This is a genomic window from Pseudomonas gingeri (assembly GCF_013385425.1).
Classification (GTDB): Bacteria; Pseudomonadota; Gammaproteobacteria; order Pseudomonadales; family Pseudomonadaceae; genus Aquipseudomonas; species Aquipseudomonas gingeri_D.
Genome location: NZ_JACAQA010000009.1, coordinates 154,436 through 211,357, shown reverse-complemented (window position 1 = coordinate 211,357; position 56,922 = coordinate 154,436). Strand labels below are relative to the sequence as shown.

Here is a 56,922-nt window from a genome sequence, read left to right as displayed (position 1 = left end):
AGCTCAAGGTTTATGTGCTGGATGACGGCCACCGCGAGGAGTTCCGGCTGTTCTGCGAGAGCGTCGGCGCCCACTACCTGACCCGCGACAACAACCTGCACGCCAAGGCCGGCAATTTCAACGCGGCGCTCAAGGTCACCCATGGCGAATACATTGCCGCCTTCGACGCCGACCACGTGCCCTCGCGCTCCTTCCTGCAAATCAGCATGGGCTGGTTCCTCAAGGACCCGAAGCTGGCGATGCTGCAGACCCCCCACGTGTTCTTTTCCCAGGACCCCTTCGAAAAAAACCTCAAGACCTACCAGCAGGTCCCCAACGAAGCCGAGTTGTTCTACGGCCTGGTGCAGGACGGCAACGACCTGTGGAACGCCGCCATGTTCTGCGGCTCCTGCGCCCTGATGCGCCGGGCACCGCTGGAAGCCGTCGGCGGGATGGATGAAACCACGCTCACCGAAGACGCTCACACTTCGCTGAAACTCAACCGCGCCGGCTACAACACCGCCTACCTGGCCCTGCCGCAAGCCGCCGGCATGGCCACCGAAAACCTCTCGCGGCATATCAATCAGCGGGTGCGCTGGGCCCGCGGCATGACGCAGATTTTCCGCACCGACAACCCCATGCTCGGCCGCGGCCTGACCCTGGGCCAGCGCATCTGCTACAGCAACGCCATGCTGCACTTCTTCTATGGCTTCCCGCGCCTGGTGTTTCTCACCGCGCCTCTGGCCTACCTGATTTTCGGTGCGCAGATCTTCCACGCCGCGCCGCTGATGGTGGCCGCCTACGCGGCGCCGCACCTGCTGCTGGCCAACCTGACCAACTCGCGCATCCAGGGGCGCTTCCGCCATTCGTACTGGAACGAGGTCTACGAAACGGTGCTGGCCTGGTACATCCTGACGCCGGTGCTGATGGGTATGCTCAGGCCAAAATCCGGGCACTTCAACGTCACCGACAAGGGCGGCGACCTGCACCATGGCTTCTTCGACTGGAAGATGGCCCGGCCTTACATCGTGCTGCTGGTCCTGAATATCGCCGCCGTGGTGTACGGGGTCTACGACTACCTCGGCGCCGATGTCACCACCGATGAAACGGTGCTGCTCAACCAGGTCTGGGCCCTGTACAACGCCCTGATGTGCGCCGCCGCCATCGCGGTCGCCAGCGAAACCCGCCAGGTACGGGCCGAACCCCGGGTCGAGGCGCAATTGCCGGTCGGTCTGCGGCTGGCCGACGGCACCGAGTATCACAGCCACACCCAGGACTTTTCCCAGGGCGGCCTGGGCCTGAAGCTGGCGCCGGGTCAATCGATTCCCCTCGGCACGCCGTTGCGGGTCTCGCTGTTTCGCCACCAGCAGCACTATCACTTCGACGGCAGCGTGGTCTTCAGCCGCGACAATACGGTCGGCATCCGCTTCGACCCGATGACCTTGAGCCAGCAAAGCGATCTGGTCCACCTGACCTTCTCGCGCGCCGACACCTGGGCGCGGAATTGGGGCACCAGCGTACCCGACTCCCCCCTCAAGGCCCTGCGCGCGATCAGTGTCATCGCCGTGCACGGCGTTTCCGAGTTGCTCAAGGCAACCCTCAGATTACCCGGCCAGGCGCTCGAACGGCGGCGCTCCGGCACCTCTTCCTCAGCACCTGCCCTGGACACGCCATGAGCCCGATATTCTCCGCTGGCAGCGATGGACGCTGCATTCGTTACGCCCTCCTGTTGCTGCTCTGCTGCGGCGTCTATCCGGGCTCCGGCAACGCCGTGACGCAAACAGACAACCGCAGCAGCCCCGCCGCCGGCGCCGGCCAGGCACCGGTGATCGCCGGTGACAAGAACAGCTACAGCCTGACCTTCAAGCAACTGGGACGCCGCGACCCCTTGTACCTGCGCGGCGTCGAGTCGACCGACAGCGTCGACTTCGGGATTCGCGCCGACCAGGTGGTGACCGGCGTCCAGGTGGTCCTGCATTACGGTTATTCGGCGCTGATGCTGCCCGAGCTGTCGCAGATCAACGTGTTGGTCAACGACAGGGTCGCCGTCAGCCTGCCGCTACCCCGGGAACAGGCCGGCAAGGATCTGGAGCGGGTGGTCGAGATCCCCGCGCGACTGATCACCGACTTCAACCGGCTGGACCTGCAACTGATCGGGCACTACACGATGCAGTGCGAAGACCCGTTGCACTCGAGCCTGTGGGCCAGGGTCGGCAACGACAGCCAGCTGAATATCCAGTATTCGCCCATCGCCCTGAAAAACGACCTGGCCCTGCTGCCGGTGCCGTTCTTCGACCGCCACGATGCGCGCCCGCTGGTCCTGCCCTTCGTCTTCGACGCCAACCCCAGCCCCGCCAAGCTGGAAGCGGCAGCGGCGATCGCTTCCAAGTTCGGCGCCCTGGCCAGCTACCGCACCGCGACCTTTCCCGCCAGCGTCGGGCAACTGCCGGCCAAGGGCAATGCGATTGTCTTCGTCACCCACCGCGAAACCCTGGCGCTGGGCGAGCTGTCGAGCAATCCGGCCAGCGGCCCCAGCGTGACCATGATGACCAACCCCAACGACCCCTATGGCAAGCTGCTGGTGATCAGCGGACGCAACGACGCTGAACTGAAGATTGCCGCCACGGCCGTCGCCCTGGGCAGCCAGTCGCTGTCCGGTGCCACCGCGCTGATCGACCACCTCGACCCGCTGCCGGTGCGCGTGCCCTATGACGCGCCCAACTGGCTGCCGACCGACCGACCGGTGAAGCTCGGCGAGCTGGTCGACGCCCGGCAATTGCATGTCTCCGGCTACAGCCCCGAGGACATCAAAATTGCCCTGCGCCTGCCGCCGGACCTGTTCGAATGGCGCGGACGCGGCGCCCCGCTGCTGCTCAAATACCGTTACACACCGCAGCAGTTCTCAACCAACTCGGCGCTGCTGGTGCACCTCAACGATCACCTGGTGCGCTCGATGCAGCTGCCGTCGATCCCCAATCTCAAAGGCGGACCGGACCTGCTCGAGTGGCTGAAGAAAGACGACAGCCTGCCGCAAGAAGCCAGCATGTACCTGCCCCTGGGCATCGCCACCTTCGAGTCGCAGCTGCAAATGCGCTACCTGTACGACTATGTCAAACAAGGCGAATGCCGGGACGTCATCGTCGAAGACATGCGCGGCCAGATCGAGGGCGACTCGACCCTCGACCTGAGCGGCCTGGACCACTACACCGCGATGCCCGACCTGGGCAAGTTCCGCGACAGCGGCTTCCCCTTCACCCGCCTGGCCGACCTCTCGGAAACCGCGGTGGTGATGCCCGACACCCAGGAGCCGGCGACCCTCAGCGCTTTCCTCACCGTGCTCGGGCGTTTCGGCGAATCCACCGGCTATCCGGCCACCGGCCTGCAAGTGATCCAGGCCCGTGACGTCGAGGGGGTCAGCGACAAGGACCTGCTGGTGTTCGCCACCGGCAACGACCAGCCCCTGCTCAAGCAATGGGCCGACGCGTCGCCGGCCCGTAGCGAAGGCAGCCGGCACTTCTTCGACCTGAGCGACCTGGCCTTGCGTATTCACGACTGGTTCAGCCCCGACTCGCAAGCGGCGATCCGCAAGACCCGCGCCACCCTGGAATGGTCGGGCCGAGGCACGCCTTATCTGGCGGGCTTCGAGTCGCCGCTCAAAAACGGCCGCAGTGTAGTGGTGGTCGCCAGCAGCGACCCGGCGCGACTGACCGAGGTCACCGCAGCGATGATCGGTGGCGATGACTACAAGGACCTGATCCAGGGCAGCCTGGCCGTGATCCAGGACAAGCAGATCACCACCCTGGCCGCCGACCAGCCGTACTACGTCGGTCACCTGGGCTGGTTCCGGCACTTGCAGCTGCTGCTGTCGCGGCATCTGAGCGGGATGCTGCTCGCCGTCCTGATCGGCTTCGTGCTGCTCTGTGCCTTGATCTTCCTGGGGCTGCGGGCCCAGGCCAAACGGCGGTTGTCGTGAATCCACGGCGCGGGAGAACAGGCATGCGCCACACCCTCACCCTGACATTGCTGTTTGCCCTGGCCAGCCCGGTCCTTCAGGCCCGGGCCGACGATCCACAAGTGCAACTGATCGAGCAAGGGCGCTACTGGCAGTCGCAGAACAACCCCGACCGGGCCATGGACGCCTGGAACAAGTTGCTGCTGATCGCCCCCGATCAACCGGAAGCGCTCTATGGCCTGGGGCTGAGCAACGTCCAACTCAAGCGCCCGGAGGAAGCGAAAAAGTACCTGGCCCGTTTGCAGGCACTGGTGCCGCAGCCCCGCCAGGCCCAGCAACTCGAACAGGACATTGCCCTGGGCAGCGATGAGCAGGCCCGACTGCTGGCCCAGGCGCGGCAACTGGTGGACGCCGACAAATACGACGACGCGGTGAAAGTCTACCGCCAGTTGCTCAATGGTCGGCAGCCCCAGGGCACCCTGGCCCGCGAGTATTACTACCTGCTGGGTTACACCAAGGGCGGTGAACAGGAGGCCCGCGCCGGTCTTGAACGATTGCTGCGCGAACGCCCGGACGACCGCGCCGTGGCGCTGTTCCTGGCCAAGCACATGGTCCGCAACCTCGACACCCGGGCCGAAGGCATCCGCCGCCTGGCGGTCCTCGCCAAGGACAAGGATGTCGGCGGTGACGCCAACGAAACCTGGCGCTTCGCCCTGACCTGGATCGGTCCGCCGGCGCCGGCGCAAGTCCCGCTGTTCGAACAGTTCCTCGCCGCGCACCCGAACGACAAGGAAATCCGCGACCTGATGAACAAGGGCAAGACCCTGGCCCGCAGCAGTGCGGCACCCGCCCGCAAAGTGCCCGCCTGGCAACGCGACCCGCAGGACGCCCAAGGCCTGCAGGCGCTTGAGGGCGGTGACCTGGCCGCCGCCGAGCAGGCGTTTCAAACCCGTCTCAAGGAAAAACCCAACGACCCCGACGCACTCGGTGGCCTGGGGGTCCTGCGGCAAAAGCAGGAGCGCCTGAACGAGGCCGAAGAGCTGCTGCTCAGGGCCACCCAACAGCCCGGCGGACATCCCTGGAAACAGGCACTGGACAACGTCCGCTACTGGCGACTGATGGCCGGCGCGAGCGAGGCGCAAAAGGCCGGACGTGAGGACCAGGCGCGGAAAATGATCGAACAGGCCGCCAGCCAGAACCCCGGCCAACCGGCCAGCCAGGTGGCGCTGGCCAACTTGCAGGCCGAGCGGGGCCAACTGGCCCAGGCCGAGGCCAGCTACCGGCGTATCCTCGCCAGTCATCGCGACGATCCCCAGGCCCTGAGCGGGTTGATCGCGGTGCTCTCGCAGCAGGGCAAAGCCGATGAAGCGCTCAAGCTGATCGACTCGATCCCGCCGGCGGACCAGGCCCGCCTGGGCTCCGCCGTCTCCATCCGCTCGTTGCGCGCCACCCAGGTCGCGCGGCTCGCCGAACAGCGCGGCGACCTGCGCGCCGCCGAGCAAGCCTATCGCCAGGCCCTGGTGGACGACCCGGGCAATACCTGGACGCGCTTTGCCCTGGCCCGGATCTACCTGGGGCAAGGCCGCACCCAGGCCGCCAAGGACCAGGTCAACGACCTGCTCAAACGCCACCCCGACCAACCCGATGCGCTGTATACCCGGACCCTGCTCTCGGCCCAGCTGGGTGAATGGCAGGACGCCCAGGCCAGCCTCGCACGCATCCCCCAGGCCAGGCGCAGCCGCGAGATGGACGAACTGGGCAAGGAGATCGCCCTGCATGTACAGACCGAAGCCGCCGTCGACAACCTCAGGCGCGGCCAGCGCCAGGAAGCCCAGGCGCTGCTGGCCCGCAGCCAGGCCCTGACCGCCGGCAAGCCGGATCGGGTGGCGATCCTGGCCGCGGCCTATATCGATGCCGGCCAACCGCAACAGGGCGTGGCCCTGATGCGCGACCTGGTGGAGCGCTCCCCCAGTCCCGACGCCAAACTGCAACTGCTGTACGCCGACATCCTGTTCAAGGCCGACCAGGACAACGATGCCGCGGACATCCTCCGCTCCCTGCAAGGGGCGCGGCTCAACGACAGCGATCACCGCCACTACGCCGAGCTGGTGAAGCTGTACCGCATCAAGCAGGCCGACCAGTTGCGCGAGAAAGGCAATCTGGCCGGGGCCTACGACCTGCTCAAGCCGACTCTGAAGCAATACCCCCATGACACCCAGGCGATTTCGGCGCTGGCGCGGATGTATGCCGCCAACGGCAATAACGCCAAGGCCATGGCCCTGTACAAACCCCTGTTGCAGAACGACCCGCGCAACGCCGACCTGCAACTGAGCGTGGCCAGCCTGGCCGCCCAGGACCACGACTACGCCCAGGCCGACAAGTCCCTCAAGACCGCCCTGGCGCTCAAGCCGGGCGTGCCGAAGGTGCTGACCAGCGCCGCCGCAACCTACCGCGCCATGGGCAAAAGTGCCGAGGCCGCCGAACTGCTGCGCCAGGCCGTGGCCATCGAAGGCGGTCAACGCCGCGACGGCCAGCCCTTCGACAGCCAGGACGACGACAGCGACAACCCGTTCCGCAATCAAACCGGACAGCCGCGTCGAGGTACCGCCCGTATAGCCGATCCGCTGGCGCCGGGCAGCGAGGCCGCCGATACGATGCCACCCGACCCGGCCATGGCCCCGCAGCTCTACAGTGCCTCGGACGCCGTACCCGACAGCGGCCTGGACAACGACCCGGCACCGAGCGCCAATCCCTTTGCCCCCGGCCGCCGTTCAGACGAGCCCGCGCGCCTGAACCAGAGCCCGGCGCAGCTCGCGCTGGACGAAATTCTCCAGGAGCGCAGCGGTTATATCGCCCAGGGCCTGAGCGTGCGCAGCAACAACAATGAATCGGGCCTAAGCAAACTGACCGATGTCGAAGCACCGTTCGAAGCCAACCTGCCCGCCGGCGACAATCGCGTGGCGCTGCGGGTGACGCCGGTTTCGCTGCACGCCGGCAGCGTCAAGAGCGACAGCCTCACCCGCTTCGGCAGCGGCCTGGCCAGCGGCTCCCCCGGTTCGCAGCAGGCCAACGGCGTGGGTATGGCCGTGGCAGTGGAGAACCCGGAGCACGGCATCAAGGCCGATATCGGCGTCAGCCCGGTGGGCTTCACCTACAACACCGTGATCGGCGGCGTGAGCCTGGACCAGCCGCTGGTATCCAGCCCCAACATGCACTACAGCATCGCCCTGTCGCGGCGCCCGGTCACCGACAGCGTGACCTCATTCGCCGGCACCGAGGACCGGCGGACCGGCGTGAAGTGGGGTGGCGTGACCGCCAACGGCGGACGCGCCCAGCTCGGCTACGACGACCAGGAAGTCGGGGTCTACGGCTACGGCGCCCTGCACAAGCTGGTCGGCAACAACGTCGAGTCCAACACCCGCGCCGAACTGGGTGGCGGGATCTACTGGTACCTGGACAACCAGCCCGACGACAAGCTGACCGTGGGCCTGAGCACCTCGGCCCTGTCCTACGAGAACAACCAGGGCTTCTTCACCTACGGCCACGGCGGCTACTTCAGCCCGCAGACGTTCTTCTCCATGGCGGTCCCGGTCACCTGGTCCCAGCGTTCCGACCGCTTCACTTACAAGCTCAGCGGCGCGTTGGGAGTCCAGCATATCGACCAGAAAGGCGCCGACTACTTTCCCGGCCACAGCGCCGAGCAGGCCGCCAACAACCTCACGTATCCGGGCCAGAACAGCACCGGCATCGGCTACAACCTGAATGCGGCGGGCGAATACCGGCTCGGTTCGAATGTGCTGCTCGGCGGTTCGCTGGGGGTGGATAACGCCCAGGATTACCGCCAGGTAAACGCCGAGCTGTACCTGCGTTACCTGTTCGAGAAGATGACCGGGCCCATGGCCTTGCCGGTCAGCCCCTATCGTTCGCCTTACTCCAACTGACTCCAGGGAGCGTGCACCGTGGCAACCTCATCCGTACTGGCGGGCCTGACCATCCTGATCATCGGCGACAGCCACCTGGCCACTCCGGATTTCCTGCTCAACCCGCTGCACGAGGCCCTCAGCCGACAGGGCGCCCAGGTCCACTCCCTGGGCATTTGCGGGGCCAATGCCGGCGATTGGCTCAAGGCCACGCCCAGCCCCTGCGGCGGCGCCGAACGCCGGGGCACGGCCGAGGCCACGGTGCTGGTTGGCGCATCGACCCGCTCGATCGGCGACTTGCTGGACAGCGACAAACCCAACCTCACCCTGATTGTCATGGGCGACACCATGGCCAGCTACGACAAACCGAGTTTCCCCAAGGCCTGGATCTGGAAACAGACCGACAGCCTGGTCAAGGCCATCGCCGCCCACCACACACCCTGCGTCTGGGTCGGGCCGAACTGGGGCAGCGAAGGCGGCATGTACGGCAAGACCTATGAACGGGTCAAGACGATGTCGGACTTCCTGTCGAAAAACGTCGCACCATGCAGCTATATCGATTCGTTGCAATTCTCCACCAAGGGCCAGTGGGCGACCATTGACGGCCAGCACCTGACCCGCACCGGCTACCAGACCTGGAGCGAGGACATCGTCAAGGCGTTGTTGCAGGCACCGGCGCTCAAGGCAGCGGGAAAATGAATCGGATGCGCGAACTGCTGCTGGGCCTGGCGACGCTGATAAGCTTCGCTGCCGCCCACGGCGATACCGCGCTGTATCCCACCGGGCCGAGCCAGGACTCGGCCTTCATCCGCTTCGTCAACGCCCTGGACAGCCCCCTCGACGTGCTCCCGGAGGGCGAACAGACACCTTCGACACTGGCCCCATCGGTGGTCTCGGTGTTCTCCGCGGTCCCCGCCGACAAACCGGTCACGGGCGCGTTGAGCAGTGCCGGCGTCAGCGTGCCGGTCAAGTTGAACCTGGTCCCCGGCGAGTTCGTGACCTTCGTGGTGCTCCCCGGCGACAAGGGCTTTGAACTGCTGACCGTGCGCGAACAACCGAAAGACTTCAATGGCCTCCAGGCGTCGCTGGCGCTGATCAACGCCGACCCGGACTGTACCGGCGGCGGTTTGCGTCGTGCAGGTCGGCAGGAGCAGCCGATTTTCCATGACCTGAACCCCGGTCTGCTGGAGCGACGCGACGTCAACCCGGTCAAGCTGTCCGTGCAAGGCTTCTGCGACGGTACCCTGGTCACCGCGCCCCTGAGCCTGGGCCCGCTGGAATCGGGAGAGCGCTACACGGTGCTGATCCTGTCCCAGAACGGCAAACCGGTCCTGGTGTTCGTCAAGGACATCTTTGCCCAATGAACCTTCAGGCCGGGCGCAATACCGGCAAGCTGGTGGTGGACTTGATCTCGGACAGGGCAACGATGGAGTTGACCTCCTGGATCCCCGGCACCATCGACAGCTTCTCGAAGAAAAACCGCTCATAGGCCTCGATGTCCGCCGTGACGATCCGCAGCAGGAAATCCACCGCGCCCATCAGCACATAACACTCCAGCACTTCCGGAAAACCGCGAATCGCCTCGGTGAACTCGGTGAAATTGGAGCGACCATGGGCGTTGAGTTTGACCTCGGCGAAGATCTGCGTGTTGAGGCCGATTTTCTTGCGATCGAGCAAGGTCACCTGGGCACGGATCACCCCCTCTTCCTTGAGCCGCTGAATCCGCCGCCAGCAGGGTGACTGGGACAACCCCACCTGCTCGGCAATCTGCGCGCTGGAAAGCGAGGCGTCTTCTTGCAGCAAGGCCAGGATCCGGCGGTCGTAGGTGTCCAGCTCGCCTTGCATAAAAAAACCCTCTAACTGGCTATTGTCGAATAGATCATCTCTTGATCAGAGCTTATCAGCCCATCATAGATAAGAAATACCCGGCTCGGCGTGTAAAAATCCCCCCAGCCTATCCCGTCGCCGCCCCAGGAAATCCACCATGCCTTCTCCCAAAGCCCTCCATGACGCCCCCACCCGTGCCGATGTCTGGGCGGCGGGCAATGCCCACTGCCAGGTGCGCTACCAGGTGCTGGCCGAAGCCGAGCCGGACCTGCTCTGCCGCCTGCTGAACCTGTTTGCCCTGCAGTTCCTGACCCCGCGACAGGTCCAGGCGCAACAGGACGACGGACTGCTGGCGATCGATATCGTGCTGGACGGCCTGAGCTGGCACCGCGCCCAGGTCATCGGTGAAAAAATGCGCAACCTGATCAGCGTCTGTTCCGTGGCCCTGCAACCGACCCAAGGCGCACAGCGGCACAGCGCACAGGCCGCGGGCTGACGGCTTTTTTGAAAAGAATCGCAATCTTTGTCTTGGTATCGACGCCAACGTCAGGCAGCCTCGCGTCTATTCTTGGCAATTGACGATCAGACAGGGACTACGTCTGAATCGCTGGTTGCAGGACCGACCGAATAGGAGCCCGCATGTCCGTCGCCCCCCTTCCCCAGGACCGCTGGCTGGATCTCAACGAGCTGTTGCGCGAACTGGTGACCCAGGGTTTTATCAGCCAGGAGGCAGCCGAACAGGCCCTGGCCACCCGGCGTACCGCGCGCGATACCCAGCAGCATCCGCTGGAGTTCATCGCCAGCCAGCAACTGGCCGACCTGAGTCGTCCCGGCAAACCCCTGGACCTGGAAAACCTCACCCTCTGGCTGGCCCGCCATGCCGGCCAGGCGTATCTGCGCATCGACCCGCTGAAGATCAACGTGGCGGCGGTGACTTCATTGATGTCCTACGCCTTTGCCCAGCGGCACAAGATCCTCGCGGTGGCGGTCGACCGCGACGGCGTGACCATCGCCAGCGCCCAGCCCCATGTGCGGGCCTGGGAAGCCGACCTCAGCCATGTGTTGAAGCTGCCGATTCGCCGGGTGGTGGCCAACCCGGTGGATATCCAGCGCTTCACCGTGGAATTTTTCCGCCTGGCCAAGTCGGTCAGCGGGGCCAGCCTGGCCGACCAGAAAAACCATAATCCGAGTAACTTCGAGCAGTTGCTCAACCTCGGCGCCAGCGACCAGGAGCCGGACGCCAACGACGCCCATATCGTCAATATCGTCGACTGGCTGTTCCAGTACGCTTTCCAGCAACGGGCCAGCGATATCCATATCGAGCCGCGTCGCGAACAGGGCACGGTGCGCTTTCGCATCGACGGCGTGCTGCACAACGTCTACCAGTTCCCGCCCCAGGTGACCATGGCGATTGTCAGCCGCCTGAAAAGCCTGGGCCGGATGAACGTCGCGGAAAAGCGCAAACCCCAGGACGGCCGGGTCAAGACCAAGACCCCGGACGGCGGCGAAGTCGAATTGCGCCTGTCGACCCTGCCCACCGCCTTTGGCGAAAAGATGGTGATGCGTATCTTCGACCCGGAGGTGCTGCTCAAGGATTTCGACCAACTGGGCTTCGGCGCCGACGACCTGCGCCGCTGGCAGGACATGACCCGCCAGCCCAACGGCATCATCCTGGTCACCGGCCCCACCGGCTCGGGCAAGACCACCACGCTGTACACCACCCTGAAGAAACTGGCGACCTCGGAGGTCAACCTCTGCACCATCGAGGACCCGATCGAGATGATCGAGCCGGCCTTCAACCAGATGCAGGTCCAGCACAATATCGACCTGACCTTTGCCAGTGGTGTGCGCGCGCTGATGCGCCAGGACCCGGACATCATCATGATCGGCGAGATCCGCGACCTGGAAACCGCCGAAATGGCGATCCAGGCCGCGCTCACCGGCCACCTGGTGCTCTCGACCCTGCACACCAACGACGCGCCGAGCGCCATCAGCCGCCTGCTGGAACTGGGGGTGCCGCATTACCTGATCAAGGCCACCGTGCTCGGGGTCATGGCCCAGCGCCTGGTGCGTACCCTGTGCCCGCACTGCAAGGCGCCGACCCAGTTGGAAGAAGACGACTGGCAAAGCCTGACCCGACCCTGGCAGGCGCCGATGCCGAGCGGTGCCCAGCGCGCCGTCGGTTGCCTGGAATGTCGCGACACCGGTTATCACGGGCGCGCCGGGGTCTACGAGATCCTGGTCCTGAACGACGGCCTGAAAGCGCATATCCACGCCGATACCGACCTCCTGGCCCTGCGTCGCCAGGCGTTCAAGGACGGCATGCGCAGCCTGCGCCTGTCCGGCGCGCAAAAGGTCGCGGCGGGGCTGACCACCGTCGAGGAGGTGTTGCGGGTCACGCCGCAGAGCGAGCAGCGCTGATGAAAGTGTCACGACATGCGTCCATTGCCGAGTAAACACTTTTTATCCCGGCAAGCCCCGTTACACTCAAGGTAACAGCCTTCTCGATCAACACTTGCAACAGGGAATCGTCATGCAAATCGGTAGCGTACTCCTGCTCTTCGTCGGCCTGGCCATTGCCCTGGTGTTCATGGGCTTCAAGGTCGTGCCCCAGGGTTATCAATGGACGGTGGAGCGCTTCGGGCGCTACACCAACACCCTCAAGCCGGGCCTCAATATCATCATCCCGGTCATGGACCGCATCGGGCGCAAGATCAACGTGATGGAAAGCGTGCTCGACATCCCGCCCCAGGAAGTCATCACCGCCGACAATGCCACGGTCCAGATCGACGCCGTGTGCTTCTTCCAGGTGGTCAACGCCGCCCAGGCCGCCTACGAGGTAAACAACCTCGAGCACGCCATCCGCAACCTGTTGCAGACCAATATCCGCACCGTGCTCGGCTCCATGGAGCTGGACGCCATGCTCGGCCAGCGCGACGCCATCAACGAGCGCCTGCTGCGCACCGTCGACGAAGCGACCGCGCCGTGGGGCATCAAGGTGACCCGCATCGAGATCAAGGACATCAGCCCGCCCGCCGACCTGATGGCGGCCATGTCCGGGCAGATGAAGGCCGAGCGGGTCAAACGCGCGCAAATCCTCGAGGCCGAAGGCCTGCGCGCCTCGGCGATTCTCACCGCCGAAGGCAAGAAGCAGGCGCAGATCCTCGAAGCCGAGGGCGCCCGGCAGTCGGCCTTCCTGCAATCCGAAGCCCGTGAACGCCAGGCCGAAGCCGAAGCCCGGGCGACCCAGGTGGTATCCGAGGCCATCGCCAAGGGCAACGTGCAGGCGGTGAACTACTTTGTCGCGCAGAAATACATCGACGCCTTGGGCAAGCTGGCCTCGGCCAATAACAGCAAGGTGATCCTGATGCCGCTGGAGGCCAGCCAGGTGATCGGCGCGGTAGGCGGCATCGGCGAGATCGTCAAGGCCACCTTCGACAGCAAGAAACCCTGAGGCAACGCCCATGTGGGAATTCCTGCAACACCTGTCGTTCTGGGACTGGCTAGCCCTGGGCACGCTGTTGTTGATTTTCGAAATATTCGGTGCCGGCGGTTACCTGCTCTGGGTCGGGACGGCCGCCGCGGCCGTGGGCGTCCTGACCTACCTGATTCCCGGCCTGCACTGGACCTTGCAGTTGCTGCTGTTCGGTGTGCTGTCGATCCTGACCGCATGGCTCTGGTGGAAACGCCAACGCAACAACGCCCGGCCCAGCGACCAGCCGGGACTCAATGAGCGTGGTCACGACCTGATCGGCAAGACCTTCGTGGTGCATGTCGCCATTGTCGCCGGGCGCGGCAAGATCAAGGTCGGTGACAGCGTCTGGATGGCCATCGGGCCGGATAGCGAGGTGGGTACCCAGGTCCGGGTGGTTGGTCAGGACGGCAGTACCCTGCGGGTGGAAAGGATTCAGTAAGGCCGATGGAACTACAGTGCGACGGCGAGCATCAAACCTTTCAGATACCCACACCGGAGTCACTCTCATGCGTCTCAAAACAGCAGTTGTCGCATTGGCCTTGTTTACCCTTCCCGTCGGCGCAGCGATGGCCGACGAGTTCTGGCGCAACGTCCTTTCCTCTGGCGCCACCACCGGCTCCACCTACCTGACCTTCAGGAAGGACCACAAGCTGGTGGCCGCCGCCCAGGACGATGCCAGCAGCTTCGTCGCCAGCAATGGCGGCATCCGTGGCCCTTATCTGGAGGCCGCGATGCAAAAACTGCGGGCCGAAAACCCGGACCTGAAGGTCACCGACATGCAACTGGCCAACGCCATCCTGGCGAAGAACACCGTCGCCGAAGACTGATTCAAACACTTCACCCACAAACCAGAACGCCGCTCACCCGCGGCGTTTTGCGTTGCCCGGTAAAAACCGCCGATCGACACCCAGGCACCGGCCCGACGTGCTCGTTCAGCGTCCGGACAGCAAAAAAAGCACCGAATTTTCACCTTAAAACAGTATCATCGCCAGCATTGCAGCCTTGCTGTCTACTCTTCACTGCCGGTAGAGCACTGTCGGCCTTCACATCGGACGTCACGACCCCATGAGCGAACTTCCTTTCCTGCCTTTTTCCAAACCGACCATCGACGAAGCGACCATTGCCGCCGTGGGCGATGTCCTGCGTTCCGGCTGGATCACCAGCGGTCCGAAGGTCGCGGCCTTTGAAGCGCAACTGTCGGAATATTTCGGCGGGCGTCCGGTGCGCACCTTCAACTCCGGCACCTGCACCATGGAAATCGCCTTGCGCATCGCCGGTATCGGCGCGGGCGACGAAGTGATCACCACGCCGATCTCCTGGGTGGCCACCGCCAACGTGATCATCGAAGTCGGCGCGACCCCGGTGTTCGCCGATATCGACCCGGTAACCCGCAATATCGACCTGGACAAGGTCGAGGCCGCCATCACCCCGCGTACCAAGGCGATCATCCCGGTTTACCTGTCCGGCCTGCCGGTGGACATGGATCGCCTGTACGCCATCGCCAAGAAACACAACCTGCGCATCGTCGAAGACGCGGCCCAGGCCCTGGGTTCGGAATGGAACGGCCAGAAGATCGGCGCCCTGGGTGACCTGGTGTCGTTCAGCTTCCAGGCGAACAAGAACATCACTTCGTCCGAAGGCGGCTGCCTGGTGTTGAACAACGCCGAAGAGGCCCGTCTGGCCGAGAAGTACCGCCTGCAGGGCGTGACCCGTACCGGCCATGACGGCCTGGACGTGGACGTGCTGGGCGGCAAATTCAACATGACCGACGTCGCCGCCGCCATCGGCCTGGGCCAGTTTGCCCATATCGATGCCATCACCCCGCACCGCCGCGGGCTGGCCGAGTACTATTTCGAGTGCTTTGGCAGTGATTTCGAAGAGAAATACGGTGCCCAGCTACCGGTGAAGGATTTCACCAACAGCAACTGGCATATGTTCCAGCTGGTACTGCCGGAGCGTCAGGACGGCCAGCCGGCGCGGGCGACCTTTATGGAAGAGATGAAGCAGCGCGGCATCGGCATCGGTTATCACTACCCGGCGATCCACCTGCTGAGCCTGTACCGCGAACGCGGCTTCAAGGAAGGCATGTTCCCGATCGCAGAGCGCGTCGGGCGCCTGATCGTGTCGTTGCCGATGTTCAACGCCATGACCAAGGCCGATGTCGAGCGTTCGGTGGCGGCGGTCAAGGCAGTCCTGAAGCCGTAACACCGTGATCGCGAGCACGCCTGCTCTTGTAGGAGCAAGCTTGCTCGCGATGAACGATAACGCGGTCAACCTGACGAATTACTCGCCGATAGCCTTCTTGTAACCCGCCGCATCCAGCAACTTCTCCAGCTCCGCCACATTGCTCGGCTTGAGCTTGAAGATCCACGCGCCGTGCGGATCGGAGTTCAGCAGCTCAGGCTCGCCGGACAACGCTTCGTTGACCGCGATCACTTCGCCCGACACTGGCGAATAGATATCCGAAGCCGCCTTCACCGACTCCACCACACCGGCAGCCTCGCCGGCGGCGAACACGGTACCGACTTCAGTCAGTTCCACGAACACCACATCCCCCAAGGCTTCCTGAGCATGGTCGCTGATGCCGACGGTGACGCTACCGTCAGCTTCCAGGCGGGCCCACTCGTGGCTTTCGGCAAAACGCAGATCAGCAGGGATATCGCTCATATTCAGTGTCCTCACATTTAAGTATCAGTGGCGGAGCGATTGAGGGCCCGCCGGAAAATTCAGATCAGGGTTTTACCATGACGCACGAACGTCGGCCTTACCACGCGAACCGGGTACCATTTGCCGCGAATTTCAACTTCAGCGCGATCAGCCGTGGCGGCGGGAACACGCGCCAGCGCAATCGACTTGCTTAGCGTAGGAGAGAAACTACCACTGGTGATCTCTCCTTCGCCAATCTCGGCGATCCGAACCACCTGGTGAGCCCGCAGAACGCCGCGCTCTTCCAGCACCAGGCCGACCAGCTTGAGCTTGGCGCCGGCGTTTTTTTCCGCCTCCAGGGCGCCACGCCCGATAAAGTCGCGATCAGCCGGTTCCCAGGCAATGGTCCAGGCCATATTGGCCGCCAGCGGCGAAACGTCCTGGTGAATATCCTGGCCGTACAGGTTCATGCCGGCTTCCAGGCGCAAGGTATCCCGGGCGCCCAGACCGATGGGCGAGATACCCGCGCCCACCAGATCGTTGAAAAAGCCGGGGGCCTGGTCGGCCGGCAGGATGATCTCCAGACCGTCTTCCCCGGTGTAGCCGGTGCGGGCAATAAACCAGTCGCCGTCACTGCGGCCTTCGAAGGGCTTGAGTTGCTGGATCAGTTGGCCGCGGGACTGGCTCACCAGTTCGGCGATCTTGTGCCGGGCCTGTGGCCCCTGGATCGCCAGCATCGCCAGCTCCGGGCGCTCGTGCAGTTGCACGTCATAGCCGCCGAGCCGGGCCTGCATCCAGGCCATGTCCTGATCACGGGTCGCGGCATTGACCACCAGGCGGTAACCGCTCTCGGTACGATAGACGATCATGTCGTCGACCACCCCACCGTGCTCATTGAGCATCGCGCTGTACAAGGCGCGACCGAGGCCGTCGAGACGCTCGACATCGTTCGCCAGCAGATGGCGCAGCCAAGCCTTGGCCTGGCTGCCGGTGATATCGATCACGGTCATGTGCGAGACATCGAACACACCGCAGTCACGTCGCACCTGATGGTGCTCCTCGACCTGCGAGCCGTAATGCAGTGGCATATCCCAACCGCCAAAATCGACCATCTTCGCGCCGAGGGCGAGGTGCAGGTCATAGAGAGGCGTACGCTGTCCCATGGGTTTCTCCTTCCGGGCGTGGCGAAGGCGCGGACAGGCAGGAAACCGGCTTGAGCCCTTTATGGATGGGGCCTTGAGTCCTGTTTCGTACCCGGTCTGTCAGACGGACCGCACCGAATGCCGCGCATTGTAGCCGCAAGGGGGAGCCATGACACCTAGCCGATTCGATGCGCCGAGCGGCGAATCAAACCGATCACCGGCAACAGGCCGACCAGCACCAGGGTCAAGGCCGGCAGCGAGGCCCGCGCCCACTCCCCTTCGCTGGTCATTTCGAAGATCCGCACCGCCAGCGTGTCCCAGCCAAACGGGCGCATCAGCAGGGTCGCGGGCATTTCCTTGAGCACATCGACGAACACCAGCAGCGCCGCGCTCAAGGCGCCGGGCAACAATAACGGCAGATACACTTTGCAAAAAAGTACTGGCCCACTGACCCCAAGGCTACGCGCCGCTTCGGGCAAGGACGGTCGGATACGCGCCAGGCTGTTTTCCAAGGGACCATGGGCCACGGCGATAAAGCGCACCAGGTAGGCCAGCAGCAGGGCCGACAGGCTGCCCAGCAGCAACGGCTTGCCCGCCCCGCCCAGCCAGCCCGACAGCGGGATCACCAGCACCCGGTCCAGATAGCTGAAGGCGAGCATGATCGAGACCGCCAGCACCGAGCCCGGCAGCGCGTAGCCGAGGTTGGCCAGGCTGACCCCGGAGCGGATCAGCCGGGTCGGCGCCTGGCGCCGGGCAAAGGCCAGCAGCAAGGCCACGCCGACGGTGATCAGGGCCGCCATGACGCCCAGGTAAAGGGTGTGCAGGATCAAGCCGGTGTAGCGCTCATCGAGATCGAAGCGACCGCGCTGCCAGAACCAGACCAGCAGTTGCAGCAGCGGGATGACAAAGGCGCAGGCGAATACCAGCAGGCACCAGGCACTGGCCGCCAGGGCCTTGAACCCGTGCAGGTGATAGAGCGGCTGGGCTCGCGGGCGCTCATTGCCGCTGCGCACGGCGCCACGGGCGCGGCGTTCGCCGTAGAGCACCAGCATCACCGCGAGGAGCAGCAGGCTGGCCAGCTGCGCGGCGCTGGAGAGGCTGAAGAAGCCGTACCAGGTCTTGTAGATGGCGGTGGTGAAGGTGTCGAAGTTGAACACCGCGACGGCGCCGAAATCCGCCAGGGTTTCCATCAGTGCCAGGGCCACGCCGGCACCGATGGCCGGACGCGCCATGGGCAGCGCCACCCGCCAGAACGCCTGCCAGGGCGATTGCCCGAGCACCCGGGCGGCTTCCATCAGGCCCTTGCCCTGGGCCATGAAGGCGGTGCGCGCGAGCAGGTAGACGTAGGGGTAGAAAACCAGCACCAGGACCAGGATCACCCCTCCGGTGGAACGTACCCGGGGCAGGCGCAGGCCGCTGCCGAACCACTCGCGCAACAGAGTCTGCACCGGGCCGGAGAAATCCAGCAGGCCGACAAAGACAAACGCCAGCACATAAGCCGGGATGGCAAACGGCAGCATCAGCGCCCAGTCCAGCCAGCGTCGGCCGGGAAATTCGCAGAGACTGGTGAGCCAGGCCAGGCTCACCCCCAGCAGGGTGACACCGAGGCCGACGCCCAGCACCAGGGTCAGGGTGTTGCCCAGCAGACGCGGCAGCTGGGTGTCCCAGAGGTGGGACCAGATCTGCAGGTCGATCGACTGCCAGGACAACAGCAGCACGCTCAGCGGCAGCAGTACCAGGGCGGCGACAGCAAATACCGGAAGGTACCAGCGGCGTTGGACGGGATGGGCCAAGGAAGTTCTCGGTAAAGGCTACGCAAAGGGACAGACTGGATGCTCTTTGTGGGAGCGGAGCTTGCCCGCGAAGAGGCCCTAAAGGCCGCCAAAAGCTTCGCGGGCAAGCTCCGCTCCCACAGGGTTTGTACTACCCGGTCAGTTCCAGCCAGCCCTGTCCATCAGGCGGATCGCCTCGGCCTGGCGCTTGCCGGCAATCTCGACGGGCAAGGTATCCGGCACGAACTTGCCCCAGCTCGCCACTTCCGCCGACGGCGGCACCGCCGGGTTGGCCGGAAACTCCTGGTTCACGTCGGCAAAAATGCGCTGCGCCTCGGGCGTGGTCATCCACTCCACCAAAGCCTTGGCCGCTTCCGGATGGGGCGCGTGCCGGGTCAGGCCGATGCCCGAGAGGTTCACGTGCACGCCGCGGTCACCCTGGTTCGGCCAGAACAGTTTGACCGCCAGGTTCGGGTTCTGCTTGTGCAGGCGACCGTAGTAGTAGGTGTTGACGATCCCGACGTCGCACTGCCCGGCATTGATCGCCTCCAGCACGGCGATGTCATCGGAAAACACATCGGTGGACAGGTTGCCGACCCAGCCCTTGAGAATCTGCTCGGTCTTCTCGGCACCATGGACCTCGATCAGCGTGGCGGTCAGCGACTGGTTGTAGACCTTCTTCGCCGTGCGCAGGCACAGGCGGCCTTCCCACTGCTTGTCGGCGAGGGCTTCGTAGCTGCTCAGGTCGGCCGGCTTGACCCGTTCGGTGGAATACGCCAGGGTCCGCGCACGCAGGCTCAGGCCGGTCCACGCATGGGCGGACGAACGGTATTGCAGCGGAATATTGGCGTCGATCACCTTGGACGTGAAGGGCTGCAGGATGCCCATCTTTTCCGCCTGCCAGAGGTTGCCGGCATCGACGGTGAGCAGCAGGTCGGCGCTGGCGTTTTCGCCTTCGGCCTTGATCCGCTGCATCAGCGGCGCTTCCTTGTCAGTGATGAACTTGATCTTGACCCCGGTCTTGGCGGTGTAGGCGTCAAAGACCGGCTTGATCAGTTCGTCGATGCGCGAGGAGTAGACCACCACTTCGTCGGCGGCGTGGGCAGTGCCGGCCATGAGGGAAAGGGCCAGGGCAGTCAGTAGACGCTTCGGTGCCAACATGGGCGCGGTCTCTCGATTTCGAAATGAGCGCGAAATGATAGTGACTCACATTTCGCTTCTCAAACCTAACCGGGGACGGAGGAGTTACCAGATGTTGCACGAGGCCCGTCAGGCCCTGGCCAGCTCCGGCAGGTCGCCCGTCAGCCCCAGCGCCTGGCGCACGAACAGCGCCTTGGCCTCGGGCATCTGCTCGACGCTTTTCAACCCGGTGTTACGCAGCCAGCGCAGTGCCAGCGAGTCCGCCTGGAACAGCCGCTCGAAACCTTCCATCGCTGCCATCAACCCCAGGTTGTGGGGCATGCGCCGCCGCTCGAAACGGCTGAGCACCCGCACATCCGCCAGCCGCTCGCCACGTTCGCACGCATGCAGCAGTTCTTCAGCCAGCACCGCCGCATCAAGAAAGCCCAGGTTCACACCCTGGCCAGCCAGCGGGTGAATGGTGTGCGCGGCATCGCCGATCAGCGCCAGCCCTTCGGCCACATAACGTTTGGCGTGGCGTTGACGCAGCGGCACACAGAGCCGTGAGTCCGCCGACAGCACGGTCCCCAGCCGACCTTCGAAGGCCCGCTCCAGCTCCCGGCAGAAGGCGTCCTCTTCCAGCAGCATCAGGCGCTGCGCCTGCTCCGGCGTGGTCGACCAGACGATCGAGCACCAGTCCTGCTGCCCATCACGCTCCAGGGGCAAAAATGCCAGCGGACCGTCATCGGTAAAACGCTGCCAGGCGGTCATCTGGTGCGGTTGCGAGCTGCGCACGCTGGTCACGATCGCATGGTGCAGGTAGTCCCACTCGCGGGTGGCACAGCCGGCCAGGCGGCGCACCGCCGAATTGGCCCCGTCGGCGGCGATCACCAGGGGTGCGCGCAGCTTGCGACCATCGGCCAGGGTCAGCAGCCAGTCGTCGCCGGAGCGGCGCATCTGCTCCAGGCGTGCATTGGCCAGCAGGCCCATGTCGCAGTCATGCAGGCGTTCGAGCAAGGCATCCTGGACCACCCGGTTCTCGACGATATGCCCGAGCACCTCGGCATGCACGCTGGCCGCCGAGAAGTGAATCTGCCCGGTGCCGCTGCCGTCCCAGACCTGCATGTCGCGGTACGGGCTGGCCCGCCGGGCGCTGATCCCGTCCCACACGCCGAGGCGTTCGAGAATCCGCTGGCTGGCGGCGGACAGCGCACTGACCCGCGGCTCGAAGGCCGCCTGCGGGTCGAACGGCTTGACGCTCAGGGGGCTGCCGTCGAGCAGGAGAATCTCCAGCCCGCTGTCTTTCAACGCCAGGGCCAGGGCGCTTCCGACCATTCCGGCCCCGACAATCAGCACATCTGCGCGCATTTCCATGCTTTAAGCCTTAGTGAAGGTTATGCGGACCTTGTAGGAGCAGGGCTTGCCCGCGAAGCTTTTGGCGGCCTCAAGGCCCCCTTCGCGGGCAAGCCCTGCTCCTACAGGGTTCGAGGTGTGGATACGGGCGCATTCCGGGCCCGGCCACGTCCTAGACATCGGAACGGGTACCCAGGCCCATCGCCTGCCGGGCGAACCAGCGTTTGGCCGGCGGCAGCAGGTCCAGGCCCAGCAGGCCGATATTGCGCCCCAGGGCCACCAGCGGCTGGGCATTGCCGAACAGGCGGGTGACCTGGTCGGAGAAGCCCACGGTGAGCTGTTGGTCCAGGCGCTGGCGCTCCTGATAGGCCTGCAAGGTGCTCAGGTCGCCCAAGGGTGCCGTGCTCGCCAGCAAGGCCTCGGCCAGGGCCTGGGCATCGCGCAGGGACAGGTTGAAGCCCTGCCCGGCAATCGGATGCAAGCTATGGGCGGCGTTGCCCAGCACCACCAGATGCGCACGCACCTGTTCTTCGGCTTCCACCAGGCTCAGCGGGTACAGGTGCCGCGCGCCGACCTGGCGCAAGGTGCCCAGGCGATAGCCGAACACCCCCTGCAACTCGGCGAGGAAACTGCGCTCGTCCAGGTCGGCCAGACGCTGGGCATCCATCCCGAGACGGGTCCAGACCAGCGCACAACGATTCTCCGGCAACGGTAGCAGGGCCATCGGCCCCTCGTCGGTAAAGCGCTCGAAGGCCATGCCGTTATGGGCTTCGCTGGGGGTGATATTGGCGATCAGCGCACTCTGGTGATAAGGCCGCTTGCGCACGCCGATCCCCAACTGCTCGCGCAACCCGGAACGGCCACCGTCGGCCAGGATCGCCAGGTCGCAGTCCAGCTGGGTTTCATCCCCCAGGGTCAGGCGATAGCCATCTTCCAGCGGTTGCAGGTGGGTGACCTCGGCCGGACAGCGCCAACTGATCACGTCCTGGTCCAGGACCTGCCACAGGCATTGCCCCAGCCAGGCGTTTTCCACCACATAACCCAGGGCCGGCACGCCCTCCTCCATGGCGGACAGCCGCGCAGTGGAGAAACGCCCGCGGTCGGACACATGAATCTGCTTGATCGGCTCGGCGCGCGGGCTGATCGACTGCCACACACCCAGGCGCTGATAGATCTGCCGGGCGCCGAAGGACAGCGCCGAAGAACGCGCGTCGTAGCTGGGTTGATAACTGTCGCCGGGGGCGAACGGTTCGATCAGGGTAATCTTCCAGCCCCGGGCCTTGGCCCCGGCCTGCAAGGCCAACGCCAGGCTGGCACCGACCAGGCCACCGCCGATGATCGCCAGATTGACCCGACTCATGCCGCCTGGATCCGGGCAGCCGCCATCAGCGCCTCGATCTCGGCCACGGTCTTGGGCACGCCGCCGGTGAGAATCTCACAGCCTTGTCTGGTCACCACTACATCGTCCTCAATGCGCACGCCAATGCCTCGCCATTTCTTCGCCACGTTCTGGTTGTCCGGGGAAATATAGATCCCCGGCTCCACGGTCAGCGCCATGCCGACCTCCAGCACGCGCCATTGATCGCCGACCTTGTAGTCGCCGACATCATGCACATCCATCCCCAGCCAATGCCCGGCACGGTGCATGTAGAAAGCCTTGTAGGCTTCGCTGGCGATCAACTCGTCGACATCGCCCTGCAGCAACCCCAGTTCCACCAGCCCGGCGGTAATCACCTGCACCGTCGCCTCGTGGGCCTGGTTCCAATGCTTGTTCGGCGCGATCTCGGCAAAAGCCGCTTCCTGGGACGCCAGCACCAGTTCGTAGATCGCCTTCTGCTCCGGCGAAAATCGCCCGTTGACCGGCCAGGTACGGGTGATATCGCTGGCGTAGCAATCGATCTCGCAACCGGCGTCGATCAACACCAGGTCGCCGTCCTTGAGCACTGCGTCATTCTGCTGATAGTGCAGGATGCAGCTGTTGCGCCCGGTCGCGACAATGGAACCGTAGGCCGGCATCTTCGCCCCGCCCCTGCGGAACTCGTAGTCCAGCTCCGCCTCCAGGCTGAATTCATGCAATCCGGCGCGGCTGGCTTGCATCGCCCGCACATGGGCACGGCAGGAAATCGCCGCGGCCTCGCGCATCACTTTCACTTCCGCCGCCGATTTATACAGGCGCATGTCGTGCAGCAGATGATCCAGGGCAACGAATTCGTTCGGCGGTTGCGCACCGAGGTGGGCCTTGGAACGGATCACGTTGATCCACTCCATCAGGTGCCGGTCGAACTCCGGGTTGCTGCCCATGGCCGAATAGACCCGGTCGCGCCCTTCGATCAGGCCCGGGAGAATGTCGTCGATATCGTTGATCGGGAACGCGTCGTCGGCACCGAAGTCGCGGATCGCGCCCTCCTGGCCGGCGCGCAGGCCGTCCCAGAGCTCGCGCTCGACATTGCGCTCACGACAGAACAGCAGGTACTCGCCGTGGGGCCGGCCGGGGATCAGCACGATCACCGCCTGGGGCTCGGGAAAGCCGCTCAGGTACTGGAAATCGCTGTCCTGGCGATAGACATGCTCGACATCACGATTGCGGATCGCCACGGCGGCGGCCGGCAGGATCGCGATGCTGTTGGGTTCCATCCGCGCCATCAGGGCCTTGCGGCGCCGGGCGTATTCCGCTTTCGGGATATGGATCATGGGCAGATGGAGCTCCCTGTCTGAAGGCTTCTTAGTGCAGAGAAGGCTTGGCAGCCGGTTCAGCCGGTTTGTTGATTTCGGTGAACAGCAGCAGCGGCGCGACCCGCAGGTATTCCATGACTTCCATATAGTCGCTTTCACCGTCGTCGGACTCTTCCAGGGCTTCCTGCACCTGGGCGATGGCCGCCAGGTCCTGGAGCACCTCGGTGGCCTCGGCGCTCAGGGCATTGGCGCGGTAGGTCAGGCCGAAACCGGCGAGGAAACCCTGGCACCACTGGCCCAGCGCAATCGCACGCTCGGTCAGGGGCGCATCGTCGGTGGGCAGCAACAGGACAACGGTCATGTCGTCGCTGGTAAGCTCGCCCTTGACCATCTCTTGCAGGCCGATCAGGGCGTTGCGCACGTTGTCTTGCGGTTCGCCTTCGAGCAGCTCGGCGGCGTCCACCAGCCAACTGTCAGCTTCGAAGCCGGCACCGGCGCAACTGCGGCCGAGCAACAGGCCGTGAAGTTCGGCGGGCGAGACAGGATGACCGCTGGTGCTCAGCAGGGTGGCAAAGGCGTTATACGGGGAATTCTGAATGGGCATGGGCGGCTAGGCGCCAAGCGGCGCAATGTCTAGAATGAAGGCCTTGTATCCTAGCATTCGCGCACGAGCCAGACCATCGGCCGTCCAAACGTTTGCTCCGCGCCGTGATTACTACCGCTCATCAGTCATATTCAGTGGATACCCGATGGAAGACACCGACCTGCACGCGCTGATGGCCAGACTCGAACTGTTGATTACCCGGGTCGAGCAACTAAAAAGCCAAAATGGACTCTTACTAGCTCAGGAAAAGACCTGGCGCGAGGAGCGCGCAACCCTCATTGAAAAAAACGAAATCGCCCGGCGTAAGGTCGAATCCATGATTTCGCGCCTCAAAGCCCTGGAGCAAGACTCATGAGTTCAAGCAATAACGTGACCGTGCAGATCCTCGATAAAGAATATTCGATCATCTGCCCGCAGGAAGAACGCAGCAACCTGGTCAGTGCCGCTCGCTACCTGGACGGCAAGATGCGCGAAATCCGCAGCAGCGGCAAAGTCGTCGGTGCCGATCGCATCGCCGTGATGGCCGCGCTGAACATTACCCACGACCTGCTGCACCGCCAGGAACGCCCGGATGTGCAGGCCAGCGGCTCGACCCGCGAACAGGTGCGTGATCTGCTCGAGCGTGTCGATTTGGCGCTGTCCACTGATCCGGACAACAGCAAAGGCTGATTCCTACAGCGAGTTTCGGGTATACTGATGCCACTCCCTGGAGTGCTTGCCAGTTGGTGATGTCCCTGAGCCGATTCGCAAAACCACGGGAGTTGCACGTTGGGGCCGGTGCGCATGTCCGCTAGACGGAAAGCCTTAAGGCCTCCTGCAACTTCCACCTTGAACTCTCGGGTTCAAGGGCTAAGCCGACAGCGGTACGTCGGGGAGCCTGATTTCAACCCAGTGCCGGCTTTCACTGCCGGCATTGGTGTTAACGAGTTGCCGTCCTGGCCGCTCGATTGCCCAAGCCAGATGCCATGACCGAACCTGCGCCGCCTTCCCGCCCGCAACTTCGACGACTGCTGCGCAAAGCCCGCCGCGCGCTCAGCGCCAGCGAACAACGCCAGGCGGCCCGTGGCCTGTACCGGCAATTGGCGCAACACCCGCTGTTTCGCCGCGCCCGCCATATTTCCCTGTACCTGCCCACCGACGGCGAGATCGATCCGCGCCTGCTGCTGCGTGAAGCACAACGGCGCGGCAAGCACACCTATCTGCCGGTGCTGAGCGCCTGGCCGCGCACGCGGATGGTGTTCCAGCGCATTCGGCCGGGGGAGAAGCTGCAACCCAATCGTTTTCGCATCCTTGAGCCAAGGGTCAAGCTGGCCGCGCAACGCAAGGTCTGGACGCTGGACCTGGTGCTGCTGCCACTGGTGGGTTTCGATGTGGAGGGCGGACGACTGGGGATGGGCGGCGGTTTCTATGACCGCAGCCTGGCGTACCTGGCCCGCCGTCAAAGCTGGCGCAAGCCGACGCTGCTGGGGCTGGCCCATGAATGCCAGAAAGTCGCGAAGTTGAATCAGGCCAGCTGGGATGTGCCGTTACAGGGCACGGTCACCGACCGCGCTTGGTATTTCGCGCAATAAAGAATCGGCTGGATCCGGCAAGAACCGCCGGGATCAGCGCTTGAACAGAGTCGACTGCTGAGGCAGCTTCTGGACGATTTCCACCGGCACGTCTTTCTTGCCGGACCAGAGGCCCTGGGCATAGCCCGTAGTGACCACGCCCAAACCGAACAAAATCACCAAAATCCATAGTAAATCCGGTTTGCGTTTCATCGATTGCCCCCCTAGGCAAATGATCCACGATGACAGCAACGGTTTTCGTTATAGGCCGTGCAGCAGCGTCAAGCTTAAAATCCCGGCATTTTGCGATAACGTGAAGCACTACGCAAACACTGGCGTCAACCGACCGTCGGTTAGTGCCCGAAATTGCCCGACAAATTGCCCAAGGAGCAAAACCATGGCCTATTGGCTGATGAAATCCGAGCCCGACGAACTGTCCATCGAAGGCCTGGCCAAGCTCGGCGAGACACGCTGGGATGGCGTGCGCAATTACCAGGCGCGCAATTTCCTGCGGGCGATGGCGGCCGGTGATGAATTTTTCTTCTATCACTCCAGCTGCCCGGAGCCAGGGATTGCCGGGATTGGTCGGATCGTCGCGGCGGCCTATCCGGACCCGACGGCGCTGGACCCGGAGAGTCCGTATCACGACCCCAAGGCCAGTGCCGAGAAGAATCCCTGGAGCGCGTTGCAGGTGGCCCATGTGGAGACCTTTGGCAAGGTGCTGGGGCTCGGCTATCTGAAGCAGCAGGCCGAGCTGGCGGAGATGCCGCTGGTGCAGAAAGGCAGCCGATTATCGGTGATGCCGGTCACAGCTGAACAGTGGGCAGCGGTTCTGGCTTTGCGCTGAAGCTACCGGCCTCTTCGCGGGCAAGCCCTGCTCCTACAGTATTGTGTCGTACACAAGTGGGCTGAACGACGCAGGACTGTAGGAGCAGGGCTTGCCCGCGAAGAGGCCCGCACTGACAACACATCATCCGACCATGCATCCCCCACCCGATTCAGGTTAGGCTTGCCGTTCATTTGACCAATATCAACGCGTTTCGCCGCGTATCCGGTCAAAATTGGACGCTACTGACGCAGGATGCCGTAATGTCGATGAATCAACACAGTTCCCGTCTTTTCGCCGGTGCCCTGCTCGTGCTGCTGGCCGCCGCCGGTGGCTTCGGCTACTGGAAGTCCCTTCACGACCGCCTGCCCGAAGGCCTCGGCATGGGCAACGGCCGCCTTGAAGCCACCGAAGTGCAGATCGCCAGCAAAACCCCGGGCCGGCTGGCCGAAGTGCTGGTCAACGAAGGCGACAAGGTCACCCGGGGCCAACTGCTCGCCCGCCTCGACACCCGCACCCTCGAAGCCCAGCGCAACCAGGCCGAAGCCGAAGTGCTGCGCGCCCGCGAGAACCTCGCCGCCAACCAGGCCAACGTGCAACTGCGCCAAAGCGAACTGTTGCTGGCCGGCCAGGAGCTCAAGCGCTTTCGCGAACTGTCCCAGCGTGGTTTCGCCAGCGGCCAGGTGATCGACCAGCAACAGGCCCGCTACGACACCAGCACCGCCGCGCTGACCGCCGCCAAGGCCCAGGTCTCGGCCACCAACGCCGCCATCGGCGCGGCCCAGGCCCAGGTCGCCCAGTTGACCAGCGAAATCGATGACAGCAGCCTGCGTGCGCCCCTCGACGGCATTATCCAGCTGCGCCTGGCCGAACCCGGGGAAGTTCTCGGCGCCGGCGGCCGGGTGTTGCTGCTGATCGACCCCAACGACCAGTACATGAACCTCTACCTGCCCGCCTCCGTGGTCGGCCGCCTGACCCAGGGCGACGACGCGCGGATCCTGCTCGACGCCCTGCCCGAACATCCCCTGCCGGCGAAAGTCGCCTTCGTCGCCGCCAAGTCGCAGTTCACCCCCAAGGAAGTGGAAACCCGCGACGAACGGCAGAAACTGGTGTTCCGGGTCAAACTGCGCCTGACCGAACCCGCCGCCGTGCCCCAGGCCAAGCCCGGCATGCCCGGCGCCGGTTACGTGCGCACAAGTCCCGTGGACTGGCCGGCCAACCTGAAATGAGCGACCTGGCGCTGCAAGCCAGTGGCATCCAGCATCGCTACGGCGATCAGCAGGCCCTGATCGACATCGCCTTCAGCCTGCCCGCCGGAACCCGCTGCGGCCTGATCGGCCCGGACGGCGCCGGGAAATCGAGCCTGCTGGGACTGATCGCCGGGGTCAAGAAACTCCAGCAAGGCCAGTTGCAGGTGCTCGGCGGGGCCATCGACGAGCGCCGCCACCGCAGCAGTCTGTACCCGCGCATCGCCTTCATGCCCCAGGGCCTGGGAGGCAACCTTTACCCCGACTTGTCGATCAGCGAAAACATCCGTTTCTTCGCCACGCTGTTCGGGCTGGGCAAGGCCGAGTGCGACCTGCGCATGCACAGTCTGCTGCGCGCCACCGACCTTGAGCACTTCAGCGAGCGGCCGGCCGGCAAACTCTCCGGCGGCATGAAGCAGAAGCTCGGCCTGTGCTGTGCGCTGATCCACGACCCCGACCTGCTGATCCTCGACGAGCCCACCACCGGCGTCGACCCGCTGTCGCGGCGGCGTTTCTGGGAACTGGTGGATGAATTCCGCCGCCAGCGCCCGCAGTTGACGCTGCTGGTGGCCACCGCCTATATGGAGGAGGCCGAACAGTTCGAGCACTGCCTGATGCTCGACCGTGGCCGCCTGATCGCCGCCGGCCTGAGCCAGGAACTGGCCGCCAGCACCGCGAGCGGCAAGCTCGACGACGCCTTCACCCATTTCCAGGGCGACAGCGGCCACGACAACCAGCCCCTGGTGATCCCGCCCCGGGACGCCGGCCAGACCGATATCGCCATCGAAGCCCACGAACTGACCTTGCGCTTCGGCGACTTCACGGCGGTGAACAAGGTCAGCTTCGCCATCGGTCGCGGCGAGATCTTCGGTTTTCTCGGCTCCAACGGCTGCGGCAAGACCACCACGATGAAGGTCCTCACCGGCCTGATGCCCGCCAGCGAAGGCAGTGCCACGCTGCTCGGCAAACCGGTGGACGCCGCGGACCTGGCGACCCGCAAGCGGGTCGGCTTCATGTCCCAGAGTTTCTCGCTGTACGGCGAACTCAGTACGCGGCAGAACCTTGAATTGCACGCGCGCCTGTTCGACCTGCCCAAGGCCGACAGCGCGACCCGGATCGAGGAACTGATCCAGCGCTTCAACCTTGGCGAGATCGCCGACCAGCCGTCCGGCGCCCTGCCCCTGGGCCTGCGCCAACGCCTGTCGCTGGCAGTGGCCGTACTCCATCGCCCGGAAGTGCTGATCCTCGACGAACCCACCTCCGGGGTCGATCCGGCGGCACGGGATGACTTTTGGCGCCTGCTGATCGAGCTGTCCCGGGAACAGGGTGTGACGATCTTTCTCTCCACCCACTTCATGAACGAAGCCCAGCGCTGCGACCGTATTTCCTTGATGCATGCCGGCCAGGTGCTCGCCTGCGATACCCCGGACGCCCTGCAACGACAGTTTCACGGCGACACCCTGGAGGCCGCCTTTGTCCGCTGCCTGGAGCAGGCGCAGGGCAGTTCGCCGGAACCGCAGGCCGCCAGCGGCGACACAGCGCTGCCGTCGTCCGGCCTGGCACCGAACAAGACCGGTTTCAGTCCGGCACGCTTGCTGGCCGTGGCCAGCCGCGAAGGCAAGGAACTGCTGCGCGACAAGGTGCGACTGGCCTTCGCCCTGCTGGGATCGCTGTTCATGATGGTGATCTTCGGCTACGGGATTTCCCTGGACGTGGAAAATCTTGCCTTCGCCGTCTATGACCAGGACCAGACGCCACAAAGCCGGGCCTACCTGGAAGCCTTCCGCGGCTCGCGTTACTTCGAAGAGAAAACCCCGATCCGCGATGCCGCGCAACTGCACCAGCGCCTGCAACGCTCGGAGATCAAGCTGGCGCTGGAGATCCCCCCGGGCTTCGGCCGCGACCTGTATGCCGGGCGCCAACCCACGGTCGCCGCCTGGCTGGACGGCGGCATGCCGTTCCGCGCCGAAACCAGCCGCAACTATGTCGAGGCCGTGCACCAGGCCAACCTCGAGCAACTGGCGGCGCAAAGCAGCCCGGCCTACGACGCCCGCCCCGCCGCCCGACTGGAAACCCGCTTTCGCTACAATCAGGACGTGGTCAGCGTGAATGCCATCGGCCCCGGCGTCATGGCGCTGATCCTGGCCTTTATCCCGGCGATGCTCACCGCCCTGGGCATTGTTCGGGAGAAGGAGCTCGGTTCGATCACCAACTTCTATGCCACGCCCCTGACCCGCCTGGAGTTCCTGCTGGGCAAGCAGGCGCCGTATCTGGTGGTCAGCCTGATCAACCTGGCCCTGCTGGTGGCGATGAACCGCTGGCTGTTCGGCGTGCCCTTCAAGGGCAGCGGCCTGACCCTGGCCCTGGGCGGCATGCTCTATGTGCTCGCGACCACCGGCATGGGCCTGCTGATCTCGGCCTTCACCCGCACCCAGATCGCCGCGATCCTCGGCACCATGATCATCACCAGCCTGCCGACCATCCAGTTTTCCGGATTGATCGTGCCGCGCTCGTCGCTGGAAGGCGGCGCCGCGTTGATGGGCATGCTGTTCCCCGCCGGGCACTTTCTCGATATCGCCGTCGGCACCTTCACCAAGGCCCTGGACCTGCGCGAACTATGGCCGCAGTGCCTGGCGTTGTTCGGGTTCTTCGTCGCCTTTACCGGCCTGAGCCTGCTCATGCTCAAGAAGCAGGAGGCCTGATGCACAAGCTCGCCCATATCCTGCGCCTCGGCATCAAGGAACTGACCAGCCTGCGCCATGACAGCGTCCTGCTGCTGTTCCTGTTCTATGCCTTCAGCGTGGCGATCTACATGCCCGCGGCCGGCTCGGTGATCGGCGTGCACAACGCCAGTGTCGCCCTGGTGGACGAGGACCGCAGCGCGCTGTCGCGCAAACTGGGCGATGCCCTGCAACCGCCGGAATTCCAGCGCCCGGCGCCATTGCCCTACGACCGCCTGGACGCGGCCCTGGACAGCGGCCAGTACACCTTCGTGATCAATGTGCCGGCCAACTTCCAGAGCGACCTGCTGGCCGGCCGCTCACCCACCGTGCAGGTCAACGTCGACGCCACCGCCATGAGCCAGGCATTCATGGGTGCCGGCTATATCGGGCGGATCTTCCAGCGCGAACTCCTCGAGTACGGCGGCCAGGCCGACGCCGCGAGCCAGACGCCGGTGCTACTGACCAGCCGGGCGTTGTTCAACGCCAACCTGGAGGGCGGCTGGTTCCTGGCGGTGATCCAGATCGTCAACAACATCACCATCCTGGCGATCATCCTCACCGGCACCGCACTGCTGCGCGAACGCGAGCACGGCACCCTGGATCACCTGCTGGTGCTGCCACTCACGGCCCTGGAAATCATGCTGGCGAAAATCTGGAGCAACCTGCTGGTGGTGGTGATCTGCACCTGGGTGTCGCTGGAAGTGATCGTCAAGGGCGCGCTGGGCGTGCCGTTGGCCGGCTCGTTGGGCTTGTTCCTGGGGGTGACGGCGCTGTATCTGTTCGCCAGCACGGCCCTGGGGATTTTCCTCGCGACCCTGGCCCGCTCGACTCCGCAGTTCGGTCTGCTGGCGATCCCGGTGATCATCCCCATGCTCCTGCTGTCCGGCGGCAGCACGCCGCTGGACAGCATGCCGACCTGGCTGCAATGGGTGATGCAGGGCTCGCCGTCGACGCACTTCGTCAGCCTGGCGTCGGCGATCCTGTTCCGCGATGCCGGGGTCAGCGTGGTCTGGCCCGACCTGCTGGCGCTGGCGGGCATCGGCCTGGTGTTCTTCAGCGTGGCCCTGGCGCGGTTCCGCAGGAGCCTGGCGTCCTAGGTTTACTGAACGATCAGGTTATTGAACAGCAGGTCCTCGACCACCGGCTTGCCGGTTTCGTCGTTCATCACCTGCTGAACCTGCTTCAGCGCTTCCTGGCGCATCTTTTCCTTGGCGTCGACGTTGCTCATCGAATCCACGGTCTGCTGGGCGAACAGCGCCACCAGTTGGTTACGGATCAACGGCTCGTTGGCCTTGACCGCCTTGGCCGCTTCCTCACCGGTCACGCGCAAGGCCACATCGGCCTTGTAGACCTTGAGTTTCGGGCTGCCATCAAGACCATAGTTACCGACAAACGGCGGCGTCAGGCTGATATAGCTGACTTTCGGACCCGCGCCTTCCCCTTCCTTGGCTTCTTCCGCCGCCACTGCCGCCAACGGCAGGGACAAGGCCAACATCAACATGATCAACGCTTTCACAATTCGCTCCTTATCCGGTTTGCGGCCTAGCATAGCGACCCGCACCGCCCTGCCCAAGCAAAAGCTTATGGCGGACTATCAGGGTGGGGCATGCTCGTTGACCCTTCGACTCACACACCTACACTTATCGGCCATCACTCCCAAAGGAATAGCCCGATGAAAGCCGTGCTCTGCAAAGCCTTCGGCCCCGCCGAAACGCTGGTGCTGGAAGAGGTCGCCAGCCCGGTGCCCGCGAAGAACGAGATCCTGCTGCAGGTACACGCCGCCGGGGTGAACTTCCCGGATACGCTGATCATCGAGGGCAAATACCAGTTCAAGCCGCCCTTCCCGTTTTCCCCGGGTGGTGAAGCGGCCGGCGTGGTCGTCGCGGTGGGCGAGAAGATCAGCCACCTCAAGGTCGGCGACCGGGTGATGGCCCTGACCGGCTGGGGCAGTTTTGCCGAAGAGGTGAAAGTGCCCGGCTATAACGTGCTGCCGATCCCCCCCGCCATGGACTTCACCACCGCCGCCGCCTTCAGCATGACCTACGGCACCTCCATGCACGCCCTCAAGCAGCGTGCGCAGTTGCAGCCGGGGGAAACCCTGCTGGTACTCGGCGCCTCCGGAGGCGTGGGCCTGGCCGCCGTGGAAATCGGCAAGGCCATGGGCGCCCGGGTGATCGCCGCCGCCAGCAGCGCGGAGAAGCTGGCGGTGGCCAAGGCCCTCGGCGCCGATGAACTGATCAACTATGGCCAGGACAATCTCAAGGATGAAATCAAGCGCCTGACCGACGGCAACGGCGTCGACGTGATCTACGACCCGGTCGGCGGCGACCTGTTCGACCAGGCCATCCGTTCCATCGCCTGGAACGGCCGCCTGCTGGTGGTGGGTTTTGCCAGCGGACGAATCCCGGAGCTGCCGGTGAACCTGGCACTGCTCAAGGGTGCGGCGGTGATCGGGGTGTTCTGGGGCTCGTTCGCCCAGCGCCAGCCCCAGGACAACGCCGCCAACTTCCAGCAACTGTTCAGCTGGTTTGCCGAAGGCAAATTGAAGCCGCTGGTATCGCAGACCTATCCCCTGGCGCAGACCGCCCAGGCCATCAATGACCTGGCCCAGCGCAAGGCCGTCGGCAAAGTGGTGGTGCAGGTGCGTTGAGCACCTGACGACAGTTTCACCCGGCACGCTGCCTGAATACCGCTATATTTTGCCCATGGCCCGGGCGCGCTCATGACGAGCGCGCCCCTGCATCCCATCGAGGCAAATCCATGCTCAAACTGCTACAGACCCTGCTCCCCGGCGTACTCGCTTTCTCGGCGCTGATACTCGCCACACCGGCCATGGCCCACAAGGAAGTCGGCTTGAGCGATGTCACGGTGCTGATCGTTCGCCACGGGGAAAAACCCGACCAGGGTCGCGGGCTCAGCCCCGCGGGTGAACATCGGGCCCAGGCCTACGCCAGCTACTTCGATCCCTTGTCGCTGGACGGCGCACAACTGACCCCGCAACGCCTGATTGCCACCAGCGACAGCAAGGAAAGCGACCGGCCACGCCTGACCCTCACCCCGCTGTCGCAGCGCTTGAACCTGCCCATCGAACAACCCTACGCCGACGACGAGGTCGACAAGCTGGTCAAATCCCTGGGCAAGGACAACAGCGTGCCGGTGGTACTGATCGCCTGGCACCACGGGCATATCGATAACCTGATCGAAGCCTTTGGTGGCGATGCGAAAAAGCTGACCGGGCAAAAGCATTGGCCGGAGGATGTATATGACTGGCTGATCGTGCTGCGCTTTGACCACAAAGGGCAGTTGATCGAGTCCCGCAGCGAAAAGATCGATGAACCGGCGTTTCCCGGCTGATACCGAAGGGAAGCGACGCTAAACCTCGTAGTGTCCTTCCCGGCTTACTGAGAGCCCCAATTGACGATGCCAACCCGGATTCAGGCCGAGGACATAGTCAAAGCTCAACACACTGAGCAGGTGCTTCACATCGTGCACATTACGGGCGCAATAGGCCTCTTCATGGGGGATAAAGAACAGGCAGGGAAAATCGATATCCGAAACCAGCGGACGCCCCGCTTCGTCGCTGTGGTGCACCACATCTCCGCCCTGATAGCCTTCCGTACGAACCGCAGTGTTCAGCGCGGTCCGGAGTAGATTGATACGTGGCGTAATGTTGCCCAGGTGGGGATCCTCATGCTGGATAAAAGACTTCAGCCCCTGACGCAGGCGATCACTGCCCGGCACCCGACGTCGGTCCGCCCCTGAGCGGGAATAGCTGCTGCGCCGGGGGAAAACCGCCCACAGGTCATAATCACAGGTGGTCGCGGCCCGATAAGTCTGGCGCACCTCCACCGGGCAATAGGGGTCGACAATGGCCATGACCGGGAGCAGGTTTGTCCGATCCTGTGCCTGGTTGAGTCCCGTCAGGTTATTGGACAGGCGGCTTTCCTGCGGTCCATAAAACACGCCCCAGAGTCCCTCGCCCTTGGTGCCCGCCACACCCGTTGTATATTTCAATATGAAACTCATGGAAACACCCGTTGGACCAGACGCCATATAACGCATTTCCTGGTTATTCCCACCCACCAGCGTCATGCACTTCAGCTGAGTTTCCAGTGCCTTGCGTCGCTCATTGGTTATATACAACGGCGTCTCGTCGCCCCCTGAACTGACTGCTCCTTGCAAGGCTTTACGCTGACTGGCGATATCCGGGTTTTTGGTAAATCTTGGATCCGCCAGGACAAACCCGGCCATCGGCCCCCAGGTGCAACTTTTGGCTTTATTGTGAAAGCCCTTGGTGGCATAACTTTCCAACAACAACCCCGTGGCGCAAGGCCCCACGGCCCGCACGGCAATGACACACTCGTGAGTGTCAGCCACACGCTGAAAGGCTCGGCCATGTTGTATTGGCATGCCGGTACTGACAATGGCAGATAGCCCACGCACTATATTCAGTTTCATATGGAGCTTTACCCGAGTGCAAAAGATCACTCGTTATAGCACTGCCCCAGCTCATTCATGAACGCGGATAATGAAACAATTCTTGAATATAAAAACGGCCCCACAAAGAATCTCTCTCTTTGATAACGTCTTCCACATCGATATCAAATAGCGCTTTTGAAGATTATAAAAATAGGGCGGTATATTTCACTGAATGGTTTTAAACATCGCCGTGATATTAATGCGAGGCCGAACGGCAGCGCTTGAGTCGCGCTTCCAGATTGCGATCCGGCATGGCGTGGCTGCGCAGGGCGCTGGCGGTCTGCTCGACGTAGTCGCGGGTGGTGCCATAACGCCCACAGGCGCTTTCGAGCACCTGGTTCAGCACATGGTCCGGCAGGTTGCCGGCATAGCTGGGCAAGTGCCGCTCGAGCACGAAACCCAGCGCCTGAACCGTCTGCCCCGTGGCCAGGCGGCAATTGAGCCAGTGCGGCCGATAGGACGGCACCGGCATCTCCCGCTGCCACAAGGCATAGAGCGACGCCTCCAGCTGATCGTCCGGCAACCGATAGGCAAAACCGCTGCAGGAACCGCCGCGATCCAGGCCGAACACCAACCCCGGAAACTCCGGCGTGCCCCGGTGTTCATGGGACCACAGGTACAAACCCCGGTGATAACCATGAACCCGCCCGCGCACCCGCTCCACGGCGGAGCACTCGGGACGCCAGATCAACGAGCCGTAGGCGAACAGCCAGACCGGTCCGCCCTTGTGCCGGGCCATGGTGGCCTGCATGGAGCAGAGCAGTTGCTCGTGGGTCAGTTGCGCCCCCAGTTCCAGGCGCGGCGGATAGGCCAAACTCGACAACGCGGGATCGATAGCGGTCATGGCGGATTGCGCGGGGTTCTTGATCATTACCAGTTGTAAGTCACTTTACCGTAATAAAACGCACCGCTGTAACCGTACGGCGAAAAAGTGCTGTAGGCCAGGTTGCCACCGTTGCTGGCGTAGGCATTGAGTTTCTCCGGGTATTTGTCGGTGACGTTGTCGCCGCCCACGGTAAAGGTCCAGTTCTTCAGCTTGTAGTCCACCGCCAGGTCCAGCAGCCAGGCCGCCTTGAAGGTCTGGTCATAGGTCGGATCGGCCTGGTAGCTGGTGAAGGAACCATAACGCACCAGGGTCGTGTGCAGCGTCCAGTTGCCGTAGTTGAAGTCGTTACCCAGGGTCAGCTTCTGCTCCGGCGTGCTGTCACCCAGCAGACCGAGCTCTTCACGGCGGTCGACCCGCAACAGATTGACCCCCAACTGATTGAGAATCGCCGGGTTGGCCTTCACGTCGGTGACCTTGGTGTGATTGAAGTTGTAGCCCAGGGTGCTGTTCCAGCGCACCCCGTTGTCCAGCTGGTAGCGATAGTTGGCCACCAGGTCGATGCCGTCGGTGCGGGTACTGGTTGCATTGGTGAAGTAGCGGGCGCTGGTGTAGTTGATATTGCCCACACCGTTGGCCTGCAGATAGGCGATCGCCGCGTTGTTCAGCGACAGGTTGGACGACAGGCTGATGCGGTCGCTGATATCGATCCGGTAGATATCGGCGGTCAGCGTCAGGTTGTCCGTCGGCTGCAGCACCAGGCCGAGGCTGTAGTTGCGGGACTTCTCCGGTTTCAGATCATCGGAGCCGAGCAACCGCGCCACTTTGCCGTTGGCCGGGAACACCCCGGTCTCCTGCACGGTCGAGCCGATCAGTTGCGAGGAGGTAAAGGCGAAGTTCTGCTGGGCCAGGGACGGTGCGCGGAAGCCGTTGGAGACGCTGCCGCGCAAGGCCACCTGCGGGGTGAAATCGTAGCGCGCCGACAACGAGCCGCTGACGTTGGCACCGAAGTCGCTGTAGTCCTCGCGACGTACCGCCGCCGAGGCACTGAGTTTTTCCGTGAAGTTGGTTTCCAGGTCCAGGTACTGGGCGAAGTTATGCCGCGAATAGCTGCCGGCATCCGATTCGCGGAAGCCGCCAAGGCCGGAACTGCCGGTCTGGTAATAGGACTCAGGCTGGCCGGCGCTGATCTGGTAACCCTGGCGCAGGTATTCGCCGCCGAACGCCACGGACACCGGATACGGCAGCCAGCCGAGGCTGAATTCCCGCGACAGGTCCAGGCTCAGTTGGCGCTGGTCGTTGCTCAGGGTGCCGTTTTCAAATTTGCGCGGGGTGTTCAGGCCCAGCGAGGTGTTGATCGTCTCGGTGCTCAGGTCGTACTGGTTCTTGCCGTAGTTGGCGGACAGGTCGTAGTGCCAGTTATCCGTCAGCAGGCCACGCAGGCCGACCACCAGGGAAGTGTCCTCGAGGTCGCCGCGAATCAGCGGCAGGTAACCGTTGGGGTAGATCGCCGGAAGGTTGTTCGAGGCATTGCTGGCGCGATAGAAGCCGGCGGTTTCGCCCCGGCGCTTGCTGTAGCCACCGAAGCTGTAGAGTTCGGCGGCGTCGTTGAAGCTGTAAGCCGAGTTGAAGGCCAGCTTGCCTTCGTCGCTGGCCGGCTCCCCCTGGCGGAACACTTGCTGGCCATAGGTGGTGGAACCGACGCTGGCGGGACGGTAGTCGTTACCGGCACGGTTGGTGTAATCGTTGTCGGCACCTTCGCCGGACAGGTTGAAGTAGCCGTTGTCACCGATGGCGAACCCGCTGTTGCCGGAGATCTGCCGCTGGATACCGTCGCCCTTCTTGTATTCACCGAACTTGCTGGAGATCGAACCGCCATGGTCGGCGTTCTTGAGGATGATGTTGATCACCCCGGCAATCGCGTCCGAGCCGTAGCGGGCGGACGCGCCATCGCGTAGCACTTCGATATGGTCGATCGACGACAGCGGGATCGCATTCAGGTCGGTCGGTGCCGAGCCCCGGCCCACCGCGCCGCCCAGGTTGACAAAGGCGCTGGTGTGGCGCCGCTTGCCATTGACCAGCACCAGCACCTGGTCCGGTGACAGCCCGCGCAATTGCGCCGGGCGCACCAGCTCGGCGCCATCCACCAGGCTCGGCCGCGGGAAGTTGATGGACGGAATCAACTTCGCCAGCACTGTGCCCAGCTCATCCGAGCCGGTGCCGCGCAGGCTGTCGCCGCTGATCACATCGATGGGCGACAGCGACTGGCTGGCCGTGCGCTCCTGGGAGCGCGTGCCGGTGACGATAACGGTGTCGAGCTTTGGCGCTTCGGCGCTTTCCGCCTCGGCGGCAGCCGTCGAACTGAAGGTAAAAGCGCTGGCGGCGGTCAGCAAATGTGCCGACAAAATCGCCGTGTACAAACGTTGTTGCGTGTTGCTCCCCATACCGCTCCCCTTTGAATCCAAGGTCGAGGCGTCTTGCCCCGAGTTCGCACGATCGGTCCGTGTGGCGAACGGTGTCGGTCATTGTGGTGTTGATTGGCAGATACAAAGCCGGTGGTCCGATGGGCATATAGCCTAATGTTATGTAACAAATAAATTAAATATCAAAATCATATAACGATAAGCTAAACATCGCGTACGGGAAAACCCCTACAGATATTTCAGAGGCCACGATCTGATAATCCGATTTGGACTTACGTATAACGGCCGCCTACTTCAATCGCTACGGTTTCACCAGGGGCCAATGACCATGAACCCATCACTCCTTATCCAGGCCCTGTGCCTGTTTCTGCTGGCGCCCAGCGCCTGGGCGTCGAACGATTCGGACGCGGCTGACAAGGGCTTCTGGTACCTGCAAACCAGCGTCGTTACCCGTCACTTCTCACCGGACCCGGACCACAATAATCACCAGGACCTGATCGGCCTGGAGCGCAATGACGCCTCGGGGTTTCTCTATGGGGCGGCGACGTTTCGCAACTCGTTCAGCCAGCGTTCGTATTACGCCTATGCGGGTAAACGATTCGAGAGCGCCAACTATCCGGTGTACCTGAAAGTCACAGGTGGCTTACTTCAGGGATACAAAGGCGAATATCGCGACAAGATCCCGCTGAATCACCTGGGCGTTGCGCCGGTGATCATTCCTTCCGTCGGCGCGCATTACGGGCCGGTGGCGGCGGAGGTGGTGTTACTGGGTTTTAATGCGGCGATGCTTACCGCCGGGGTGCGTTTCTGAGGGATTTGCAGCGGTCTTGAAGCCCTCTTCGCGGCGGCGCGGCGTCCCGACAAGCCCTGCTCCTACAGTTCTGTGTCGTACACAAAATCTGCAATCGACGCCGTACTGTAGGAGCAGGGCTTGCCCGCGAAGGCGATGGAACAGGCGCAGAAGAATCAAACGCCAGGCACTAAGGCCTGGGCGCGTAGGCAAACACATCGGCACGCATCTGATGTGCATCCATCCCGGCGTTCACCAGTGCATCCAACGTCGCATAGATCATCGCCGGCGAGCCGCTGGCATAGACACTCACCCCAGACAGGTCGGCAATGTCTTCGCGGACCGCCTCGTGCAGCATCCCGCAACGCCCTTCCCAGCCACACAGATCACTGACCACCTTGTGCAGGAACAGGTTCGGCAGTTGCTTCCACTCCTCCCAATGCTCCAACGTGTAGAAGTCCTCGGGCCGGCGCACGCCCCAGTACAAGTGCACCGGGTACTGGAAGCCACTGGAACGGCAATGCTCGATCAGGCTGCTCATCTGCGCCATGCCGGTACCCGCCGCGATCAGCACCAGCGGCCCCTCGGGCAGTTGGGCCAGGTGGGTATCGCCAAACGGCAGTTCGACCCGCGCCATGCCGTTGCGCTGCAACTGCTCGATCAAACCCTGGGCACTGGCTTCGCGCACCAGCACATGCAGCTCAAGATCGCGCCCGGCATGGGGCGCCGAGGCCAGGGAAAATGCCGACTTCTCGCCGCTGTCGCGTTCGATCATCAGGTACTGGCCGGCGTGATAACGCGGCGGCTTGCCCGCCGGCGCGCGCAGGCGCACGCGCCAGACATCACCACCGATCTCGGCGCATTCGATCAACTGACAGGCCAACTTGCGCACCGGCAGTTCTCCTTGCGCGAGCACGCCATCCCAGAGCACCACACAGTCTTCCAGGGGTTCGGCAATACAAGTGTAGAACTCGCCGTGGTCACGCACGTCACCGGCCTGCACGACCCGCCCTTCCACCAGCAGCGCGGCGCACACATGGCAGTTGCCGTTGCGACAGCTCTGCGGGCAGTCATAGCCCAGGCGCCGGGCACCGTCGAGAATCCGCTCGCCGGGCCGTATCTCAAGCACGGCGCCGGACGGCTGCAAGGTCACACGCATCAATCTATTCCTAACTGATTCCAAATGGCATCGACCCGTCGGGTCACGGCCTCATCCTTGACGATCACCCGGCCCCACTCACGCGTGGTCTCGCCGGGCCATTTGTGCGTGGCATCGAGCCCCATCTTCGAACCCAGGCCGGACACCGGCGAGGCGAAGTCGAGGTAGTCGATCGGCGTGTTATCGATCATCACCGTGTCGCGCTTGGGGTCCATGCGCGTGGTGATGGCCCAGATCACGTCGTTCCAGTCGCGGGCGTTGATATCGTCGTCGGTGACGATAACGAACTTGGTATACATGAACTGTCGCAAAAACGACCAGACACCCAACATGACGCGCTTGGCGTGGCCCGGATACGACTTCTTCATGGTGACGATGGCCATGCGGTACGAGCAACCTTCCGGCGGCAGGTAGAAGTCGGTGATTTCCGGGAACTGCTTCTGCAGGATCGGCACGAACACTTCGTTCAGCGCCACGCCGAGAATCGCCGGCTCATCCGGTGGCCGACCGGTGTAGGTGCTGTGGTAGATCGGCTTGATCCGGTGGGTGATGCGTTCCACGGTAAACACCGGGAAGCTGTCGACTTCGTTGTAGTAGCCGGTGTGATCGCCGTAAGGGCCCTCCGGGGCCATTTCCCCCGGATGGATCACGCCTTCCAGGACGATTTCCGCCGACGCCGGCACTTGCAGGTCATTGCCACGGCACTTGATCAGCTCGGTGCGGTTACCCCGCAGCAGGCCCGCGAAGGCGTATTCGGAGAGGCTGTCCGGCACCGGGGTCACGGCACCGAGAATGGTCGCGGGGTCCGCGCCCAGGGCCACGGACACCGGGAACGGCTGACCCGGATACTTCTCGCACCACTCGCGATAATCCAGCGCACCGCCACGGTGGCTGAGCCAACGCATGATCACCTTGTTGCGGGCAATCACCTGCTGGCGATAGATGCCGAGGTTCTGGCGGTCCTTGTTCGGCCCCTTGGTGACCGTCAGGCCCCAGGTGATCAGCGGCGCGACGTCGCCCGGCCAGCAATGCTGGACCGGCAACTTGCCGAGGTCGACGTCATCGCCCTCGATGATGATTTCCTGGCAGGGCGCATCCTTGACCACCTTCGGCGCCATGGCGATGATCTTGCGGAAGATCGGCAGCTTGGACCAGGCGTCCTTGAGCCCCTTGGGCGGCTCCGGCTCCTTGAGGAAAGCCAGCAGCTTGCCGATTTCCCGCAGTTCGCTGACCGCTTCGGCGCCCATGCCCAGGGCCACGCGCTCGGGCGTGCCGAACAGGTTGCCGAGTACCGGGATATCAAAACCGGTGGGGTTCTCGAACAGCAACGCCGGCCCCTTGGCCCGCAGGGTGCGGTCGCAGACCTCGGTCATTTCCAGGACAGGGGACACCGGAACCTGGATGCGCTTGAGTTCGCCGCGCTGTTCCAGGCCGCTGATAAAGTCGCGCAAGTCGCGATACTGCATGCGTGAGCCTCGTAGATCCGTGGCGTTCGGGGTGGGCAGTTTACCCGGTTCGCCCCGATACCGCGCAATCGAACAACACCCGGACAGCAAAAAGCCGGGTTTCCCCGGCTTTTGCGGCCCTGCTCGACTTACTTGCGTTTCATCGACAGGAAGAACTCATCGTTGGTCTTGGTCTGTTTCAGCTTGTCGATCAAGAACTCGATGGCAGCGACTTCATCCATCGGATGCAGCAGCTTGCGCAGGATCCACATGCGCTGCAACTCGTCGTCGGCAGTCAGCAACTCTTCGCGGCGGGTGCCGGAACGGTTGATGTTGATCGCCGGGAAGACGCGCTTTTCAGCGATCTTGCGGTCCAGGGGCAGTTCCATGTTACCGGTACCCTTGAACTCTTCGTAGATCACTTCGTCCATCTTCGAGCCGGTTTCAACCAGCGCGGTGGCGATGATGGTCAGCGAACCGCCTTCCTCGATGTTACGCGCGGCACCGAAGAAACGCTTTGGCTTCTCCAGGGCGTGGGCGTCGACACCACCGGTCAGGACCTTGCCGGAGCTCGGGATCACGGTGTTGTAGGCGCGAGCCAGACGGGTGATGGAGTCGAGCAGGATGACCACGTCTTTCTTGTGCTCGACCAGGCGCTTGGCCTTCTCGATGACCATTTCGGCCACTTGCACGTGACGGGTTGGCGGCTCGTCGAACGTCGAGGCGACCACTTCGCCGCGCACGGTGCGCTGCATTTCGGTCACTTCTTCCGGACGCTCGTCGATCAGCAGGACGATCAGGTGCACTTCCGGGTTGTTGCGGGTGATGTTCGCCGCAATGTTCTGCAGCATGATCGTCTTGCCGGCTTTCGGCGGTGCCACGATCAGGCCGCGCTGGCCTTTGCCGATCGGCGCACAGAGGTCGATCACGCGACCGGTGAGGTCTTCGGTGGAACCGTTACCGGCTTCCATCTTCATGCGCACGGTCGGGAACAGCGGCGTCAGGTTCTCGAAGAGAATCTTGTTCTTCGCGTTTTCCGGACGATCGAAGTTGATCGTGTCGACCTTGAGCAGAGCGAAATAACGCTCACCTTCCTTCGGCGGACGGATCTTGCCGACGATGGTGTCACCGGTGCGCAAGTTGAAGCGGCGGATCTGGCTCGGCGAGACGTAGATGTCGTCCGGGCCGGCCAGGTAGGAGGCATCCGAAGAGCGGAGGAAGCCGAAGCCGTCCTGGAGGATCTCCAGCACGCCATCACCGGAGATTTCCTCGCCGCTTTTCGCGTGCTTTTTCAGCAGGGAGAAAATCACATCCTGCTTGCGCGAACGGGCCATATTTTCTATGCCCATCTGTTCGGCCAATTCGAGCAGTTCGGTAATCGGCTTTTGCTTGAGTTCAGTCAGATTCATATAGGAATGACGTAATCATTTATGGAGGGGGGAGAAATTAAGCTTTTGGCTTAATGAGGCCGCGCCGCAGAGAAGGCGACAGGATCGCGTACTTGTTCGAAAAGGAGAGCGTCGGCGACGGCTTGCAGGGGGCAGTGGAGAAACCAGTGCGGGGCCGAATGTAACACCTGCAATTGTGAACGTCTAGCCCCTGACAACGAAAAAAGCCCCGCTATTTGCGGGGCCTTTTTTGCCGATGCCGACCTTACAGGTGAGCGTCGAGGAACGCGGTCAGTTGCGACTTGGACAGTGCGCCGACCTTGGTCGCGGCAATCTCGCCGTTCTTGAACAGCATCAGGGTCGGGATACCACGCACGCCGTGCTTGGCCGGGGTTTCCTGGTTTTCATCGATGTTCAGCTTGGCGATAGTCAGCTTGCCTTTGTAGGTCTCGGCAACTTCGTCCAGCACAGGGGCGATCATCTTGCAGGGACCGCACCATTCAGCCCAGTAGTCGACCAGTACAGCGCCCTCGGCCTTGAGTACATCAGCGTCGAAGCTAGCGTCGCTAACGTGTTTGATCAGATCGCTGCTCATGGAAGTCTCCGGATTTGTAAGCCAAAAAAAACGTTGCCCATCATAGCCGTCCTTCCTACGTACAGGAAGCCGCAGTTGATTGAGTCTAACTATGACAAATGATCAGTTTGGGTATAGCCAATACGGCCCCCGCACACAAATACCAACGGTCAGCCGGGCGTGACGAAGGCAATACCGGTGCGCAGGGCGGCATTGCGCACATGTTCCTGCATTGCCTTTTGTGCCGGCCCCGAGGCGCGACGCGCCAAGGCGCGGAGGATCTTGCGGTGCTCCTGCCAGGTTTCCATGGCCCGCTCCGCCCGGATGAACGGCAGTTTCTGGCTTTCCAGGAACAGCTCGGCGCTGGCACTGAGGATACCGGCCATGGCCTGGTTACCGCTGGCCAGCAGGATGCGTCGGTGAAAATCGAAATCCAGCCGCGCGGCCGCCTCGAAATCCCCGGCCTTGAGCTCCAGCCGCAAGGCCTCGACGTTGTCCTGCAAGGCATCCAGCTCATCGGCGGTCAAGGTCACCGCCGCCAGGCCGGCGGCAAAACCCTCCAGGGCATAGCGCAACTGGAAGATATCCTCCGCCGAGGCCTGGGCCGCGAACGGCCAGGCCAGGCCACCGGCCGCAGGCGCCAACTCCACCGGCGCCTGCACGAAGACGCCCTTGCCCGGTTGCACGCTGATCACTCCCAGGGCACTCAGGGACGACAATGCCTCGCGCAGCGACGCCCGGCTCACCCCCAGGCGCAGCGCCAGGTCGCGCTGCGAAGGCAGCACGTCCCCCGGGCCGAAACCCTCGTCGGCAATCAGTTTGCGAATAGCTTGCAGCGCCACTTCCGGGACGGCGCGGGAGATCGAATTCATCGTTTTTTTCAGCTGTCAGTCCGGGAAAGCGCTAGTTGTAAAGCTATTGGCAAGATCCGGCAAGTCACGCCCAGCGCTGGTTCAACGCCGCGAACCCATGCTCGATAAGGGTGCGAAAGCCCCGCAACTGTTCAGACCAGTAAGACCATGAAAAACCCTGCCACAGCAGCGGGGGCACGGCTTGGGGCAAGTGTGGCATGGGCTGTGCACTGCCCCGGACAGAGATTGCCTTCTGGATTCGGAGAGTTGCCATGACCAAACGCCGCAGCGCCCTGCTCACTGCCTTGCTGGCCAGCCTGATGCTGAGCCAGGCCCCCGCCCACGCCAATGGCCTGGACGACATTATCGCCCGTGGCACCCTCAAGGTCGCCGTGCCCCAGGACTTCCCGCCGTTCGGCTCGGTGGGCCCGGACATGAAACCCCGTGGCCTGGACATCGACACCGCGAAGCTGCTGGCCGAACAACTCAAGGTCAAGCTGGAACTGACCCCGGTCAACAGCACCAATCGCATTCCGTTCCTCACCACCGGCAAGGTCGACCTGGTGATTTCCAGCCTCGGCAAGAACCCGGAGCGGGAGAAGGTCATCGACTTTTCCCGGGCCTATGCGCCCTTCTACCTCGCGGTGTTCGGTCCGCCGGACGCGCCGATCAACGGCCTGGCCGATCTCAAGGGCAAGACCATCAGTGTCACCCGTGGCGCCATCGAGGACATCGAGCTGACCGCCGTGGCCCCCGAAGGCGTGACCATCAAGCGCTTCGAGGACAACAACACCACTATCGCCGCGTACCTGGCCAAGCAGGTCGACCTGATCGCCAGCGGCAACGTGGTGATGGTCGCCATCGCCGAACGCAACCCGAAACGCATTCCGGCCCTGAAGGTCAAGCTCAAGGACTCGCCGGTCTACGTCGGCGTGAACAAGAACGAACCGGCGCTGCTGGAAAAAGTGAACCAGATCCTCGCCACGGCCAAGGCCGACGGCAGCCTGGAGAAGAACGCCCAGCTGTGGCTCAAGCAACCGCTTCCAGCCGATCTCTGATCGCGCTTGCCTGAGGTCCGCCCCATGGCTTATCAGTTCGACTTCCTGCCGGTGCTGCACAACGCCGACCTGCTGTTGCGCGGCGCCCTGTTCACCCTGGAGCTGACCGCCATCGGCACCTTGCTCGGGGTCAGCCTGGGCATTGTCGGGGCGGTGGTCAGGGCCTGGCAGATCCGCCCCTTCGCGGCGATCTTCGGCGTCTACGTCGAGTTGATCCGCAACACGCCGTTCCTGGTGCAGCTGTTTTTCATTTTCTTCGGCCTGCCATCCCTCGGCCTGCAGATTTCCGAGTGGCAGGCGGCGGTACTGGCGATGGTGATCAACCTCGGCGCCTATTCCACGGAGATTATCCGTGCTGGTATCCAGGCGATCCCGCGCGGACAACTGGAAGCCGCCGCGGCGCTGGCCATGACCCGCTTCGAAGCCTTTCGCCATGTGGTCCTGCTACCGGCGCTGGGCAAGGTCTGGCCGGCCCTGAGCAGCCAGATCATCATTGTCATGCTCGGCTCGGCGGTCTGCTCGCAGATCGCCACCGAGGAGCTGAGCTTCGCCGCCAACTTCATCCAGTCCCGCAACTTCCGCGCCTTCGAAACCTACACCCTGACCACCCTGATCTACCTGGTCATGGCATTGCTGATCCGCCAGTTGCTGAACTGGCTGGGACGCCGCTACATCGCGAGGAACCGCTGATGGATTTCACCTTCTGGGACATCCTCAACAATCTGCTGGCGGGCCTGCAATGGACCGTCGCCCTGTCACTGACGGCCTTTGTCGGCGGCGGGCTGATCGGGCTGCTGGTGATGGTCCTGCGCATCAGCGACAACGGCTTTGCCCGGGGTTTCGCCCGGGCCTATATCGAGCTGTTCCAGGGCACCCCGCTGCTGATGCAACTGTTCATGGTGTTTTTCGGCGTGGCCTTGCTCGGGGTGGACATCTCGCCTTGGCTGGCGGCGGCCATCGCCCTGACGCTGTTCACCAGCGCCTACCTGGCGGAGATCTGGCGCGGCTGCGTCGAGTCGATTCCGGGCGGCCAGTGGGAGGCCTCGGCGAGCCTGGCGCTCACCCCGTATGAACAACTGCGCCATGTGATCCTGCCGCAGGCGTTGCGCATTGCCGTGGCGCCGACCGTGGGGTTTTCGGTGCAGGTGATCAAGGGCACCGCCGTGACCTCGATCATCGGTTTCACCGAACTGACCAAGACCGGCGGCATGCTCGCCAACGCCACCTTCGAACCCTTCACGATCTATGGCCTGGTAGCCCTCGGATATTTCGCCCTGTGCTACCCCCTGTCCCTCAGTGCGCGCTACCTGGAAAGGAGACTGCATGCCGCTTCTTAGAGTTTCTGCCCTGCATAAGTATTACGGCGATCACCACGTGCTCAAAGGCATCGACCTCAGCGTCGAGGAAGGCCAGGTGGTGGCGATCATCGGTCGCAGCGGCTCGGGCAAAAGTACCCTGCTGCGCACCCTCAACGGCCTGGAGTCGATCAACGACGGGGTGATCGAGGTCGACGGTCACTACCTGGACGCCGCCCGCGCCGATTTGCGCAGCCTGCGGCAAACGGTCGGCATGGTGTTCCAGCAGTTCAACCTGTTCCCGCACCTGAGCGTCGGCGAAAACGTCATGCTCGCCCCCCAGGTGGTGCAGAAAATGCCCAAGGCCAAGGCCGCCGAGCTGGCGCGGCAGATGCTCGAACGGGTCGGCCTGGGGGAAAAGTTCGACGCCTTCCCGGATCGTCTCTCCGGCGGCCAGCAGCAGCGCGTGGCGATTGCCCGGGCCCTGGCGATGTCGCCCAAGGTCTTGCTGTGCGACGAGATCACCTCGGCCCTGGACCCGGAACTGGTCAATGAAGTGCTCAGCGTGGTCCGCCAGTTGGCGAAGGAGGGCATGACCCTGATCATGGTCACCCACGAAATGCGCTTCGCTCGGGAAGTCGGCGACAAGCTGGTGTTCATGCACCAGGGCAAGGTGCATGAAGTGGGCGATCCCAAGATCCTCTTCGCCCATCCGCAGACGCCGGAGCTGGCGAATTTTATCGGCAGCGTGGAACAGCCGGCCTGAATGGTTATTCGCCCGGCAGCAGTTCGAAACGTCCGCGACCTTCGACCGATGTCTCGTCGCGTACCCGGGTCGCGCTGACCGGCAGGTGCGTGTCGATCTTGACCTGCGCCGAGAAAAACCGCCCCTTGGCCGGCAGGTCCCGGGCCAGCACCACCAGGCTCTGGCCCGGCGCCATCAGGTGGCTGGCAGAGGCCTCGGCCGGACGCCGCGCCGAGGCCAGGGTCACCGGCTTGCCGTCGAGCCGGGCATTGCTCAGGCCGACCGTGAAACGCCCCTGGCGATCAAAACGAAAGGCCTGTGGCCCCGCCGCCGGCCCATCGAACCGCAACACCATCGAGGTCGGCCAGGGACAGGCAATATTCAGGCTCAGCCGCCGGGTCCCGAGGAACAGGTCAGGCTGGCCGGGCGCCATTGCCAAAGCTCCCGGGCGCAGTGCACCCAGTTCGATCTGCGACTGGCTCAGCGACAGCGTGCAGTCATTGGCCCCGGCGGGGGCTGAAAACAGGACAAGCGCGACGCAACAACGCCGTAAAACCACGCGGACACGAGAGTTCATAGAGGTCTTCCATAGGGTTGACTTGCCCGGCAAACCGCCGTGGCCGTTTCATAAAGCCGATCGCTGTCCGCGGATTCGGGTATTTCGACCGGCAGCGTGCAGGCCGTGTGATCCGCCCGCCTGATCGTGAGCCGCTGGCCGGCCTCGACATCGCTCAGAAAAATCATGCCGCCGCCGACCACCGTGGTCAGGAAGGCCTTGTCTTCACTGAACACCGAGGCGCCCTGGGGCAACGGCTCGGCGTTTTCATCAGTGACCTTGAGCAGCAGCCGTCGAACCTTCACCACCGCGAAATCCACCCGATTGAATGAGCCGCGCCCGGCTTCAAGGCTTTTTGTTCCGTTGCGCAGGTCGATCCGCCGTGGCAACGAGCGGGTGTCGACTTCCAACTGGCTGCTGCGGTAGGCCGGCAGACCGGCGACCACCGCCTGGCCGCTGAAGTCGGTCCAGACCGGCCCCTGGGGCGTGGTGATCCGGGCGCCGGAAAGATCGCCCACCGAGACCACGCCAAAGGTCTCCTGGATCGCGTAGGGCGAGAACGTCAGGCCGCCCTCGTGCAGCGCAAGGCCTCCGGACAAATGTCCGCTGTAGCTACTGCTGGAGTCGCTGCGTGTCACCCCCAGGCCGACCTGGGTGTAACGCGGCATCAGGTTCAGGTTGCCCCGGGTGATCTGTCGGTCGCCCTTGAGGTCCTGTTCCAGCCCCAGGTCATAGCTGAGGGTATCGTTGACCCGCTCGCGGTAGTCGCCGCCGATATCGAGGCGCTCGCCACGGCGATTGAGGTAGCTGCTGATGCGCCGGTCGCCGCCCAGCGGGACACTGACCCCCAACCGCAGCCCCAGGCCCGAGTCGACGGCATGGCGGTCGCCGCCCGAACCGACGTCGGAATCCACGCTGAGGCTCAGGCTGGCGTAGCGGTAGCTCTTGCTCCACGTGCCGTGCAGACGCCGGGACAAGCTCCCGTCGAACATCACACTGCGCGAGTAACCGAGGCTGAAACCACCTAGTTGCGGGGCCGACCAGCCCAGCGCGGCGGTGTACTGGTGCTTGAAGCGTGAGCCGGGATCGTCCGCCAGCCCCACCTCGCCGATTTGCAGCAGATCGCGATAGCCGGCACTGCGCAGGGTGGCACTGAGGTCCAGGTCGACACCCGCCCCCAACGGACTGTTCAACGACAGGCTGTTCTGGCTCCCCGCCAGCGAACGCCGGGTGTCATGGGACAGGCTGTTGCGCAGGCCGACACCGACCTGCTGCCAGAGGCGGCTGTCGAGCGCCCAGCCGCTGGCACGGTAGTCATCGCTGCCAAGCAGCCCGGCGCTGAATGACGTGGCCTCGCCCAGTCCCCAGGTGCCGCTGCCGGTGGCGAGCAAGGGCGGCTCTTCGCCGCGACCGGTGGCGCCGCGCAGTCGCCCCAGGGCCATGTAGTAGCCGGGCTGGACCGCCGTGGCGCCCGGAAAGGATGCGGCCGGCACGACAAAGCGGCGCTCGCTGCCGGATTGGCCGATCACCCTGACCTCCAGGTCACTGGTGCCATTGAGCAACGGCAAGCCGCCCAGGCTGAACGGGCCTTGCGGCACCAGGCTGGTATGGATCAAAGCCCCGGACTGGCGAACCTCGACCCGCGACGCGTCGAAGGCCACCCCCTCGACCAGGACACCGCGCCCGGCCTGGCCTCGTTGCGCACCATCGGGCATGAATTGCACACCGGAAAGCCGGACCCCGGCAAACACCGGCCCGGCACTGTTGATCTGGCCAGCCTGGAAGGTCGTCTGCCACGGTCGGAAGTCCCGCTGCGCATAGGCATACAGATGCTCGGTCTGCTCTTGCCCGTCATTGGAGACGTGCAACTGACGGCTACGGACAATCCAGTCGCCGGCATTGAACCCGGCCTCGGTGGTCGCCGAGAAGAAACGCCCGCCGCCCTGGCGCGAGCGCGTATCGAAACCCAGCACCTCGTAGTTGAGCAGTCCGGCCGTGCCGCCACGGGCGTAGACCCCGCTGTCGAGCTCCGGTCCGCGCAGGGCCTGGGTCGGCACCAGCAGGACAACCTCCTCGCTGTTGGGTCGCAGGATGACCTGGGTCTGCGGGTACTCACGCACAAAGGCATGACAGGCGTCCTCATCGGCATCCGCGCCAACGTCGGGCCTCTTCAAGCCGGCCTTGTCCAGCAACCCGGAGGTGAAACACAACTCGCCGTCCCGGTCGAAACGCAGCTCCGCCAGCCCCAGGCGCTTGCCGTTGAGTTCCAGCGTCACCCGCTGCGCTCCTTCACGAAAGCGCGGCGCCGAGCGGAAATAGTCGGCCACCTGTGGATCGAGACCGCGCTCGGAAAGCACCGACAGGTCAAACTCCGCGTCAGCCGCATCGTCCTTTTTCTCGGCGGCGACCGGCTCGCCCAGTCCCAGCAAGACCGCGACGCCCAGCCCGCTCACCAGGCCCCGGCGCGGCGCCAGTACCTTCGCCAGCCTCGAGACAGGGGCCGGCTTGCCTAGGGATCCCACGTCACAGCGCCTCGAGCAGAATGGGCGCTTCGTGACGGGCCACGGCAAAACCATAGACCGTCGCCGGCTGCAGCGTGACCGAGGTGGCCGTGGGCTGAGTCGTGTCTATTTCCACCGCCAGCGTCTCCCCCGGAAGGACATAATCGCGACTCAGCATCACGCTGACCTTGTGCGGGTTGAGTTCCAGTTCCGGCGACAGGCGCACCACATAGGGACTGTCATTGCGCACCACCAGCCGGGACTTCTCCAGGTGCCAGGTCAGTTCCTTCCAGGGCGCCGGATGCCGGGCCAGTCCCTTGGGATGCAGGATCAGTGGCAGGTTCTGGCGCAGAGTGACGCCGACGGTAGCGCCGGGCCCGGTTTTGCGCTGGGGAATACCTTCGAAGGTGACGCGTTTCAGGCGCTGGGTCTTGAGTGGCTCGCCGTTGGCGCTGAGAAACCGCACCAATTGGGTCTCGCCGGCGTCGACCCGGGTCACGGGGGGCGTGATCACCACCAGCGACTCAAGATCCTCGGGAATCGATTCGACAGCCGAATGCAGCAAGGCCGGACCGCTGTCGGTGTTCTTGATCTGGATACTGGCTTCCCCCTCCTCTTCATAGAGAATCACCACCGTGGTTTCCGGCTGCATGCCATCGGCACGGGCGGCGCTCCAGAACACGCCCAGGAAAAAGAACAGCACACCGATAGACAATGACCTGAACATCGGCATAAGAGGCACAACTTTCAAGCAATACGCTCCTTGCGACTATATTTTTATTATTCAACAGACATAGAAAGAGAGTGCCGGCACAGAGTCCTGTGCCGGCAGCCTAGTTACTGACATCAACGAAAGTTAGAGATAACGCAGTTCCAACGTGGCCAAGCCATCCAGATACAGTTCCTGGGTAACATCCAATTCGGAGGTCTTATTGATCACCGGCTGAACTTCCAGGGTACCGCTGACCCGCTGCACCGATGCCGGATGAGTGGAGAGAAAGCCGCTCCAGGACATGATGTTCTGATACTGGCCCAGCGCACCGTTGCCACGGTTCCAGTTCAAACCGTTATTGGTCGAGACGATGGTGTTGACCAGCGGGAAATCCGCCACGGAATCCTTCACGCTCAGGGCATAGCCGCCGACCCGTTGACCGACCGCCGTGGTCCCCAGGCCGTAGTTGTAGGCATCGTTATAGCCCGGGCCGAGGGCCGCCTGCAGGATGCCCGGGACCTTGCTGCTGGAGCGGTTGTCGAGCGTCTTCACCCCCACCCGGGTGCCGCCGTCGCAATTGACCGTAAAAGGCACGCCCCTGGGCTGCAGGCGCGTATAGGCATTGGGACTCAATTCAGCGGCACGGATTTTCCCGAAATCGACCACACCGCCATTGTGCAGGCTCAGTGTGCAACTGGCCGGGACGATGGTCCCCTTCACCAACAAGTCCGCCGCGTTGGCATTGACCCCCAGTACAGCCAACAGAGCACCGAGCGTCCATCCAGATACCAACTTCATTTTCCTACTCCCTATTATCAAGTGTAAGCAGATGCTTGTTATTCAGAACTGCGGAATTCAATCCAGGTTCACACCCGAAAAAGAGTCAGCGCTTAGGCCTCCCGTCCGCAGTCCGATAAATAATTAACACCCCGGCATAATCGCCGGCCGCTAGTTTCCACGCTGGCACCTGACAAGAAAACCGGAAGCGGCCACGCTCTTGGTACGACGGATAGACAAACACTGCAAACTTTAATAAACATCACTGTCGTCACAATTCATGACGCAGGTCATCAATATGAAATATTTATGTAGGAAAATTGAAGTAATGATTGTCCACCCCCCTCGCTGCAAGCCCCAGGCCTGATGCTCACAGGCGTCCTACGTTGGCGTCAGGGCCTGATCGTGGCACGATGGCGAGGTTATCGACCGAGATCCTTCAACCATGCCGCATTCCCAAGCCAAGAATCTGTCCCTGATCGCCGCCATCGACCTGGGCTCCAACAGCTTCCATATGGTCGTGGCCAAGGCCCAGAACGGAGAGATCCGGATCCTGGAGCGCCTCGGCGAGAAGGTTCAGCTGGCGGCCGGTATCGACGAGGACCGTCAGCTCACCGAAGAATCCATGCAGCGCGGGCTCGACTGCCTGAAGCGCTTTGCCCAGTTGATCAACGGCATGCCCCTGGGCGCCGTGCGCATCGTCGGTACCAACGCCCTGCGCGAAGCCCGCAACCGCGGCGAATTCATCCGCCGCGCCGAGGAAATCCTCGGTCACCCGGTGGAAGTCATTTCCGGCCGTGAAGAGGCCCGCCTGATTTACCTCGGTGTGTCCCACACCCTCGCCGACACCCCGGGCAAGCGCCTGGTGGCCGATATCGGCGGCGGCAGTACCGAATTCATCATCGGCCAGCGCTTCGAACCGCTGCTGCGCGAAAGCCTGCAAATGGGTTGCGTCAGCTACACCCAGCGCTATTTCCGCGACGGCAAGATCACCCCGGCCCGCTACGCCCAGGCCTACACGGCGGCACGCCTAGAGATCATGAGCATCGAGCACGCCCTGCACCGCCTGACCTGGGATGAGGCCATCGGCTCCTCCGGGACCATCCGCGCCATCGGCCTGGCCCTCAAGGCCGGCGGCCAGGGCAGCGGCGAAGTAAATGCCGAAGGGCTGGCCTGGCTCAAGCGCAAGCTGTTCAAGCTCGGCGATGCCGAGAAAATCGATTTCGAAGGGATCAAGCCCGACCGCCGGGCGATCTTCCCGGCCGGCCTGTCGATTCTCGAAGCGATCTTCGACGCCCTCGACCTGCAACGCATGGATCACTGCGACGGCGCCCTGCGCGAAGGCGTGCTCTACGACCTGCTGGGTCGCCATCACCACGAAGACGTGCGCGAACGCACCCTCAGCTCATTGATGGAGCGTTACCACGTCGACCTGGAACAGGCGGCACGGGTCGAGCGCAAGGCGCTGCACGCCTTCGACCAGGTGGCGGATGCCTGGGAACTGGCTGACGGGGTCTGGCGCGAACTGCTGGGCTGGGCCGCCAAGGTCCATGAAGTGGGCCTGGACATCGCCCACTACCAGTACCACAAGCACGGCGCCTACCTGATCGAGCACTCGGACCTGGCCGGCTTCTCCCGGGAAGACCAGCAAATGCTCGCCCTGCTGGTGCGCGGGCACCGACGCAATATTCCCAAGGACAAGTTTGCCGAGTTCGGCGATGAAGGCATCAAGCTGATTCGCCTGTGCGTGCTGCTGCGCTTCGCGATCCTGTTCCATCACATCCGTGGCACCCAGGAAATGCCGCAGGTCACCTTGCGTGCCGACGGCGATAGCCTGGATGTGGTGTTTCCCAAGGACTGGCTGGAGCAGAACCAGCTGACTCAGGCCGACTTCGCGCTGGAAGCGGAGTGGCTGACCCGAGTCAACATTACCCTCAACGTACGCTGAGGAGCGGGTTGCTCAGGCGATCGAGCAAGGTCGCCTGGGCGCTACGGGCGTTCTGGTTGCCGGTCGGCGTGTTACGGATATACCGACCGTCCGACTGCAGGCTCCAGCTGTGGGTGTTATCGGTGAGATAACTTTCCAGCTCTTTCTTGACCCGCAGGATCAACTTCTTGCCCTCGACCGGGAAGCAGGTCTCGACACGCTTGTCGAGGTTGCGCTCCATCCAGTCGGCGCTGGAGAGGAACATCTGCTCCTCGCCGCCGTTGAGGAAGTAGAAGACCCGGGTGTGTTCGAGGAAGCGACCGATGATCGAGCGCACCTGGATGTTGTGCGAGACCCCGGCGATGCCCGGACGCAGGCAGCACATGCCGCGCACCACCAGATCGATACGCACGCCGCACTGGCTGGCCTTGTACAACGCGCGGATGATCTTCGGATCGGTCAGCGAGTTGAACTTGGCGATGATGTGCGCCGGCTTGCCCTCGACGGCGAACTGGGTTTCCCGGGCAATCATGTCGAGCATGCCCTTCTTCAGGGTGAACGGCGCGTGCAGCAACTTCTTCATGCGCAACGTCTTGCCCATGCCGATCAACTGGCTGAACAGTTTGCCGACGTCTTCGCACAGGGCGTCGTCGGAGGTCAGCAAGCTGTAGTCGGTATACAGGCGGGCGTTGCCGGCGTGGTAGTTACCCGTGCCCAGGTGCGCGTAGCGGACGATCTCGCCGGCCTCGCGACGCAGGATCAACATCATCTTGGCGTGGGTCTTGAAGCCGACCACGCCGTAGATCACCACCGCACCGGCCGCTTGCAGGCGGCTGGCCAGTTGCAGGTTGGACTCTTCGTCGAAGCGCGCCCGCAGCTCGATCACCGCGGTGACTTCCTTGCCGTTGCGCGCCGCGTCCACCAGGGCGTCGACGATTTCCGAGTTGGCGCCGCTGCGGTACAGGGTCTGGCGCACGGCCAGGACGTGCGGGTCCTTGGCCGCCTGGCGCAGCAGGTCGACCACCGGGGTGAAGGATTCGAACGGGTGCAGCAGCAGGATGTCCTGCTTGCTGATCACGCTGAAAATATTCTCGCTGTTCTGCAGCAGTTTCGGGATCTGCGGAGTGAACGGCGTGTATTGCAGCTCCGGATGACTGTCCAGGCCGGTGATGCTGAACAGCCGTGTCAGGTTCACCGGACCGTTGACCTGGTACAGCTCGGTCTCGTTCAGGTTGAACTGCTTGAGCAGGTAGTCCGACAGGTGTTTCGGGCAGGTATCGGCCACTTCCAGGCGCACGGCGTCACCGTAGCGGCGCGAGAACAGCTCGCCGCGCAGGGCGCGGGCCAGGTCTTCGACGTCTTCGGAATCCAGCGCCAGGTCGGCGTTGCGGGTCAGGCGGAACTGGTAGCAGCCCTTGACCTTCATGCCCTGGAACAGGTCGTCGGCGTGTGCGTGGATCATCGACGACAGGAATACATAGTTATCGCCAGGCCCACCCACGTCTTCGGGTACCTTGATGATCCTCGGCAGCAGGCGCGGCGCCGGGATGATCGCCAGGCCCGAATCGCGACCGAAGGCGTCGATACCTTCGAGCTCGACGATAAAGTTCAGGCTCTTGTTCACCAGCAACGGGAACGGGTGCGTCGGATCGAGGCCGATCGGGGTGATGATCGGTGCGATCTCGTCACGGAAATAACGACGGACCCAAGTCTTCAGCTTGGTGGTCCAGTAGCGGCGGCGGATAAAGCGGACCTGATGTTTTTCCAGCTCCGGCAACAGGATGTCGTTGAGGATCGCGTACTGGCGATCGACATGCCCGTGCACCAGCTCGCTGATCCGCGCCAGGGCCTGGTGCGGCTGCAGGCCGTCGGCGCCGGCCTGTTCGCGGGCGAAGGTGATCTGCTTCTTCAGCCCGGCGACACGAATTTCGAAGAACTCATCCAGGTTGCTGGAGAAGATCAGCAGGAACTTGAGGCGTTCCAGCAGCGGATAGGACTCGTCCAGCGCCTGCTCCAGCACGCGGATGTTGAACTGCAGCTGCGACAGCTCACGGTGGATATACAGGCTGCTGTCATCCAGGCTCGGAATCACCACCGCCGACGGCACCGCCACATGGGGGGCTTCGACCACCACCGGCGCGGGTTCCAGCTCCGGCGGGGTTTCGACGATCGGCTCGACCACCGCTTGAGCGTCTTTTACTTCAACTTCGCTGAGTCCTTCGGTATTCATCGAGTGTTCCTGTGAGGGCTATTTCTGCTCTCGTAGCAGTTGGGCGGCGCGGGCGGCAAAGTAGGTCAGGATGCCATCGGCACCCGCCCGTTTAAAAGCGGTCAGGGATTCAAGAATAACGCCTTCGCCCAGCCAGCCATTCTGGATGGCCGCCATGTGCATGGCGTACTCACCGCTAACCTGATAGACAAAAGTCGGCACCTTGAATTCATCCTTGACCCGAAAAAGGATATCCAGATACGGCATACCCGGCTTGACCATGACCATGTCGGCGCCTTCGGCGAGGTCGGCGGCCACTTCATGCAGGGCTTCGTGGCTGTTGGCCGGGTCCATCTGGTACGACGCCTTGTTCGCCTTGCCCAGGTTCAGGGCCGAGCCGAC

Annotated in this window: 51 protein-coding genes and 1 other RNA gene (2 of these 52 only partly in view); 27 read left to right on the top strand and 25 right to left on the bottom strand. The window is 63.5% G+C overall.

Annotated features, from left to right (window positions below):
• The 5 genes in view from bcsA to HX830_RS14630 are tightly spaced (at most 23 nt apart) and all read left to right on the top strand, a layout consistent with a single transcriptional unit that may run on beyond the window.
• Window positions 1-1,655, top strand: the 3' portion of a protein-coding gene (bcsA, locus tag HX830_RS14650; protein ID WP_177100925.1) for a UDP-forming cellulose synthase catalytic subunit. It extends 547 nt beyond the left edge of the window; the window shows 1,655 of its 2,202 coding nt (coding positions 548-2,202); the start codon falls outside the window, past its left edge; it ends in the stop codon at window positions 1,653-1,655.
• Entirely contained in the window at window positions 1,652-3,952 is a 2,301-nt protein-coding gene (gene bcsB / locus HX830_RS14645; protein ID WP_177100923.1) for a cellulose biosynthesis cyclic di-GMP-binding regulatory protein BcsB, read from the top strand. Before bcsA ends, bcsB begins: the two co-directional genes overlap by 4 nt.
• A gap of 23 nt (window positions 3,953-3,975) precedes the next feature.
• Entirely contained in the window at window positions 3,976-7,872 is a 3,897-nt protein-coding gene (locus tag HX830_RS14640) for a cellulose synthase subunit BcsC-related outer membrane protein (RefSeq protein WP_177100921.1), read from the top strand.
• A gap of 18 nt (window positions 7,873-7,890) precedes the next feature.
• Entirely contained in the window at window positions 7,891-8,550 is a 660-nt protein-coding gene (locus tag HX830_RS14635; RefSeq protein WP_177100919.1) for an SGNH/GDSL hydrolase family protein, read from the top strand.
• Window positions 8,547-9,215: an alginate O-acetyltransferase AlgF gene (locus HX830_RS14630; protein ID WP_177100917.1), complete on the top strand. Its 669-nt coding sequence runs from the start codon at window positions 8,547-8,549 to the stop codon at window positions 9,213-9,215. Before HX830_RS14635 ends, HX830_RS14630 begins: the two co-directional genes overlap by 4 nt.
• Before the next feature lie 4 nt (window positions 9,216-9,219).
• On the opposite strand, the gene HX830_RS14625 is transcribed toward HX830_RS14630, so the two are convergent.
• The gene (locus HX830_RS14625) at window positions 9,220-9,696 is read right to left on the bottom strand and encodes an Lrp/AsnC family transcriptional regulator (RefSeq protein ID WP_103495529.1); all 477 of its coding nucleotides are present in this window, start codon (window positions 9,694-9,696) and stop codon (window positions 9,220-9,222) included.
• Window positions 9,697-9,835: 139 nt separating this feature from the next.
• Here HX830_RS14625 and HX830_RS14620 point away from each other — a divergent pair, with 139 nt between their 5' ends.
• The 6 genes from HX830_RS14620 (at window position 9,836) to HX830_RS14595 (ending at window position 15,358) form a co-directional block, all read left to right on the top strand.
• On the top strand, window positions 9,836-10,174 hold the full coding sequence (locus tag HX830_RS14620) for a hypothetical protein (protein ID WP_177100915.1): 339 nt from the start codon (window positions 9,836-9,838) through the stop codon (window positions 10,172-10,174).
• Between the two features lie 143 nt (window positions 10,175-10,317).
• A complete protein-coding gene (locus HX830_RS14615) occupies window positions 10,318-12,099 on the top strand; it encodes a GspE/PulE family protein (RefSeq protein WP_177100914.1) in 1,782 nt (593 codons plus the stop codon).
• A gap of 112 nt (window positions 12,100-12,211) precedes the next feature.
• Window positions 12,212-13,132 (top strand): SPFH domain-containing protein, encoded by a 921-nt coding sequence (locus HX830_RS14610; RefSeq protein WP_103496108.1) that lies wholly within the window; start codon window positions 12,212-12,214, stop codon window positions 13,130-13,132.
• Between the two features lie 10 nt (window positions 13,133-13,142).
• Window positions 13,143-13,592, top strand: a complete 450-nt coding sequence (locus HX830_RS14605; RefSeq protein WP_177100912.1) for an NfeD family protein — start codon at window positions 13,143-13,145, stop codon at window positions 13,590-13,592.
• A 67-nt stretch (window positions 13,593-13,659) separates the two neighbouring features.
• Window positions 13,660-13,980: a DUF2388 domain-containing protein gene (locus HX830_RS14600; RefSeq protein ID WP_103496106.1), complete on the top strand. Its 321-nt coding sequence runs from the start codon at window positions 13,660-13,662 to the stop codon at window positions 13,978-13,980.
• A 238-nt stretch (window positions 13,981-14,218) separates the two neighbouring features.
• On the top strand, window positions 14,219-15,358 hold the full coding sequence (locus HX830_RS14595; RefSeq protein WP_103496105.1) for a DegT/DnrJ/EryC1/StrS family aminotransferase: 1,140 nt from the start codon (window positions 14,219-14,221) through the stop codon (window positions 15,356-15,358).
• Between the two features lie 78 nt (window positions 15,359-15,436).
• Here the strand turns inward: HX830_RS14595 and gcvH are convergent, their stop codons facing one another.
• The 8 genes from gcvH to HX830_RS14555 all read right to left on the bottom strand — a co-directional run bounded on the left by gcvH (window position 15,437) and on the right by HX830_RS14555 (window position 24,462).
• Window positions 15,437-15,820, bottom strand: coding sequence for a glycine cleavage system protein GcvH (gene gcvH / locus HX830_RS14590; protein ID WP_103496104.1), 384 nt, complete (start codon window positions 15,818-15,820; stop codon window positions 15,437-15,439).
• Window positions 15,821-15,879: 59 nt separating this feature from the next.
• Window positions 15,880-16,962, bottom strand: coding sequence for a glycine cleavage system aminomethyltransferase GcvT (gene gcvT, locus HX830_RS14585; protein WP_177100910.1), 1,083 nt, complete (start codon window positions 16,960-16,962; stop codon window positions 15,880-15,882).
• 155 nt (window positions 16,963-17,117) lie between these two features.
• Window positions 17,118-18,734 carry an ABC transporter permease gene (locus HX830_RS14580; protein WP_177100908.1) on the bottom strand — a complete coding sequence of 539 codons (1,617 nt, stop codon included), beginning with the start codon at window positions 18,732-18,734 and terminating at the stop codon, window positions 17,118-17,120.
• 138 nt (window positions 18,735-18,872) lie between these two features.
• Window positions 18,873-19,874: an extracellular solute-binding protein gene (locus HX830_RS14575; RefSeq protein ID WP_177100907.1), complete on the bottom strand. Its 1,002-nt coding sequence runs from the start codon at window positions 19,872-19,874 to the stop codon at window positions 18,873-18,875.
• A gap of 108 nt (window positions 19,875-19,982) precedes the next feature.
• A complete protein-coding gene (locus tag HX830_RS14570; protein ID WP_177101019.1) occupies window positions 19,983-21,200 on the bottom strand; it encodes a 2-octaprenyl-3-methyl-6-methoxy-1,4-benzoquinol hydroxylase in 1,218 nt (405 codons plus the stop codon).
• Window positions 21,201-21,357: 157 nt separating this feature from the next.
• Entirely contained in the window at window positions 21,358-22,545 is a 1,188-nt protein-coding gene (ubiH, locus tag HX830_RS14565; RefSeq protein WP_177100905.1) for a 2-octaprenyl-6-methoxyphenyl hydroxylase, read from the bottom strand.
• Window positions 22,542-23,876 (bottom strand): Xaa-Pro aminopeptidase, encoded by a 1,335-nt coding sequence (gene pepP, locus HX830_RS14560; protein WP_103496098.1) that lies wholly within the window; start codon window positions 23,874-23,876, stop codon window positions 22,542-22,544. Before pepP ends, ubiH begins: the two co-directional genes overlap by 4 nt.
• A gap of 31 nt (window positions 23,877-23,907) precedes the next feature.
• Entirely contained in the window at window positions 23,908-24,462 is a 555-nt protein-coding gene (locus HX830_RS14555; protein WP_152736733.1) for a YecA/YgfB family protein, read from the bottom strand.
• Between the two features lie 145 nt (window positions 24,463-24,607).
• On the opposite strand from HX830_RS14555, the gene HX830_RS14550 reads away from it, so the two are divergent.
• The 4 genes from HX830_RS14550 to HX830_RS14535 all read left to right on the top strand — a co-directional run bounded on the left by HX830_RS14550 (window position 24,608) and on the right by HX830_RS14535 (window position 26,033).
• The gene (locus tag HX830_RS14550) at window positions 24,608-24,817 is read left to right on the top strand and encodes a TIGR02449 family protein (RefSeq protein ID WP_100942079.1); all 210 of its coding nucleotides are present in this window, start codon (window positions 24,608-24,610) and stop codon (window positions 24,815-24,817) included.
• On the top strand, window positions 24,814-25,131 hold the full coding sequence (locus HX830_RS14545) for a cell division protein ZapA (protein ID WP_103496097.1): 318 nt from the start codon (window positions 24,814-24,816) through the stop codon (window positions 25,129-25,131). The genes HX830_RS14550 and HX830_RS14545 overlap by 4 nt, the downstream gene beginning before the upstream one ends.
• Before the next feature lie 31 nt (window positions 25,132-25,162).
• Window positions 25,163-25,341: non-coding RNA, 6S RNA (gene ssrS, locus HX830_RS14540), on the top strand.
• An 86-nt stretch (window positions 25,342-25,427) separates the two neighbouring features.
• Complete coding sequence (locus tag HX830_RS14535) at window positions 25,428-26,033, top strand: 5-formyltetrahydrofolate cyclo-ligase (RefSeq protein WP_152736732.1); 606 nt, start codon at window positions 25,428-25,430, stop codon at window positions 26,031-26,033.
• A 33-nt stretch (window positions 26,034-26,066) separates the two neighbouring features.
• Here HX830_RS14535 and HX830_RS14530 read toward each other — a convergent pair whose 3' ends face one another.
• Complete coding sequence (locus HX830_RS14530; protein ID WP_177100903.1) at window positions 26,067-26,225, bottom strand: hypothetical protein; 159 nt, start codon at window positions 26,223-26,225, stop codon at window positions 26,067-26,069.
• 184 nt (window positions 26,226-26,409) lie between these two features.
• On the opposite strand from HX830_RS14530, the gene HX830_RS14525 reads away from it, so the two are divergent.
• From HX830_RS14525 to HX830_RS14510, 4 genes are all read left to right on the top strand, one after another.
• Window positions 26,410-26,859 (top strand): EVE domain-containing protein, encoded by a 450-nt coding sequence (locus HX830_RS14525; protein WP_103496094.1) that lies wholly within the window; start codon window positions 26,410-26,412, stop codon window positions 26,857-26,859.
• Between the two features lie 242 nt (window positions 26,860-27,101).
• The gene (locus tag HX830_RS14520) at window positions 27,102-28,067 is read left to right on the top strand and encodes an HlyD family secretion protein (protein WP_152736730.1); all 966 of its coding nucleotides are present in this window, start codon (window positions 27,102-27,104) and stop codon (window positions 28,065-28,067) included.
• Window positions 28,064-30,787, top strand: a complete 2,724-nt coding sequence (gene rbbA, locus HX830_RS14515; RefSeq protein WP_177100901.1) for a ribosome-associated ATPase/putative transporter RbbA — start codon at window positions 28,064-28,066, stop codon at window positions 30,785-30,787. The genes HX830_RS14520 and rbbA overlap by 4 nt, the downstream gene beginning before the upstream one ends.
• Window positions 30,787-31,905, top strand: coding sequence for an ABC transporter permease (locus tag HX830_RS14510; protein WP_177100899.1), 1,119 nt, complete (start codon window positions 30,787-30,789; stop codon window positions 31,903-31,905). The genes rbbA and HX830_RS14510 overlap by 1 nt, the downstream gene beginning before the upstream one ends.
• Before the next feature lie 2 nt (window positions 31,906-31,907).
• On the opposite strand, the gene HX830_RS14505 is transcribed toward HX830_RS14510, so the two are convergent.
• Window positions 31,908-32,324 carry a flagellar basal body-associated FliL family protein gene (locus tag HX830_RS14505; RefSeq protein ID WP_177100897.1) on the bottom strand — a complete coding sequence of 139 codons (417 nt, stop codon included), beginning with the start codon at window positions 32,322-32,324 and terminating at the stop codon, window positions 31,908-31,910.
• 156 nt (window positions 32,325-32,480) lie between these two features.
• Here HX830_RS14505 and HX830_RS14500 point away from each other — a divergent pair, with 156 nt between their 5' ends.
• Together HX830_RS14500 and HX830_RS14495 are read left to right on the top strand one after the other, a co-directional pair.
• Window positions 32,481-33,458, top strand: coding sequence for an NADPH:quinone oxidoreductase family protein (locus tag HX830_RS14500; RefSeq protein WP_177100895.1), 978 nt, complete (start codon window positions 32,481-32,483; stop codon window positions 33,456-33,458).
• Between the two features lie 110 nt (window positions 33,459-33,568).
• A complete protein-coding gene (locus HX830_RS14495; RefSeq protein WP_177100893.1) occupies window positions 33,569-34,162 on the top strand; it encodes a flagellar basal body-associated protein FliL in 594 nt (197 codons plus the stop codon).
• Window positions 34,163-34,180: 18 nt separating this feature from the next.
• Here HX830_RS14495 and HX830_RS14490 read toward each other — a convergent pair whose 3' ends face one another.
• The 3 genes from HX830_RS14490 to HX830_RS14480 form a co-directional block, all read right to left on the bottom strand.
• Window positions 34,181-35,266, bottom strand: coding sequence for an anthrax toxin-like adenylyl cyclase domain-containing protein (locus HX830_RS14490; protein WP_177100891.1), 1,086 nt, complete (start codon window positions 35,264-35,266; stop codon window positions 34,181-34,183).
• A gap of 217 nt (window positions 35,267-35,483) precedes the next feature.
• Window positions 35,484-36,131, bottom strand: a complete 648-nt coding sequence (locus HX830_RS14485) for a gamma-glutamylcyclotransferase (protein WP_103496086.1) — start codon at window positions 36,129-36,131, stop codon at window positions 35,484-35,486.
• A gap of 26 nt (window positions 36,132-36,157) precedes the next feature.
• On the bottom strand, window positions 36,158-38,554 hold the full coding sequence (locus HX830_RS14480; RefSeq protein ID WP_177100889.1) for a TonB-dependent receptor plug domain-containing protein: 2,397 nt from the start codon (window positions 38,552-38,554) through the stop codon (window positions 36,158-36,160).
• Between the two features lie 307 nt (window positions 38,555-38,861).
• Between HX830_RS14480 and HX830_RS14475 the strand changes: the two genes are divergently transcribed.
• Window positions 38,862-39,344 carry a sn-glycerol-3-phosphate transporter gene (locus HX830_RS14475; protein WP_218171292.1) on the top strand — a complete coding sequence of 161 codons (483 nt, stop codon included), beginning with the start codon at window positions 38,862-38,864 and terminating at the stop codon, window positions 39,342-39,344.
• 169 nt (window positions 39,345-39,513) lie between these two features.
• Here HX830_RS14475 and HX830_RS14470 read toward each other — a convergent pair whose 3' ends face one another.
• From HX830_RS14470 to HX830_RS14450, 5 genes are all read right to left on the bottom strand, one after another.
• Window positions 39,514-40,482, bottom strand: coding sequence for a CDP-6-deoxy-delta-3,4-glucoseen reductase (locus HX830_RS14470; protein ID WP_177100887.1), 969 nt, complete (start codon window positions 40,480-40,482; stop codon window positions 39,514-39,516).
• Window positions 40,482-41,948: a 4-hydroxy-3-polyprenylbenzoate decarboxylase gene (ubiD, locus tag HX830_RS14465; RefSeq protein ID WP_177100885.1), complete on the bottom strand. Its 1,467-nt coding sequence runs from the start codon at window positions 41,946-41,948 to the stop codon at window positions 40,482-40,484. Before ubiD ends, HX830_RS14470 begins: the two co-directional genes overlap by 1 nt.
• A 128-nt stretch (window positions 41,949-42,076) precedes the next feature.
• Window positions 42,077-43,336, bottom strand: coding sequence for a transcription termination factor Rho (gene rho, locus HX830_RS14460; RefSeq protein ID WP_100942095.1), 1,260 nt, complete (start codon window positions 43,334-43,336; stop codon window positions 42,077-42,079).
• Between the two features lie 244 nt (window positions 43,337-43,580).
• The gene (gene trxA, locus HX830_RS14455; protein WP_103496082.1) at window positions 43,581-43,910 is read right to left on the bottom strand and encodes a thioredoxin TrxA; all 330 of its coding nucleotides are present in this window, start codon (window positions 43,908-43,910) and stop codon (window positions 43,581-43,583) included.
• Window positions 43,911-44,059: 149 nt separating this feature from the next.
• On the bottom strand, window positions 44,060-44,761 hold the full coding sequence (locus tag HX830_RS14450) for a FadR/GntR family transcriptional regulator (RefSeq protein ID WP_177100883.1): 702 nt from the start codon (window positions 44,759-44,761) through the stop codon (window positions 44,060-44,062).
• A gap of 251 nt (window positions 44,762-45,012) precedes the next feature.
• Here HX830_RS14450 and HX830_RS14445 point away from each other — a divergent pair, with 251 nt between their 5' ends.
• The 4 genes from HX830_RS14445 to HX830_RS14430 are packed head-to-tail and all read left to right on the top strand — an operon-like array spanning window position 45,013 to window position 47,859.
• Window positions 45,013-45,798: a transporter substrate-binding domain-containing protein gene (locus HX830_RS14445; RefSeq protein WP_100942098.1), complete on the top strand. Its 786-nt coding sequence runs from the start codon at window positions 45,013-45,015 to the stop codon at window positions 45,796-45,798.
• A 24-nt stretch (window positions 45,799-45,822) separates the two neighbouring features.
• The gene (locus tag HX830_RS14440) at window positions 45,823-46,488 is read left to right on the top strand and encodes an amino acid ABC transporter permease (RefSeq protein WP_100942099.1); all 666 of its coding nucleotides are present in this window, start codon (window positions 45,823-45,825) and stop codon (window positions 46,486-46,488) included.
• Window positions 46,485-47,135 (top strand): amino acid ABC transporter permease, encoded by a 651-nt coding sequence (locus tag HX830_RS14435; protein WP_177101013.1) that lies wholly within the window; start codon window positions 46,485-46,487, stop codon window positions 47,133-47,135. Before HX830_RS14440 ends, HX830_RS14435 begins: the two co-directional genes overlap by 4 nt.
• A complete protein-coding gene (locus tag HX830_RS14430) occupies window positions 47,122-47,859 on the top strand; it encodes an amino acid ABC transporter ATP-binding protein (protein ID WP_177100881.1) in 738 nt (245 codons plus the stop codon). The genes HX830_RS14435 and HX830_RS14430 overlap by 14 nt, the downstream gene beginning before the upstream one ends.
• Window positions 47,860-47,863: 4 nt before the next feature.
• Here the strand turns inward: HX830_RS14430 and HX830_RS14425 are convergent, their stop codons facing one another.
• From HX830_RS14425 to HX830_RS14410, 4 genes are all read right to left on the bottom strand, one after another.
• Window positions 47,864-48,415, bottom strand: a complete 552-nt coding sequence (locus tag HX830_RS14425; protein WP_256350508.1) for a hypothetical protein — start codon at window positions 48,413-48,415, stop codon at window positions 47,864-47,866.
• Window positions 48,412-50,916, bottom strand: coding sequence for a fimbria/pilus outer membrane usher protein (locus HX830_RS14420; RefSeq protein WP_248764296.1), 2,505 nt, complete (start codon window positions 50,914-50,916; stop codon window positions 48,412-48,414). The genes HX830_RS14425 and HX830_RS14420 overlap by 4 nt, the downstream gene beginning before the upstream one ends.
• A gap of 1 nt (window position 50,917) precedes the next feature.
• Window positions 50,918-51,628 (bottom strand): fimbria/pilus chaperone family protein, encoded by a 711-nt coding sequence (locus tag HX830_RS14415; RefSeq protein WP_371317517.1) that lies wholly within the window; start codon window positions 51,626-51,628, stop codon window positions 50,918-50,920.
• A 123-nt stretch (window positions 51,629-51,751) separates the two neighbouring features.
• Entirely contained in the window at window positions 51,752-52,405 is a 654-nt protein-coding gene (locus tag HX830_RS14410) for a DUF1120 domain-containing protein (protein ID WP_177100879.1), read from the bottom strand.
• Window positions 52,406-52,829: 424 nt separating this feature from the next.
• On the opposite strand from HX830_RS14410, the gene ppx reads away from it, so the two are divergent.
• Window positions 52,830-54,332, top strand: coding sequence for an exopolyphosphatase (gene ppx, locus HX830_RS14405; RefSeq protein ID WP_177100877.1), 1,503 nt, complete (start codon window positions 52,830-52,832; stop codon window positions 54,330-54,332).
• Here the strand turns inward: ppx and ppk1 are convergent.
• Window positions 54,319-56,541, bottom strand: coding sequence for a polyphosphate kinase 1 (gene ppk1 / locus HX830_RS14400; RefSeq protein ID WP_177100875.1), 2,223 nt, complete (start codon window positions 56,539-56,541; stop codon window positions 54,319-54,321). The genes ppx and ppk1 overlap by 14 nt on opposite strands.
• A gap of 18 nt (window positions 56,542-56,559) precedes the next feature.
• Window positions 56,560-56,922, bottom strand: the final stretch of a protein-coding gene (hemB, locus tag HX830_RS14395) for a porphobilinogen synthase (RefSeq protein ID WP_103496072.1). The gene runs 651 nt beyond the window's last position; 363 of the gene's 1,014 nt are visible here — the last part of the coding sequence; the start codon falls outside the window, past its right edge — the gene reads right to left on this strand; it ends in the stop codon at window positions 56,560-56,562.

Excerpts from the sequence above, each read along its gene's own strand:
- ppx (WP_177100877.1), top strand. The coding sequence starts at position 52,830 with ATGCCGCATTCCCAAGCCAAGAATCTGTCCCTGATCGCCGCCATCGAC.
- HX830_RS14525 (WP_103496094.1), top strand. The coding sequence starts at position 26,410 with ATGGCCTATTGGCTGATGAAATCCGAGCCCGACGAACTGTCCATCGAA.
- HX830_RS14535 (WP_152736732.1), top strand. The coding sequence starts at position 25,428 with ATGACCGAACCTGCGCCGCCTTCCCGCCCGCAACTTCGACGACTGCTG.
- rho (WP_100942095.1), bottom strand. The coding sequence starts at position 43,336 with ATGAATCTGACTGAACTCAAGCAAAAGCCGATTACCGAACTGCTCGAA.
- HX830_RS14595 (WP_103496105.1), top strand. The coding sequence starts at position 14,219 with ATGAGCGAACTTCCTTTCCTGCCTTTTTCCAAACCGACCATCGACGAA.
- HX830_RS14470 (WP_177100887.1), bottom strand. The coding sequence starts at position 40,482 with ATGCGTGTGACCTTGCAGCCGTCCGGCGCCGTGCTTGAGATACGGCCC.
- HX830_RS14490 (WP_177100891.1), bottom strand. The coding sequence starts at position 35,266 with ATGAAACTGAATATAGTGCGTGGGCTATCTGCCATTGTCAGTACCGGC.
- ppk1 (WP_177100875.1), bottom strand. The coding sequence starts at position 56,541 with ATGAATACCGAAGGACTCAGCGAAGTTGAAGTAAAAGACGCTCAAGCG.
- HX830_RS14445 (WP_100942098.1), top strand. The coding sequence starts at position 45,013 with ATGACCAAACGCCGCAGCGCCCTGCTCACTGCCTTGCTGGCCAGCCTG.
- HX830_RS14520 (WP_152736730.1), top strand. The coding sequence starts at position 27,102 with ATGTCGATGAATCAACACAGTTCCCGTCTTTTCGCCGGTGCCCTGCTC.
- pepP (WP_103496098.1), bottom strand. The coding sequence starts at position 23,876 with ATGATCCATATCCCGAAAGCGGAATACGCCCGGCGCCGCAAGGCCCTG.
- HX830_RS14530 (WP_177100903.1), bottom strand. The coding sequence starts at position 26,225 with ATGAAACGCAAACCGGATTTACTATGGATTTTGGTGATTTTGTTCGGT.
- HX830_RS14495 (WP_177100893.1), top strand. The coding sequence starts at position 33,569 with ATGCTCAAACTGCTACAGACCCTGCTCCCCGGCGTACTCGCTTTCTCG.
- HX830_RS14575 (WP_177100907.1), bottom strand. The coding sequence starts at position 19,874 with ATGTTGGCACCGAAGCGTCTACTGACTGCCCTGGCCCTTTCCCTCATG.
- ubiH (WP_177100905.1), bottom strand. The coding sequence starts at position 22,545 with ATGAGTCGGGTCAATCTGGCGATCATCGGCGGTGGCCTGGTCGGTGCC.
- HX830_RS14415 (WP_371317517.1), bottom strand. The coding sequence starts at position 51,628 with ATGCCGATGTTCAGGTCATTGTCTATCGGTGTGCTGTTCTTTTTCCTG.
- HX830_RS14570 (WP_177101019.1), bottom strand. The coding sequence starts at position 21,200 with ATGCGCGCAGATGTGCTGATTGTCGGGGCCGGAATGGTCGGAAGCGCC.
- HX830_RS14625 (WP_103495529.1), bottom strand. The coding sequence starts at position 9,696 with ATGCAAGGCGAGCTGGACACCTACGACCGCCGGATCCTGGCCTTGCTG.
- rbbA (WP_177100901.1), top strand. The coding sequence starts at position 28,064 with ATGAGCGACCTGGCGCTGCAAGCCAGTGGCATCCAGCATCGCTACGGC.
- HX830_RS14555 (WP_152736733.1), bottom strand. The coding sequence starts at position 24,462 with ATGCCCATTCAGAATTCCCCGTATAACGCCTTTGCCACCCTGCTGAGC.
- HX830_RS14500 (WP_177100895.1), top strand. The coding sequence starts at position 32,481 with ATGAAAGCCGTGCTCTGCAAAGCCTTCGGCCCCGCCGAAACGCTGGTG.
- gcvH (WP_103496104.1), bottom strand. The coding sequence starts at position 15,820 with ATGAGCGATATCCCTGCTGATCTGCGTTTTGCCGAAAGCCACGAGTGG.
- HX830_RS14430 (WP_177100881.1), top strand. The coding sequence starts at position 47,122 with ATGCCGCTTCTTAGAGTTTCTGCCCTGCATAAGTATTACGGCGATCAC.
- trxA (WP_103496082.1), bottom strand. The coding sequence starts at position 43,910 with ATGAGCAGCGATCTGATCAAACACGTTAGCGACGCTAGCTTCGACGCT.
- HX830_RS14510 (WP_177100899.1), top strand. The coding sequence starts at position 30,787 with ATGCACAAGCTCGCCCATATCCTGCGCCTCGGCATCAAGGAACTGACC.
- HX830_RS14605 (WP_177100912.1), top strand. The coding sequence starts at position 13,143 with ATGTGGGAATTCCTGCAACACCTGTCGTTCTGGGACTGGCTAGCCCTG.
- bcsB (WP_177100923.1), top strand. The coding sequence starts at position 1,652 with ATGAGCCCGATATTCTCCGCTGGCAGCGATGGACGCTGCATTCGTTAC.
- ubiD (WP_177100885.1), bottom strand. The coding sequence starts at position 41,948 with ATGCAGTATCGCGACTTGCGCGACTTTATCAGCGGCCTGGAACAGCGC.
- HX830_RS14600 (WP_103496106.1), top strand. The coding sequence starts at position 13,660 with ATGCGTCTCAAAACAGCAGTTGTCGCATTGGCCTTGTTTACCCTTCCC.
- HX830_RS14475 (WP_218171292.1), top strand. The coding sequence starts at position 38,862 with ATGAACCCATCACTCCTTATCCAGGCCCTGTGCCTGTTTCTGCTGGCG.
- HX830_RS14550 (WP_100942079.1), top strand. The coding sequence starts at position 24,608 with ATGGAAGACACCGACCTGCACGCGCTGATGGCCAGACTCGAACTGTTG.
- HX830_RS14640 (WP_177100921.1), top strand. The coding sequence starts at position 3,976 with ATGCGCCACACCCTCACCCTGACATTGCTGTTTGCCCTGGCCAGCCCG.
- HX830_RS14630 (WP_177100917.1), top strand. The coding sequence starts at position 8,547 with ATGAATCGGATGCGCGAACTGCTGCTGGGCCTGGCGACGCTGATAAGC.
- HX830_RS14410 (WP_177100879.1), bottom strand. The coding sequence starts at position 52,405 with ATGAAGTTGGTATCTGGATGGACGCTCGGTGCTCTGTTGGCTGTACTG.
- HX830_RS14450 (WP_177100883.1), bottom strand. The coding sequence starts at position 44,761 with ATGAATTCGATCTCCCGCGCCGTCCCGGAAGTGGCGCTGCAAGCTATT.
- HX830_RS14545 (WP_103496097.1), top strand. The coding sequence starts at position 24,814 with ATGAGTTCAAGCAATAACGTGACCGTGCAGATCCTCGATAAAGAATAT.
- HX830_RS14620 (WP_177100915.1), top strand. The coding sequence starts at position 9,836 with ATGCCTTCTCCCAAAGCCCTCCATGACGCCCCCACCCGTGCCGATGTC.
- HX830_RS14610 (WP_103496108.1), top strand. The coding sequence starts at position 12,212 with ATGCAAATCGGTAGCGTACTCCTGCTCTTCGTCGGCCTGGCCATTGCC.
- HX830_RS14485 (WP_103496086.1), bottom strand. The coding sequence starts at position 36,131 with ATGACCGCTATCGATCCCGCGTTGTCGAGTTTGGCCTATCCGCCGCGC.
- HX830_RS14425 (WP_256350508.1), bottom strand. The coding sequence starts at position 48,415 with ATGAACTCTCGTGTCCGCGTGGTTTTACGGCGTTGTTGCGTCGCGCTT.
- HX830_RS14615 (WP_177100914.1), top strand. The coding sequence starts at position 10,318 with ATGTCCGTCGCCCCCCTTCCCCAGGACCGCTGGCTGGATCTCAACGAG.
- HX830_RS14480 (WP_177100889.1), bottom strand. The coding sequence starts at position 38,554 with ATGGGGAGCAACACGCAACAACGTTTGTACACGGCGATTTTGTCGGCA.
- HX830_RS14440 (WP_100942099.1), top strand. The coding sequence starts at position 45,823 with ATGGCTTATCAGTTCGACTTCCTGCCGGTGCTGCACAACGCCGACCTG.
- gcvT (WP_177100910.1), bottom strand. The coding sequence starts at position 16,962 with ATGGGACAGCGTACGCCTCTCTATGACCTGCACCTCGCCCTCGGCGCG.